At 35.8% G+C, this 57,671-nt stretch carries 53 protein-coding genes (1 of these 53 running past the window's edge); 42 read left to right on the top strand and 11 right to left on the bottom strand.

Annotated features, from left to right (window positions below; all coding sequences use genetic code 11):
• A protein-coding gene (locus tag P6922_RS04435) for a helicase C-terminal domain-containing protein (RefSeq protein WP_276874680.1) crosses the window boundary here: on the bottom strand, nt 1-267 show its 5' portion. Its footprint begins 90 nt before the window's first position; 267 of the gene's 357 nt are visible here — the first part of the coding sequence; it begins with the start codon at nt 265-267; the stop codon falls past the left edge of the window.
• Between the two features lie 24 nt (nt 268-291).
• Here P6922_RS04435 and P6922_RS04430 point away from each other — a divergent pair, with 24 nt between their 5' ends.
• The 7 genes from P6922_RS04430 (at nt 292) to P6922_RS04400 (ending at nt 5,943) form a co-directional block, all read left to right on the top strand.
• On the top strand, nt 292-837 hold the full coding sequence (locus P6922_RS04430) for a YcaO-like family protein (RefSeq protein WP_276874678.1): 546 nt from the start codon (nt 292-294) through the stop codon (nt 835-837).
• Entirely contained in the window at nt 824-1,042 is a 219-nt protein-coding gene (locus P6922_RS04425) for a hypothetical protein (RefSeq protein ID WP_276874675.1), read from the top strand. Before P6922_RS04430 ends, P6922_RS04425 begins: the two co-directional genes overlap by 14 nt.
• Nucleotides 1,043-1,314: 272 nt before the next feature.
• Entirely contained in the window at nt 1,315-1,728 is a 414-nt protein-coding gene (locus P6922_RS04420) for a sigma-70 RNA polymerase sigma factor region 4 domain-containing protein (RefSeq protein WP_276874672.1), read from the top strand.
• Between the two features lie 239 nt (nt 1,729-1,967).
• The gene (locus tag P6922_RS04415) at nt 1,968-2,978 is read left to right on the top strand and encodes a DUF6076 domain-containing protein (RefSeq protein ID WP_276874669.1); all 1,011 of its coding nucleotides are present in this window, start codon (nt 1,968-1,970) and stop codon (nt 2,976-2,978) included.
• 67 nt (nt 2,979-3,045) lie between these two features.
• The gene (locus tag P6922_RS04410) at nt 3,046-3,237 is read left to right on the top strand and encodes a hypothetical protein (RefSeq protein WP_276874666.1); all 192 of its coding nucleotides are present in this window, start codon (nt 3,046-3,048) and stop codon (nt 3,235-3,237) included.
• Nucleotides 3,238-3,610: 373 nt separating this feature from the next.
• Nucleotides 3,611-4,954 (top strand): nucleotide-binding domain-containing protein, encoded by a 1,344-nt coding sequence (locus P6922_RS04405; protein ID WP_276874665.1) that lies wholly within the window; start codon nt 3,611-3,613, stop codon nt 4,952-4,954.
• Nucleotides 4,954-5,943 (top strand): SMODS-associated NUDIX domain-containing protein, encoded by a 990-nt coding sequence (locus P6922_RS04400; protein ID WP_276874663.1) that lies wholly within the window; start codon nt 4,954-4,956, stop codon nt 5,941-5,943. Before P6922_RS04405 ends, P6922_RS04400 begins: the two co-directional genes overlap by 1 nt.
• A 719-nt stretch (nt 5,944-6,662) precedes the next feature.
• Here P6922_RS04400 and P6922_RS04395 read toward each other — a convergent pair.
• Entirely contained in the window at nt 6,663-6,917 is a 255-nt protein-coding gene (locus tag P6922_RS04395; RefSeq protein WP_276874660.1) for a hypothetical protein, read from the bottom strand.
• Nucleotides 6,918-6,991: 74 nt separating this feature from the next.
• Here P6922_RS04395 and P6922_RS06020 point away from each other — a divergent pair, with 74 nt between their 5' ends.
• The 14 genes from P6922_RS06020 (at nt 6,992) to P6922_RS04330 (ending at nt 24,119) form a co-directional block, all read left to right on the top strand.
• The gene (locus P6922_RS06020) at nt 6,992-7,300 is read left to right on the top strand and encodes a recombinase zinc ribbon domain-containing protein (protein ID WP_423777937.1); all 309 of its coding nucleotides are present in this window, start codon (nt 6,992-6,994) and stop codon (nt 7,298-7,300) included.
• A 190-nt stretch (nt 7,301-7,490) separates the two neighbouring features.
• Nucleotides 7,491-7,790 (top strand): hypothetical protein, encoded by a 300-nt coding sequence (locus P6922_RS04390; RefSeq protein WP_276874658.1) that lies wholly within the window; start codon nt 7,491-7,493, stop codon nt 7,788-7,790.
• Between the two features lie 254 nt (nt 7,791-8,044).
• Nucleotides 8,045-8,965: an L-lactate dehydrogenase gene (locus P6922_RS04385; protein WP_276874656.1), complete on the top strand. Its 921-nt coding sequence runs from the start codon at nt 8,045-8,047 to the stop codon at nt 8,963-8,965.
• An 836-nt stretch (nt 8,966-9,801) separates the two neighbouring features.
• A complete protein-coding gene (locus tag P6922_RS04380; RefSeq protein ID WP_276874654.1) occupies nt 9,802-11,082 on the top strand; it encodes an O-acetylhomoserine aminocarboxypropyltransferase/cysteine synthase family protein in 1,281 nt (426 codons plus the stop codon).
• A 196-nt stretch (nt 11,083-11,278) separates the two neighbouring features.
• Nucleotides 11,279-12,844 (top strand): hypothetical protein, encoded by a 1,566-nt coding sequence (locus P6922_RS04375; protein ID WP_276874653.1) that lies wholly within the window; start codon nt 11,279-11,281, stop codon nt 12,842-12,844.
• Nucleotides 12,845-13,039: 195 nt separating this feature from the next.
• Nucleotides 13,040-14,650 (top strand): DUF4153 domain-containing protein, encoded by a 1,611-nt coding sequence (locus P6922_RS04370; protein WP_276874651.1) that lies wholly within the window; start codon nt 13,040-13,042, stop codon nt 14,648-14,650.
• Nucleotides 14,647-15,789 (top strand): exonuclease SbcCD subunit D, encoded by a 1,143-nt coding sequence (locus P6922_RS04365; RefSeq protein WP_276874648.1) that lies wholly within the window; start codon nt 14,647-14,649, stop codon nt 15,787-15,789. Before P6922_RS04370 ends, P6922_RS04365 begins: the two co-directional genes overlap by 4 nt.
• A complete protein-coding gene (locus P6922_RS04360) occupies nt 15,786-18,437 on the top strand; it encodes an AAA family ATPase (RefSeq protein ID WP_276874645.1) in 2,652 nt (883 codons plus the stop codon). Before P6922_RS04365 ends, P6922_RS04360 begins: the two co-directional genes overlap by 4 nt.
• Nucleotides 18,438-18,499: 62 nt before the next feature.
• Complete coding sequence (locus P6922_RS04355) at nt 18,500-19,078, top strand: GNAT family N-acetyltransferase (protein WP_007554930.1); 579 nt, start codon at nt 18,500-18,502, stop codon at nt 19,076-19,078.
• A 121-nt stretch (nt 19,079-19,199) separates the two neighbouring features.
• Nucleotides 19,200-20,054, top strand: coding sequence for a type II restriction endonuclease (locus P6922_RS04350; protein ID WP_276874642.1), 855 nt, complete (start codon nt 19,200-19,202; stop codon nt 20,052-20,054).
• Nucleotides 20,051-20,572: a dCTP deaminase gene (gene dcd, locus P6922_RS04345; RefSeq protein ID WP_007554736.1), complete on the top strand. Its 522-nt coding sequence runs from the start codon at nt 20,051-20,053 to the stop codon at nt 20,570-20,572. The genes P6922_RS04350 and dcd overlap by 4 nt, the downstream gene beginning before the upstream one ends.
• 97 nt (nt 20,573-20,669) lie before the next feature.
• On the top strand, nt 20,670-21,620 hold the full coding sequence (locus tag P6922_RS04340) for a TAXI family TRAP transporter solute-binding subunit (RefSeq protein WP_276874640.1): 951 nt from the start codon (nt 20,670-20,672) through the stop codon (nt 21,618-21,620).
• A gap of 29 nt (nt 21,621-21,649) precedes the next feature.
• Nucleotides 21,650-22,150, top strand: a complete 501-nt coding sequence (locus tag P6922_RS04335; protein WP_276874639.1) for a DUF1850 domain-containing protein — start codon at nt 21,650-21,652, stop codon at nt 22,148-22,150.
• A 19-nt stretch (nt 22,151-22,169) separates the two neighbouring features.
• Nucleotides 22,170-24,119: a TRAP transporter permease gene (locus tag P6922_RS04330; protein ID WP_276874636.1), complete on the top strand. Its 1,950-nt coding sequence runs from the start codon at nt 22,170-22,172 to the stop codon at nt 24,117-24,119.
• A gap of 238 nt (nt 24,120-24,357) precedes the next feature.
• On the opposite strand, the gene P6922_RS04325 is transcribed toward P6922_RS04330, so the two are convergent.
• Together P6922_RS04325 and P6922_RS04320 are read right to left on the bottom strand one after the other, a co-directional pair.
• Complete coding sequence (locus P6922_RS04325; protein ID WP_276874633.1) at nt 24,358-25,701, bottom strand: Na+/H+ antiporter NhaC family protein; 1,344 nt, start codon at nt 25,699-25,701, stop codon at nt 24,358-24,360.
• Nucleotides 25,702-25,858: 157 nt separating this feature from the next.
• A complete protein-coding gene (locus tag P6922_RS04320) occupies nt 25,859-26,620 on the bottom strand; it encodes a sulfite exporter TauE/SafE family protein (RefSeq protein WP_276874631.1) in 762 nt (253 codons plus the stop codon).
• A 203-nt stretch (nt 26,621-26,823) separates the two neighbouring features.
• On the opposite strand from P6922_RS04320, the gene P6922_RS04315 reads away from it, so the two are divergent.
• Together P6922_RS04315 and P6922_RS04310 are read left to right on the top strand one after the other, a co-directional pair.
• Nucleotides 26,824-27,834 (top strand): YeiH family protein, encoded by a 1,011-nt coding sequence (locus P6922_RS04315; protein WP_276874628.1) that lies wholly within the window; start codon nt 26,824-26,826, stop codon nt 27,832-27,834.
• Between the two features lie 177 nt (nt 27,835-28,011).
• Entirely contained in the window at nt 28,012-30,453 is a 2,442-nt protein-coding gene (locus P6922_RS04310; RefSeq protein ID WP_276874626.1) for a DUF262 domain-containing protein, read from the top strand.
• 74 nt (nt 30,454-30,527) lie between these two features.
• Here the strand turns inward: P6922_RS04310 and mnmA are convergent, their stop codons facing one another.
• A complete protein-coding gene (gene mnmA / locus P6922_RS04305) occupies nt 30,528-31,586 on the bottom strand; it encodes a tRNA 2-thiouridine(34) synthase MnmA (protein ID WP_007554874.1) in 1,059 nt (352 codons plus the stop codon).
• Nucleotides 31,587-31,748: 162 nt separating this feature from the next.
• On the opposite strand from mnmA, the gene P6922_RS04300 reads away from it, so the two are divergent.
• Nucleotides 31,749-32,114 carry a fluoride efflux transporter FluC gene (locus tag P6922_RS04300; protein WP_276874623.1) on the top strand — a complete coding sequence of 122 codons (366 nt, stop codon included), beginning with the start codon at nt 31,749-31,751 and terminating at the stop codon, nt 32,112-32,114.
• A 115-nt stretch (nt 32,115-32,229) separates the two neighbouring features.
• On the top strand, nt 32,230-32,757 hold the full coding sequence (locus tag P6922_RS04295) for an ECF transporter S component (RefSeq protein ID WP_276874620.1): 528 nt from the start codon (nt 32,230-32,232) through the stop codon (nt 32,755-32,757).
• A gap of 30 nt (nt 32,758-32,787) precedes the next feature.
• On the opposite strand, the gene P6922_RS04290 is transcribed toward P6922_RS04295, so the two are convergent.
• Nucleotides 32,788-33,672, bottom strand: a complete 885-nt coding sequence (locus P6922_RS04290; RefSeq protein WP_276874618.1) for a transglycosylase domain-containing protein — start codon at nt 33,670-33,672, stop codon at nt 32,788-32,790.
• A 193-nt stretch (nt 33,673-33,865) separates the two neighbouring features.
• On the opposite strand from P6922_RS04290, the gene gyrB reads away from it, so the two are divergent.
• The 3 genes from gyrB (at nt 33,866) to P6922_RS04275 (ending at nt 37,077) form a co-directional block, all read left to right on the top strand.
• The gene (gyrB, locus tag P6922_RS04285) at nt 33,866-35,806 is read left to right on the top strand and encodes a DNA topoisomerase (ATP-hydrolyzing) subunit B (protein ID WP_007554817.1); all 1,941 of its coding nucleotides are present in this window, start codon (nt 33,866-33,868) and stop codon (nt 35,804-35,806) included.
• 172 nt (nt 35,807-35,978) lie between these two features.
• Entirely contained in the window at nt 35,979-36,359 is a 381-nt protein-coding gene (locus P6922_RS04280; RefSeq protein WP_007554855.1) for a type II toxin-antitoxin system HicB family antitoxin, read from the top strand.
• An 88-nt stretch (nt 36,360-36,447) separates the two neighbouring features.
• Nucleotides 36,448-37,077 (top strand): site-2 protease family protein, encoded by a 630-nt coding sequence (locus P6922_RS04275; protein ID WP_276874616.1) that lies wholly within the window; start codon nt 36,448-36,450, stop codon nt 37,075-37,077.
• Between the two features lie 65 nt (nt 37,078-37,142).
• On the opposite strand, the gene P6922_RS04270 is transcribed toward P6922_RS04275, so the two are convergent.
• Nucleotides 37,143-37,589 carry an Lrp/AsnC family transcriptional regulator gene (locus P6922_RS04270; RefSeq protein WP_276874613.1) on the bottom strand — a complete coding sequence of 149 codons (447 nt, stop codon included), beginning with the start codon at nt 37,587-37,589 and terminating at the stop codon, nt 37,143-37,145.
• A 112-nt stretch (nt 37,590-37,701) separates the two neighbouring features.
• Between P6922_RS04270 and P6922_RS04265 the strand changes: the two genes are divergently transcribed.
• Nucleotides 37,702-38,337 carry a trimeric intracellular cation channel family protein gene (locus P6922_RS04265; RefSeq protein WP_276874611.1) on the top strand — a complete coding sequence of 212 codons (636 nt, stop codon included), beginning with the start codon at nt 37,702-37,704 and terminating at the stop codon, nt 38,335-38,337.
• A 124-nt stretch (nt 38,338-38,461) separates the two neighbouring features.
• On the opposite strand, the gene P6922_RS04260 is transcribed toward P6922_RS04265, so the two are convergent.
• Both P6922_RS04260 and P6922_RS04255 read right to left on the bottom strand, forming a co-directional pair.
• Nucleotides 38,462-39,610, bottom strand: a complete 1,149-nt coding sequence (locus tag P6922_RS04260; protein ID WP_276874609.1) for a RuBisCO large subunit C-terminal-like domain-containing protein — start codon at nt 39,608-39,610, stop codon at nt 38,462-38,464.
• Complete coding sequence (locus P6922_RS04255) at nt 39,611-40,543, bottom strand: glycosyltransferase family 2 protein (RefSeq protein WP_276874607.1); 933 nt, start codon at nt 40,541-40,543, stop codon at nt 39,611-39,613.
• A 144-nt stretch (nt 40,544-40,687) separates the two neighbouring features.
• Between P6922_RS04255 and P6922_RS04250 the strand changes: the two genes are divergently transcribed.
• From P6922_RS04250 to P6922_RS04215, 8 genes are all read left to right on the top strand, one after another.
• Nucleotides 40,688-40,918 carry an RNA helicase gene (locus P6922_RS04250; protein WP_276874604.1) on the top strand — a complete coding sequence of 77 codons (231 nt, stop codon included), beginning with the start codon at nt 40,688-40,690 and terminating at the stop codon, nt 40,916-40,918.
• Between the two features lie 3 nt (nt 40,919-40,921).
• Complete coding sequence (locus P6922_RS04245) at nt 40,922-41,446, top strand: phosphatase PAP2 family protein (RefSeq protein WP_276874603.1); 525 nt, start codon at nt 40,922-40,924, stop codon at nt 41,444-41,446.
• Nucleotide 41,447: 1 nt separating this feature from the next.
• Complete coding sequence (locus P6922_RS04240) at nt 41,448-42,488, top strand: WYL domain-containing protein (RefSeq protein ID WP_276874599.1); 1,041 nt, start codon at nt 41,448-41,450, stop codon at nt 42,486-42,488.
• A 1-nt stretch (nt 42,489) separates the two neighbouring features.
• The gene (locus P6922_RS04235; RefSeq protein ID WP_276874598.1) at nt 42,490-43,221 is read left to right on the top strand and encodes a DUF2953 domain-containing protein; all 732 of its coding nucleotides are present in this window, start codon (nt 42,490-42,492) and stop codon (nt 43,219-43,221) included.
• Complete coding sequence (locus P6922_RS04230; protein ID WP_007554766.1) at nt 43,214-43,648, top strand: GerW family sporulation protein; 435 nt, start codon at nt 43,214-43,216, stop codon at nt 43,646-43,648. The genes P6922_RS04235 and P6922_RS04230 overlap by 8 nt, the downstream gene beginning before the upstream one ends.
• Nucleotides 43,649-43,733: 85 nt before the next feature.
• The gene (locus P6922_RS04225; RefSeq protein ID WP_276874596.1) at nt 43,734-44,150 is read left to right on the top strand and encodes an OmpH/Skp family outer membrane protein; all 417 of its coding nucleotides are present in this window, start codon (nt 43,734-43,736) and stop codon (nt 44,148-44,150) included.
• A 160-nt stretch (nt 44,151-44,310) separates the two neighbouring features.
• Nucleotides 44,311-44,961: a fructose-6-phosphate aldolase gene (gene fsa, locus P6922_RS04220; RefSeq protein ID WP_276874593.1), complete on the top strand. Its 651-nt coding sequence runs from the start codon at nt 44,311-44,313 to the stop codon at nt 44,959-44,961.
• A 52-nt stretch (nt 44,962-45,013) separates the two neighbouring features.
• Complete coding sequence (locus P6922_RS04215) at nt 45,014-46,360, top strand: MATE family efflux transporter (RefSeq protein WP_276874591.1); 1,347 nt, start codon at nt 45,014-45,016, stop codon at nt 46,358-46,360.
• Nucleotides 46,361-46,426: 66 nt separating this feature from the next.
• Here the strand turns inward: P6922_RS04215 and potE (P6922_RS04210) are convergent, their stop codons facing one another.
• On the bottom strand, nt 46,427-47,743 hold the full coding sequence (gene potE, locus P6922_RS04210) for a putrescine-ornithine antiporter (protein WP_276874588.1): 1,317 nt from the start codon (nt 47,741-47,743) through the stop codon (nt 46,427-46,429).
• Between the two features lie 827 nt (nt 47,744-48,570).
• On the opposite strand from potE (P6922_RS04210), the gene greA reads away from it, so the two are divergent.
• From greA to potE (P6922_RS04190), 4 genes are all read left to right on the top strand, one after another.
• Nucleotides 48,571-49,059 (top strand): transcription elongation factor GreA, encoded by a 489-nt coding sequence (gene greA / locus P6922_RS04205; protein ID WP_007554814.1) that lies wholly within the window; start codon nt 48,571-48,573, stop codon nt 49,057-49,059.
• 103 nt (nt 49,060-49,162) lie between these two features.
• Nucleotides 49,163-50,665 (top strand): lysine--tRNA ligase, encoded by a 1,503-nt coding sequence (lysS, locus tag P6922_RS04200; protein WP_276874586.1) that lies wholly within the window; start codon nt 49,163-49,165, stop codon nt 50,663-50,665.
• Nucleotides 50,666-51,291: 626 nt separating this feature from the next.
• Nucleotides 51,292-53,475, top strand: coding sequence for an ornithine decarboxylase (gene speC, locus P6922_RS04195; RefSeq protein WP_007555172.1), 2,184 nt, complete (start codon nt 51,292-51,294; stop codon nt 53,473-53,475).
• Nucleotides 53,476-53,555: 80 nt separating this feature from the next.
• On the top strand, nt 53,556-54,866 hold the full coding sequence (gene potE / locus P6922_RS04190; RefSeq protein WP_276874585.1) for a putrescine-ornithine antiporter: 1,311 nt from the start codon (nt 53,556-53,558) through the stop codon (nt 54,864-54,866).
• Between the two features lie 447 nt (nt 54,867-55,313).
• Here the strand turns inward: potE (P6922_RS04190) and P6922_RS04185 are convergent, their stop codons facing one another.
• Nucleotides 55,314-56,234, bottom strand: a complete 921-nt coding sequence (locus tag P6922_RS04185; protein WP_276874583.1) for a LysR family transcriptional regulator — start codon at nt 56,232-56,234, stop codon at nt 55,314-55,316.
• 127 nt (nt 56,235-56,361) lie between these two features.
• Between P6922_RS04185 and P6922_RS04180 the strand changes: the two genes are divergently transcribed.
• Nucleotides 56,362-56,949 (top strand): 3'-5' exonuclease, encoded by a 588-nt coding sequence (locus tag P6922_RS04180; protein WP_276874582.1) that lies wholly within the window; start codon nt 56,362-56,364, stop codon nt 56,947-56,949.
• Nucleotides 56,950-57,671 lie beyond the last annotated feature (722 nt).

The raw sequence follows: 57,671 nt of genomic DNA, 5'->3' as shown, positions 1-57,671 counted from the left end.
TAATTCTTCAACTTCATCGGTAATGACAATTTTCACAGAGTTATATTCTAATCCTTGAGCTTTGTGAATAGATACTGCAGATGCTACTTGAAATGGAACTATTGTATTTGAACTATTATCATCACCATTTTCATATGCACTTTTTAATTTATTTATAGCGAATCTAATTAGAGATTTACCTTCATCTTCAGAGCACTGAAGTAAATCAAAATCGCAGTAAAAAGCATCATTTTCATCGATTATTTTATGTTTTGGAATAGGAATCAAGTATTTCAAATGGGAGGTTGAATAATGTTGTATATATTAATGCTGAATAGGGAGAATGGATTATTTAGGTGTTATAAAAATACTAACGATGCTGAAGCAACTATGGATTTAGTCAGATTTTATTCTCCTTATGGAATATTCAAACGCAATTACTCATGTTTTGGTCCTGGCGGAATATTACAAATGTATGCAAGTTTTACGGAGAATTATGATGTAGATTACATTTTGAATAAATTATTTGGAACATCAAGCTTGAATACAGACTTTGATAAAAGTTTAAATGTTGGTGGCAAAGGATTTTCATTGAATCAGGCTTTTATTTCTACAATATCGGAAATGGCAGAAAGATTGTTTGGGTCACTGGCATATCTTGAAAAGAAAGATCAGCTAATTTATGGAACTTATAGAGAGTTGACTAATTCTGGTCGAAACTGTCTTGGCCCTAAGGACATTGATTTATTTACAGAAGAACAATATAAAAATGATGAGATTCCATATACAAAATTTACAGAAGATTCATTTTTAGGGTGGATAGAAGGCGAAAGATTATTTTACAATGAAAAAATATAAAATAGATGAAATTATATATAGTCTTGAGGAATTGTTGGTTAGATTAGTAGGTAGTAATATAAATATGTTAATTGGTACAGATGCTCCAAATCCTACAATAACTCCTGGTTTTAGTTTACACAAAGAAATGCAATTATGGAATAAAGCCGGTGTATCAGAAATAGATATATTAAAAACAGCTACTGGAAAAATTCTGTTGTTATAAATGACGCTGTAGGCTTTATTAAGGAAAATATGAAAGCAAATTTGATATTGTTAAATTCGAGCCCTATTGATAATATCACTAACATTCAAGATATAAAAGGAGTTTTTGTTGAAGGTAATTTTATTGATACTATTGATATAAAAGCATAACAAATACACTTAAAGAAAGAACAAGCGTCTTTCATTTCAGAGGACCTCTTATGCCCAGCGTAAGAGGTCCTCCATTCTTTTTTGCCTGAAAACAAGCAGACAAAAAAGAATGGAGGAAGCTTTATGGCAAAAGAATATTACCTTTATGTCAACGGACAAAAGGTAAAAGTCAGCGAGCAGATATACAAAGTCTACTGGCGAGAAAGAGAACATGAAAAGTATTTAGAGCAGGTGGATAAGAAAAACCACTTGCTCTTTTTTTCATCATTAGATCATGATGGACACTTTGTAAATAACATTGTCGATGAGAGCATTGATATAGAAAAAGTTGTAGAAGCGCAGATGATGATTGAAGCACTCAGAAGTGCCATATCAAAATTTAATGCTGAAGAAAAGGAGCTTATTGAGCGTTTGTATTTCTATGATGAAACTTTATTAAGTGTTGCAAAAGATAAGGGTGTAATTTATCAGACTATACAATGGCGAAAGGATAGAATTTTAAGAAAGCTCAAAGAGGTTTTAGAAAAACTATTGTAGAAAAACACTCTGTGTATGAGGGCGGATTTCCTTTATAAAGTAAAGGGAGATCTATCCTTTTATGATTCGGAGTGGCTTATATGCAATAAATTTGTTATCAATTGATAAAACTATATTTTAATTGTTGCACTGTTACGGATAATATTATATAATGTTATCAATAAGAAATTAAAATAATCATTGTTAATGAGTTGCGAGATGAAAATTAAGATATCAATTGATAACAGGAGGTTAATGTTATGGAGATGGATGGATTAATAGTAGATTTTGATGGAGAAAAAAATGTTGTTGTGTATCGTGGTATAAAGGAATATCCGATTGGAGGGATGATTGCTGAGTATACTAGATTACATCCTACAGACTTAAAAGAAGTCATATTGGAGTATTCTCGCTTAGAGGAAAAGCCATCGGAGAAGACATTAGCAGAGTTTTTCCCTTGGTTTGTTGATAAGTTAAAAGAAAAAATTGGAATAGCTGCAGCAGTTATTATTACTTTTGAATTCATGGATTTAGTTGCGGATATGTGTAAGGAAGAAATGTCAAATCTTGATGAATTTTTTATAGAAATAAAGGAAGAAGATTCTATAGGAAAGTTTATATTTGAAGGTAGTGGCTATAGTAAATTGGGAAAATCCACGAATAAGCAGGCATTGCTTTCTGCATATTACTGGTATGCACAGTCATATGTTGCATTTAAACACAGCTTTTTGATGCTCGCTAGTGAAGATGAATATGAAGAGGATCAAGTAAATGCATTTTGGTCTATGTTTAGTGAAAATATAAATTTTCAGCACATTGATTTTCGTATAGCAAATTATGAAGGAAAGTTTCATTCGCTATATACAATCAAATCATCAATGTCATTATTATTATTTGAAGCAGCACATTGTATGGACAACAATGTAAAGTTTACGAAATGCGCTAACTGTGGAGAGTACTTTGTTCCTGAAGGCAGAATAGATGCAATTTATTGTGGGTATCCATCTCCGCAAGATTCAAAGAGGTTATGCAAAGATATAGGGGCACAGGTAACACGAGCAAATAAGGAAAAAAATGATATCGCAACTAAAGAATACAGAAAAGTTTACATGAAATATAAGATGATAACAATAAGACATCCGGAGAATCGTGATGCTAAAGAAAAACTTTCATATCTTATGTCTGAAGTTAAGGTATGGAGGAAAAAAATGAAAAATGGAATTATCACAACAGAAAGTTTTTTGCAATGGCTGAAGCAGTTCAAAGAGTAATATAAATATGTTCAAATAAAAAGTTATTTTATTTAACTTTAGACTTTTTAAGAGAGGAGGGTTATTTATGACAAAGACTGATTATCCAATTTATGCTGAAGACGGTACTAAATTTTGTATGCGCTATCAAGGTGAAAATGGTGATTCTGTTATTGAATGTCCGAAAGGGAAAAGATTAACAATGTCTAATTTTCTAAAACAGGTATATAATCCATCAATTGCTAATAAAAATCGGGGTAAATTTAAGAAAGCACGATAATAGATGATACTAGAGATCCCTGCAATATGGCCATAGGAGCTATTCGGATTATTCCACCGAAGAAACTTATGCTGGAACACAAGGTTGTAGTCCATAATCATATTGGTAAGTCAGAGGAAAAAAGCTAATGATTGCCGATGTTGTTAAGTATAAAAATAAAGTGTGGGAAATATAAAGATTGAATATGAGAGTGTGTTAGCAGATGTCATGAGAGCTATTATGAATGATAATCTGGAGTTGTTCTCGCAACTTACTTCTAATAAACAGTTCGAAAAGTGGTTATCTGATTCGGTTTTTGAAGAGATAATTAGGGGAATAAGTAAATAGAAAGAGCTAATTCGCATTATTGTGAGAGATTTGGAGAAGGGTTTGTATGTTTGACTGTTCAGTAGAAATAAATAAGTTCTATAATGAAAAAGTTGTTCTTCCAAAAAAAGATAAAGATAAACTATGGGAGAGTAGAAGAAAAAATATTAAAAGATTAAAAGCCGGTTTAGAAAAATATAATCAAGAAAATAATACCTCGTATAATATTGAAGAAGATTTAATACAAGGTAGCATGTCTATGCATACAGTGGTTCAAAATGATGAAAATAACTATGATATTGATGTAGCTATTGTATTTGATGAAGATGATTTAAAAGACAAAGGTCCAGAGTCAACAAGAAATATGGTGGCAAATGCATTAAAAAAAGAAACATCACAATTTTCAGAAGAACCTGAAGTTAAAACCGGATGTGTTAGAATAAAATATTCTACAGGATATCATGTTGATTTTGCAGTATTCAAAAGATACAAGGAAAATGAAGACGATGAAAAGTTTACTTATGAACATGCTGGTGCAGATTGGTCAGTAAGGGATATAAGAGCAATTGAAGAGTGGTTTAACGAAAAAAATAAGAGTAGTGATGGTAAATTACGAAAAGTTGTAAGACTTTCAAAGATGTTTACGAGATCAAGAGAATCATGGAAAAATATGCCTGGTGGTTTTATTCAAACTGTGCTCTGTGAAGAAGAATTAGCCGATGAATACGATAGAATAGATGAGATTTTTTATTATACAATGAAAAATATTTATAATAGATTACTTTTTAAATTAGAAGTAGAAGCACCAGTTGACAATGGAAGAGATTTAGTATATAGAGAATCTGATTATACAAATATGCGAAACTGGAAAAATCGTTTAAATGCTGAACTAAATAAACTGGATGTTTTGTTTGATGACTGTAGTAAAAAAGATGCTTTAGAGGCATGGGGAGAATTTTTCAATAACAGTTATTTGGAAAAATCAGCAGAAAGTTTAAAAGCAGAAAAACATATATATACAGACACGGAAGAGTTTATTGAAGATAAGTACCCAGTTGATTTAAAATATAACCTTCAGATTGATTGCGAGATAGAAAAAGATGGTTTTAGAACCATGCCAATCGTTAGATATTTAAATGAATACTTTCCTTTATTGCCTCATAATTTTGGTATAAGATGTTCAATTAAAACAACTAATTGCCCATTACATTATAAAATTTTATGGAAAGTAAAAAATGTTGGTAATGTGGCAGAGGAAAGAGACATGATTCGTGGACAAATAGTGGATAGGGGTAAAAAGATAAAAGAAACATCTAATTTTTATGGACCACATTATATAGAGTGCTATTTGATTAAAAATGGTGTATGTGTTGCAATAGATCGCGTTGATATACCAATAGGAGATCAGTAATGAATAGTAAAAGTTTCAGTAAATTTTTTAAATCTGCTAAATGGAATCGAATAAAATCTGTAGCAACAATCTTATTATTTGTTATCATGGTTTATTTTGGTGCAAAAATGGATTTCTACAATCAGGAAAATTTAATAGCAATAACACCTGGACTTTTTATGAATTACCCAGGGCTTAAGGAAATGATTCCTAAAGCATTCTTCGGTATAATTGGTATACTTTTTACTAAATTATGGCCTTCAATACAAAATTTGCAAGACAATGAGGAGTGGAAGGTTTCCCAGAGGCAATTGCAAAGAAGTGGACTACTTAAAAAGGATACTAAGATAAGAATATCTTTTGCTTACCTGTTTAGAATTAAGGTAGATGGAAAATACTTGTTAGTACCTAATGCCAGAACAGGAAAATTCCAACCGGTTGGTGGTGCTTATAAGTTTGAGGATGAAGAGAGAAAATATTTAGATGATGAATTCGCGGCAGAAGATGATGATTGTATACTTGTAAATGAAACAACAAGAAATGATTATAGGTTAAATATAAAAAATAAATATTTAAGAGATTTTATAAAGAGATTTAATGATACTAAGTCAAGGGAGAATATAACAGATTTATCGAGGGAATTTAAAGAAGAATTAATTAAAACCGACATATTAGATAAAATTATTTTTGAAGAGATAAAATATAGATATATAGGTCGACATATGACCGAAATTATTAGAACATCATTTAAACCTTATGAATTGCTTTTAGCTGATATAGTAGAGTTGGAGTTATCAAAAAAGCAAGAGGAGTATTTGAAAAAAATGTCAATCAATAAATCAGATAAGTATATTTTTGCTAATAGTTTACAGATAAAAAGTCAAGGTATGGAAATTGGAACCGAGAATTTACAAGATAATATAGCCAATCATACTTGGAAAATATTGACTGAAAATACAGATAAGTTAATTAAAAAAAGGGACAATCAAGAATTTTTTGTAAATTTATAAAAGTATAAGCAGTAAATATATATAGAAATATTTACTGCTTATATAAATCCTTACTTACTCAGCTTTAATGTATTTTCTAACACAACTTAAATTTCATAGAAGTTTCAGATATAGTTCCACTAGAATGATAATATTTTTTAACTGCTAAAATTAGTTTTTCTTTTTCTTCTCTTTTTTGCTGAGTTATAACTTCTTTTTTAGTATAAGGTTTGAGGCATGACATAAACTGACTTTCTTATTCTGAAATATCTAACCACTCAATTATTTTTTTATTTGATAATTTCTTGAATTTATAAGTTACATTTCTCATAGCACTTCTTCACTTTGATTCTATATATATATCTTTTTCGAACCATCCGCCTATTAAACTTCCAATTTCATATAAAATATCCTTAGATATGTTTTCATTAATAATTTTCCATGCAGCTTGAATCATTATTTTATCTCTACTACCTACAAGTGTGTTGTTTTCTTTCCTTACCTTAATTAATGTTTTATAATCAGTAATTCTTTTTCATTATTCTTTGGATAAAGAAGGTTTAGAAGTTCATCTCTAATTTTATTAGATGACATATCTTTGATAAAACATAGGTGGTAAAAAAATCCCCTATTACAGGGGTACTTTACTGATGCCTTAGTAACATACATACTCATGTTATAGTAAGTTCACTTTAAACTACTATTTATAAACTTGAATTTTACATATATATCTATTTATTTTAGTACAGATAAGATTGAGCGATTACATCAATACGATTATGTCCTAAGTATTTGCCGGTTATTAACATAGCTTCTCTATCTAATATCTCTTTGGCTCTATCATTTCTCATGATATATCTTTGTCCGCCTTCTGAAATTAAACCGTCATGTATTTCATCTATCGGTCTTGAATAATGAGAAAGTAATTTTGGTGCTATTTTAAGTTCTCCGGCTTCTTTAAAAATAGTTATTATTTCTTCCTTATCTTTGCTCATGATTAAAGCTAAGCGTTTTTTCCACCCTTTTCTTGTCTAACTTTTACATAATATTTTCCGTTTATTTCTTTTAAATCAACCCCTCTTACAGCTTCCATTTCTTTTTTTGTATCTTATCAAATCTAATAAAATGTCCATATTGTAGTGCTGGTTTATATGGAAATAAAAGCCGTAAACGTAATAAAAACAAAGAAGGAGAGCATTACAAAAATTATTACTATTACGGTTGTAAACATCGACAAATGATGAATGGACATAAATGCACTTTTAATAAACAAATCAGAGCTGAATTAATTGAAAAAGAAGTGGAAACAATAATTATTCAAGTAGTTAGTAATCCTACTTTTGCAAAAAAATTGAAGAAAAAATCAATATTCAAATAGACACAAAAGAAATTGACGAAGTTATTAATAAGCATTTAGCAAAGATTAGGCAATTGACAGGTACAAAAACATCGCTAATTAATCAAATCTACTCTACTCTTTAAATTTTGAAGATAAACATTATGATAGAAAATATACTGATTTAAATCTCAGACTTGATGTTATATATGACCAGTTAGAATATGCAGAAGTGCAGTTAAATGATAGCAGAAAAAGGAAAGAGGCAATCCTGGAAGAAAAAATAACCTCTGATAATATTTATAAAATTCTTGTCAATTTTAATAGCCTTTATACAGTCCTTTCAGATATCGACAAGAAGAGATTACTTAATGAATTGATAGAAGAAATTCAAATTTATGATGAAAAAACAGAAAAAAGCACTTGGATAAAATCGGTTGTTTTCAAGCTTTCGCTCATAAATCATGACATTGATTATAGTTTGGACAATAAAGACAATGTCGAGACCATAGCGTTGATACAAAAGATGTAAACTTAGAAATCCTGAATTTTAAGCAGGTTTATAAGCATTTTGTGTTTGAAAAAGATAAAGAAGGATACGTCAAAAAGACTTAAAAGAACCACATGGATGTAAGAGTAGTTTTGAGACTGGTATATTGCAAAATTATCGGATATAAGTTTTGATTGGAAATATTTGCATTCGAGTATTTTAAGTAGTAAAATTCAGTAAATATCTTAAGGATAGAATATCTTAAGGGTATTGAATTTTAAGGAAGGACGGATACTATGGCAGGAAAAGTGGCAGTTATCGGTATGGGCAATGTCGGTGCGGCAGTTGCTCATCAGCTTGTTGTTGAAGGTTGTACGGATGAACTTCTTTTGTATGATAAGAACGAAAAGAAAGTGAAAGCCGATGCTTTGGATTTTGAAGATGCAATGAATAATTTGCCTTTTCATGTGAATATTACCGTCAATGATTATGAACGGTTGAAGGATGCAGATGTGATTGTTTCCGCATTGGGAGATATTCATTTGATTACGCTTGAGAAGGCGGACAGATTTGCGGAACTTCGTGTAAATAAATCGGCAGTTGCAGAGGTAGGTAAAAAAATTAAAGATTCCGGATTTAAAGGTATTTTGGTGGATATTACAAATCCTTGTGATGCAGTTTGCGGATTGTATCAGAAGGCTACAAATCTTCCACGTGAAAATATTATGGGTACGGGAACGTTACTCGACTCTGCAAGGTTGCATCGTGCAGTCGGTAAATTTTTCAATGTAAATCCTAAATCGGTTCAAGGTTACAGTTTGGGAGAACATGGAGATTCTCAGTTTGTTGCATGGTCTACGGTGAAGGTTCTTGATTTACCTGTTGAAAGACTTGCAGCGAAATCGGGAATAGATTTGGAAGCTATAGAAAAGGAAACACGCAGCGGAGGTTTTACGGTTTTTGCCGGGAAGTTGTATACAAATTACGGAGTGGCGGCTTCCGCAGTGCGTTTGGTACGTGCAATTATGTCCGATTCGCATGAAGTGTTCCCCGTTTCAAATTATAGAGAGGAGTACGGTACTTACTTATCTTATCCGGCAGTGGTAGGAAGAAAAGGTATAGTAAACCAAGTACAACTTGATTTAAGAGAAGACGAACTTGAAAAACTTAAAATTTCGGCTGAAACGATTTTGGAAAAGGAAAGTTTCAACGTATAAAAAACAACTCCTTTATCATAAAAAGATAAGGGAGTTTTCATTTGTCGAGAAATGTTTTTGCAGGCGGAGTTATATGAATGCAGTTTGAGTCTTGAATGAAACGACTGTTGCATATGATTTAAAGGTAAGATTTTTGTACTGATGAATAATTTGAAAGAAATCTTAAATTCGATTTTGAAATCATGGAAGATATGCAAGATACCGGAATGTATTTTATCGTGCGGTAAAATTTATTTATAGTTAAAGCGGTTTTGTTTTTGTAAGTATAAGTACTTGAATAAACTTTTTTACTTCATTCAATTTTGATGTAAAAGAGTTTTTTATTGTACATTTTTATGTATGGGAATTTGTATTTTTTAAAAAAGTGCGAATTTTAAAATTAAAATTTACAAATATATATATTTATGAAAATGATTTTGAAATTTGAGTATGTATATACAACAATTTCAAATGAATTAGAAAAAACAGCCTTGTGAATTAAAATTAAAAAAGAGTTGTTGACAAATATTTTTTTTATTGTTATTATCACTTCAATTATTTTTTACAGTTAAAGTAAAGGGGGCGAACAATTATGTATAATTTGATTACATTGAAGGGTGACATGTGTCGTCGAATGCGAATCTCCCGGGCATATTTCATGGCCGGGCAACAGTCATGCGACACATTTAAGCATGGTTGTTTGCCCATAAATCGTGCTTGAGTATTTTTATATAGGCACAAGGTCATTTGCTCGGGAGTCGTTATCGGCTTCCGATTTTTTTATACTCGAAAATCGGGAAGCGATATTAAAAGAAAACCGTTGAAAATAAATATTTATTTAAAAGGAGAAAAAGACTATGAGCGAATACAAATTTGAAACATTGCAATTACATGTAGGACAGGAACGGGCGGATTCCGCAACAGATTCAAGAGCGGTACCGATTTATCAGACAACTTCATATGTTTTCCACAATTCAAAGCATGCAGAGGAACGTTTCGGCTTGAAAGATTCGGGAAATATTTACGGTCGTCTTACAAATTCAACTCAAGATGTTTTTGAAAAGAGAATTGCGGCACTTGAGGGTGGAGTTGCGGCTTTGGCAGTTGCAAGCGGAGCTGCTGCGGTTACGTATGCAATTGAAGCATTGGCACATTGCGGAGATCATATAGTGGCACAGAAAACGATTTACGGCGGAAGTTATAATTTACTTGCACACACACTTCCTCAAAGCGGCATAACGGCAACATTTGTAGATGCGCATAATCTGAAAGAAGTTGAAGGTGCAATTCGTGAAAATACAAAGGCCATATTCATTGAAACTTTGGGAAATCCAAATTCTGACATTCCGGATATAGATGCAATTTCAAAAATTGCACACAAGCACGGGATACCGTTGGTAATAGACAATACATTCGGTACACCATACCTTATTCGTCCTATTGAGTATGGTGCGGATATAGTAATACACTCTGCAACAAAGTTTATCGGCGGACATGGAACCACACTCGGCGGAATAATTGTTGACGGAGGGACATTCGATTGGAAAGCATCAGACAAATTCGATTGGATTTCAAAACCTAATCCTTCATACCATGGAATATCTTTTGCAGATGTTGCAGGACCGGCTGCATTTGTAACATATGTACGTGCAATTTTGCTTCGTGACAAAGGTGCCGCACTTTCACCGTTCAACGCATTTTTGTTGTTGCAAGGAACGGAAACTTTGTCACTTCGTTTGGAACGACACGCAGAAAATACAAAGAAAGTAGTTGAATTTTTGGTAAATCATCCGAAAGTTGAAAAGGTAAATCATCCGAGCCTTGAAAATCATCCCAATCACAAGTTATACGAAAGATATTTTCCAAATGGCGGTGCAAGCATATTTACCTTTGAAATAAAAGGCGGAAAAGAAGAGGCGTGGAAGTTTATCGACAATTTGGAAATATTCTCGCTGCTTGCAAATGTGGCAGATGTAAAGAGTTTGGTAATACATCCGGCAAGCACGACACATTCTCAGCTTACCGAAGCGGAACTTGAAGATAGCGGAATACATCAAAATACAATTCGTCTTTCAATCGGAATCGAACATATTGACGATATTATAAAAGACCTTGAAAAAGGTTTTGCCGCAGTATAAATAAATTCATATCGAAATGAAGGGCAAGAAAAAATAATAAAAAATCTGTGAAATATATAATCGGAACTCCTTTATAAAAGTATAAAGGAGTTTTCGTTTGCAAGATATTTTGAAATTTGACTCAAAATTAAAATATTGTAATAATATATTTAGAAAATATCAATCTCGGTTTGTGTTGTAAGCGATGAGGTGCATTATGAACAATATCAGGAAAATACATGAATTTGCACTTGAATGGCTTGAGAAATTTAAAAATCCCAATGTTGTATATACGAAAATTATAGATTGTAGTTTTAAAGAAAATTGCGAAAAACTCGGATTTGAATCGGAAAAATACAAAGTCTTGGCAAAAAAATACGGAAAAGATTTAAAAAAATACGGTTTGGAAAATTTTGAAAATGAAATTGAATACATAGATTTACTCGGCTGTGCAATACTTTCAAACTGGAAAGATTTAAGAATTGAAGTATTGGAAACAAAAGGCGACAGAAGAGAGGTAATAATAAAAAATCGTGATTGGTTCATTTCATCATTTGAATTATTGAAAGAAATCTCCGAAAAAATTTTACTTGAACTCGAAGACAAAGATGAAGACCAAGATATTTCAAAAAAGAAAAACAAAATAAAAAAAATAAGTATATCTTCGCAGCTGACGGACTTTTGTCCGGTGTGTCCGGTTAATCCGGAAGCCTTACAGAAAGTAGTTATAAAAAGCGACGGTAAAGTAAAAATTTCAGGATATACATATGAAAACGAGAAAGAAATTTCCGAAAGAACGAGAAAAGATAAATTTAAAATAGGAGAAGCAACTGTAAATTTAATATTTGAAGCGTTTGAAGATTACTTTGAAAACGAATTTGATTATGCACATACGACGGGTACGGGATATTGGGAAGTAAAAATTACACGTGAAAACGGAAAAGTTGAATTTTATGAGTGTTCTTTTTTAAAAAATGCAAGAAAATTATCCGAGTTTGTAAGGTGCATGCTCGAAGAAAAAAGATTGCTGCTTTTGGACGGTAATTTTTACATGGACAGAATAGAAGAAATAACGTTGAGTTACAGCAAAACGGCAGAAGTACCTTTATTCGATGATACCGAACATATTGAACGAAAATATTCCGAATATTTGACAATAAACGGAAAAACAAAAACAATTGAATTTTCAAGAGAATTTGAAAACGGAAACAAATTTTATCACAAGTATGAAGTCGGGGAATGCATAGATATTTTGCTGAGTTATCTTGAAAACAATAGAGTTTTTGAGCGTATGGAATTGGAAGAAAGCGATCTATGTTCACCTATAAGTATGGAAGAAGAGATTGATACAGGTTTACCTGTAAGTGAAAAGTCGTACTATAGACTTACTGTATATTATGAAAACGATAAAGAAAAAGTACTTGACGGAAGCTTTGATTTCATAGGTTTGCCGGATAATTATGACGAGTTTATCAATGCGGTTTCCGATTTTTTGAAAATTTACAATGAGGGTGACATTTTCGATAAAAAAATTTATTACAAAGGAAAAGGTTGCAAGGGTAAATACATGTTTGCAAGCGTGGTATTTCCGGGAACTGTGAAAAGCTACTATTACCTGACGGAAGATGAAAGCATAGAAGTCGGTGATTATGTAATAGTTCCGGTAGGGCCTGAAAATGAAAGAAAAATAGTGCAAGTGGTAAATATAGAATACTTCGAAAAATACGATGCACCTTATCCGGTAGATAAAATAAAAAGAATAATAAAAAAATGCTACGTGTAAGAAATTTTTTACAAGTTTGAATACAAAAATAAAAAAGAGAAATGGAATGATAAAAAACATTCATTTCTCTTTTTTATTGAAGAGATAACATGTATTTTTCAGCAAGTAGAAAAATTGTTTTGAGGGTATTTTTCAATTTTCAATTATTTACCATGATATAATGAAATAAATATTTGTTCGATAAAGGAGCAGTTTATGAAGTTTTTGATGACCGATTTTTTTACCGGACGTGTTTTGGGTATTTGCCGATTTTTTATTTCTTTCGTACTTACGATTTTAATTTTTCTTACGGTATTTTTCCGTGTGTATATTTCTGCGGACGGTGCTTTGTGGAGTACTGTTTTTCCGATTTTTTGGCAAGCACTTCTCATGTCGCTTTCCTGCACTTTCTTTTTTTCGATATTTTTGAGGATTTTGTCGGAGCGGTTTAAGTTCAATCGTTTCGTGTGTGATTTTTTGAATGTACCGATTGCGGCTCTTCTTTATTTTTACTTTATAAATATGCCGCTCAACGATTATCTTCTTATGTATATATCGGGCGGTGCAGCAGCTCTTTTTTTCGTATCCGTATTTTTGCTTTGGACTTATGAAAACGGAAAAGTTTTATTCAGATTTGTTTTTAAATCTTTTTGGAAAGCTTTCGGTATTTCATTACTTGCTTTCGTTTCGGGATTTATCTGTTTGCAAGGATTGAAAAATCTCTTGTTTGCAAATCTTTCCGATAATTGGATTGCAGTTTTATTTACATTTGCATTCGGCGTACTTTTTGCGAATTTGTTTTTGTCTTACTTGCCTCGTTTTGATGTGGAGTTACATGAGGAAAATTCCCTTTTGTGGCTTTTGAAACATATTTTATTTCCCGTATACATAATTCATATGGTTATTTTGTACGGATACATTGCAAAGATTGCTTATTTACAAGAAATGCCGATCGGTGTGATGAACGGTTACGCTTTGTTTGCAACTGTATTTTATGCACTGTTTTATTTTTCTCTGCATCGTGAGAATAACGACAGAATTCGTATGCTTCTTCGTATCGGAGGAGCATTGATGATTCCGATATTTATCGTTCAGGCGGCAGGTTTGTATATACGTATTTTTGCTTACGGACTTACTTCGATGCGTTATATTTCCATAGCTTGTATGATTTTCGGGATTTGTGTTGCGATTTCCGGAATTTTCGGAATTTTTGCAAGAAAACTTTTGCCGGCGGCAATTGTTATCGTTCTTTTTTCAACTTTGACTCCTCTCAATTTGATTGATGTACCTGCCTACGATCAGGGAATGCGTTTGAATTTTGTTGTTGAAAAGTACGGTATCGTAAAAAACGGAACCGTTTCGGTGCCGATGAATATTACAAGTGAAGATGAAAAAATTTTGAAAAGTTCCTTTTCGTACCTCTCGGGAAATGAAGGTGCATGGCGTTTTCCATGTGTTAAGACATTGAGTGAAAGTGCGCCTTTCCGTGAATTTATATATTCTGAAAAAGAGGACGGAAAATTGAATTTGACTCACACTTGGAATACGATTTCCGTTTCCGGTTACAATCGTATGTATATGTTTGACGAATATGTGAAGAATAATGTTTTGAGCATTGAAACCGAGAGCGGTACTTATAATGTGGACATAAATAAATATTTGGAAGAAGCGGATAAAGTAAAAAACAAAAATATTGAAGAGCGCATGATTTACAAAGTTGATGAAAACCATATTTTGTATTTTTCAGATGTTTATGTAGATAAAAGTGAAGATATAAAAATTCATGTAAGCGGATTTTTGCTTGAAAAACAGGTGGAGGCGTTATGAAGTTTATTCATACTGCAGATTGGCACATAGGTAAATTGTTTTACGGCGAGTATTTGACGGAAGAACAGGAGTGGATTTTAAAAAATCGATTTCTTCCTCTTGTAGATGATGAAAAGCCCGATGTTGTTTTGCTTGCCGGTGATGTTTACGATCGCTCGGTTCCGCCGTCGGAAGCGGTGGAGCTTTTGGACGAGATGATTTATGAAATAGTCGGTCGACGCAAAATACCGTTCATAGTTATAAGCGGCAACCACGATTCATCTCAGCGTTTGTCTTTCGGCGGACGTTTGATGGAAAGTGGAGGACTTTTCATGGTCGGAGATATAAAACGCAGCGTAAAACCGATTGTACTGGAAGATGAGTGGGGTGCGGTGGCTTTTGCACCCATTCCGTACGCCGAACCGGGGACGGTACGTACCGTTATGAAAGATGAAACGGTAAAAACACATGAAGAAGCTGTGCTTTCACTTTCAAATTACTTACTTTCAAAGATAGATAAAAATATAAGAAAAATTGCAATAACTCACGAGTTTGTCGCCGGAGGAAGTACAAGCGACTCCGAACGTCCTTTGTCAATCGGCGGTACGGATTTGATTCGTGCGGAAATTTTCAAACCTTACAATTATACGGCACTCGGACATTTGCATTCTCCGCAGCGTGCAGGTTTTGACAATGTACGTTACAGCGGAAGTCTTTTGAAGTATTCATTCAGTGAAGTTACGCAAAAGAAAGGTGTTATTGTAGGAGAACTTTCAAAAGACGGAGAAGTAAAGACAAAATTCGTACCCTTGAAACCTCGCCGTGATGTACGAATTATAAGTGGACTGTTTGAAGATTTGATGAAAAACGAATCTTTATTTACAGATGATTTTCTGCAAATCGAACTTACAAATGACGGACCCGTTATAGATGCAATGGCAAGACTTCGCACTCATTTCCCGTACGTAATGGCATTGCAGACGAAAAAACGTGTACAAACGGGTGAAGGAGCAAGGAATTTCGATTTCAAAAAAAGAGTAAATCCTATTGATATGATGAAAACATTTGTAGATGAATTTCGTGATGAGCCGATGAATAAAACGGAAGCGGAATACATGCAAAAAATTTTTGAAGAATTGAAAGGAGGAGAATTTGATTGAAACCGATTAGATTGAAAATGTGCGCATTCGGACCGTATGCGGACGAGCAGGAGCTGGATTTCACTTTACTCGGAAATCAAAAACTCTTCTTGATTTGCGGACAGACGGGTGCCGGTAAAACTACTATACTCGATGCCATGTGCTATGCGCTTTACGGAAAAACGGGAGGCGGATTGCGAAACGGTGAAACTATGCGAAGCAGTTATGCCGATTTGGATACCGAAACGAAAGTCGAATTTGATTTTGCGATAGGAAATGAATTTTATCGTGTAATCAGAAAACCCACACAGGAACACGCAAGAAAAAAAGGTGATTTGAATAAATCCGTTACACGACAAGGTAAAGCGGAACTTTTTGAAATAGACGACAAAGGAAATGAAATAAAACTTATAGCGGCAAAAGGTGTAGATTACCATATAGAAAAACTTATCGGAGTAGGTGTGGATCAGTTCAGACAGATAATACTTCTGCCGCAAGGTGATTTCAGAAAACTTTTACTTGCAGACTCGAAAGAAAGACAAGGTATAATGCAGCAACTTTTCAAAACGCAAATGTATGCTTCCGTGGAAAATCTGCTGAAAAAGAAATATCGTGAAATCGAGAAATTTTACGAAGAAGACAAAATCAGGTACAATACGATACTTGCAAATTGTGATGCCGAAAATGAAGAGGAATTGAAAGCAAAAGAAAAAAATGCGTCAATCGAACTTGAAAATGAAAGTGAAAAGTTGAAAATTGCAAATGAAAAGCAACAAGAATTCACAAAAATATATGATCGGGAAAAAAGCATATATGACGCATACATGCGAATAAATGAAATTGAAAAAGAAGAAAAAAATTTAAAATTGAAAGAACCGGACATGAAAAAACTTTATTCCGACATGGAAAAAGTAAAACGTGCATCGCATTTGAAAGAAGCATTTCAATTAATAGAAGAAATAAAAACCGAAGGTGTGGAAAAGAAAAAACTTTTTGATGAGAAATACGGAATATATGAAAAAGCATATAATTCGGAAAAGGAAATTTATAAAGAAAAAGAATTTTTGGATAAGGAAGAAGAGCAACATAATAAAAACGTACAAGAGCTGCTTTTGCTTAAAAACATACGACCTTTGGCACAGGGGTACAGTGAATCCGTTTTGAAATGCAATTTTTTGAAAAGTGAATTGGAAAAACAGGAAAAAATACTTGAAGAAATACAAGTAAAAATAAAGACGGCGGAAGAAACAAGTTTGAACAAAAAAAAGACCGCCGCCGCACTTCAGGAAGTTTTTCTGAAGGGGCAATCGGCATACCTGGCATCGCATTTGAAAGACGGAAGTCCTTGTCCGGTATGCGGCTCGACCGAGCATCCGCTGCCGGCACACAGCAATGAATTGTTGCCGGACAAAAAAGATGTGGACAGAGCATCAAGCGAAGCGGAACAAGCAATGAAAAACGAAAAAGACTTGAAAGAAAAAGCGAACAAACAATTGACGGATAAAATAAATCCACTGAAACTTCAACTTGTGAAAGCTCAAGAAGTTTTAATTCAAACGGAAAATCAAGTAGAAGAAAAGTATAGAAATATAGAAGAACTCGACAAAAAAATCGAAAATTCGGAAAAAGCGAACAAACATTACGAAGAAAGATACAAACACGTAGAAGAAGAATTGAAAAAAACATCGGAAATTACGGCATCTTTGAAAGGTGAACTTGCACGACTTGATGAAGAAGTGAAATCTTTGAGAGTAAAATATGAAGACAGAAGAAACGAACTTGAGGCAAGATCGAAGGAAGAAGGATTTGCAGACAGAAAAGAAAGTGCCGAATATTTCAAACGTGTGAACGAACTTTCGAAAATGGAAAAAGAATATACGGAATACATATCGTTGTGCAAAGCGATAAGCAAAAGACTTGAAAAAGAACATAACTATATCGGAGAAAAAACTTGTCCGGATATGGAAACCCTCGAAAAGAAACGCAACGAATTGCTCGCCGATGTAAAAGAAGCAACGGTAAAAGAAGAACGTCTGAAAGGTATAATTTCACAATACGGAAAAGCGAAAAAAGAATTGGGCATACTTGCAAAACATGGAAAGGAACTTGATGAAAAGTACAAACTTGTAGGAGGACTTTCCGAATTGGTAAGCGGAAAAGAAACGGGAATAAATCTGGAACGTTTCGTTTTGGGTGCATTGCTTGACGAAGTTACACAAAAAGCAAATGTAAGACTGGACACGATGAGCGGAGGAAGATACGAACTGAACAGACGCTTGGGTGACAGACTCGATGCGAGAAAAACCGCAGGGTTGGATCTTGAAGTATTCGACAGCTATACGGGTAAAGCACGACCGGCATCGACACTTTCGGGCGGAGAAACATTTTTGGCATCTATGTCGCTGGCATTGGGACTTGCAGATGTAGTTCAAGAATACTCCGGCGGAATAAAACTCGATGCGATGTTCATAGATGAAGGATTCGGCACACTCGACTCGGAATCTTTGGACCTGTCATTAAAAACTTTGACAACCGTCGACGAAAACGAAGAAAGTCCACGTCTTGTAGGTATAATTTCCCATGTGGAAGGACTTGAAGAAAGAATACCGGCAAAATTGCGTGTAGACAAAACAAAAAAAGGCAGTCGTGCATATTTTGATATTGCATAATAAAATTTCAGAGTGTAAAATAGTAAAGCTGAAAACAGAGAGAAAAAAAGGAGTTGATAAAAATGATAAATTTGCGTTACGTAGAACCTGAAGATTCGGAAATATTGAGAGACATATACTCCTACTATGTAGAAAATACTTGTATTACAACGGAATGCACACTTCCCGATGAATACGCATTTCAAAAAAGAGTGGAAAAAATTTCAAGCAAGTATCCCTATATAGTGGCGGAAAGAGACGGACACATAGTCGGATACATTTACGCATCACCGCTTGTAGAACGTGAAGCGATAAATCACTGTGTACAAATTTCAATTTACGTAAGACATGGACTCGGAAGAAGCGGAGTAGGTAAAAGAATGTACCGTGCAATCGAATCCGTACTGAGCCGTATGGGAATTACAAATATGTATGCACGTGTAGCTGTACCGAAAATTGAAAACGAACATTTAACCAGAAACAGTTTGCAATTTCATGAATACATGGGATTTACAAAAGTGGGATTTTTGGAAAAAAGCGGATATAAATTTAATCAATGGTTCGACCTGGCGATAATGGAAAAATTCATCGCACACCACAGAGACAGAGCCGAAGAGGTAAGATTTTTCGATAAATATCCGAAACCGTCAATTGAAGAATAGACGAAAAGCAATTCGATAAAAAAAGTCGGATTGCTTTTATATTTAAAAAATTTAAGTGATAAGTAAAAATTATGCTTAGTATGCTATAATTAATCAGAAATACCGAAAGAAGGTGTATTCCGTGGCAAGGCGTAAAGGTCGAAAAGAGTGGAACATAATAACGGAAAAAGGTTGGATGTCTATTTTGGGAAATACCGAAGTGATTTCCGATTTGATGATGCAAATATTTTTTTCGTTATATCGCTCATCGAACTATACGGACAACGCCAAACAAATTGCACACAAATTACACACCGAATATCGTGCATTGAATGCGGCGGTAGGTTGGGCAGGTAATAAAATAAAAAATCTGTGCAAAGAAAAAAAGATTGAAACTTGTTCTACAACCGAAAAAGCTTCTTTGAAAATGGCACCGTGGGAATATGTTTTAAACGGAAAAGAAGATGAAGACGGAACATACCTGTGGATACTTAAAGAGAATACGGTACGGGCATTTCGTGAATTGGAAGAATCGGGATATATAAACTATATAGGACTTGAAGAAATTTTATCCGAAGACATTTCTTCATTCGGAGTGGAAGGAAATTTATTTTCTCAAACATCCGAAACGACAGTGAAAAATATAAAAGAATATATAGAAAGTGAAAGAAAATTTGAAAGAAAATCCTTGACGGAAAATTCACAATGTACGGTATGCGGAATAAAAAGGCTCTCACTTCTTCGCATGGAATCTTACGGGAAAAGTGATAAAAAACATAAAGGTTTATGTTTCTGTCCGACACATGCAGCTTTGTTTTCGGCACATTTGATATCATTTGATAAAGACGGAAAACTTATAATTTCCGACAAAATAGACGAAGAAGAACGTAAAATTCTCAAAATTGAAAACGGAATGCCGGCAAAAATGCCGTTCAGCAACAGAAGAATGCAATTACATCGTAAAAAATTTAATCAGGAAAGCAGGGAAACGAAATGATTTTATCGGGTAAAGAAATAGTAAGACACTTGGGAAATGAAATCGAAATAAAACCTTTCGATCCGTCAAGAGTAAATCCCAACAGTTACAACCTTACGTTGTCGGATGAACTCATGGTATATGACAACTATGAACTCGACATGAAAAAGAAAAATGTCGGCACATTGATAAAAATACCTAAAGAAGGATACCTTCTTGAACCGAATAAATTATACTTGGGAAGAACACATGAGTTCACACGAACGGAATGTTTCGTTCCTATGCTTGAAGGAAGATCCTCTATAGGACGCTTAGGACTTTTTATTCACGTGACGGCGGGATTCGGAGATGTAGGATTTGCCGGCTATTGGACACTTGAAATGTTTTGCGTTCAACCGATAAGAATATATGCCGGAGTGGAAATTTGTCAGATATATTTTCATACCGTTTTAGGTGAAGCGGACAAGTACACAAGCGGAAAATATCAAAATAATAAAGGAATTCAACCCAGCCTACTTTACAAAGACTTTGAGAAGTAGTATAATTAAAAATAACTTAATAAAAAAAGCGATGAAGCTACAGAATTGTATGTGCGCATACAGTCTGTAGCTTTTTTTGTAAAAAGGAGGAAATATTATGAAGCGTTGGATGAAACGTTTGGCAGCGGTCACAGCTGTTTGTCTGGCAGGTACGATTATTTTGACAGGATGCAGCGGTGACAAGAATTTTATTAATATTGCTACCGGCGGTACTGCAGGTACATACTATCCGCTCGGCGGTGCATTGGCCGAATTGATGAATAAAAACATCGAAAACATGAATGCATCCGCACAGTCCACAGGAGCTTCCGTTGCAAATATAAATATGCTTAAAGACGGATCTGTAGATGTGGCATTCGTACAGAATGATATTTCCTACTATGCGGTAAACGGATTGGAAATGTTCAAAGACAACAAAGTGGAAAATTTGAAAGGTCTTGCGGCGTTGTATCCGGAAACAATTCAATTTGTAACTACCGAAGGGTCGGGAATTCGTTCCATAGCGGACTTGAAAGGTAAAAAAGTTGCGGTCGGTGCATCGGGATCGGGTGCCGAAGCAAATGCAAGACAAATTCTTGCGGCATACGGAATTACATATGACGACATAGATGAACAATATTTGTCATTCGGTGAAGCTTCCGATGCGTTGAAAGACGGAAACGTAGATGCAGGAGTGGTAGTTGCGGGCTTCCCGACAGCAGCAATTCAAGACTTGTCCGCAAGTAAATCGATAAGAATTATTCCTTTGGACGAATCTATAATAGACAATCTTATTAATAAATATCCGTACTACACAAAGATGATTATTCCGGCAGGCACATATTCAAATCAGAATGAAGACGTTGTAACGTTATCGGTAAAATGCCTCTTGGTAACCACGGATAAAATGGAAAAATCATTGGGTGAAAAGATTGTAAAAGTAATTTATGAAAATCTCGATCGTATGAAAGCGGCACATGCTGTAGGACAATACATAAGCAAAGCTACCGGAATGGAAGGTATGTCCATTCCTATGAACGAAGGAGCAAAAAAGTTTTTTGAAGAATAATACGAGGTGAACGACATTTGTCGGTAAATATGGAGAGCTTTCGGCGTATTTCAAAAAGTAAAAAAACAATAGCGATTATATGTCTGATAATTCTTGCAATTGCATCTTACTTTTTAAATCAAAAATACATAGTAGGTAAATCCGAAAAAGGTATTTTGTTTGTAAAACGTGCATACGCCGGAATGCCTCTTGTACTTGAGTACAGACATTCGGTACAAAGAACGATGATTTATGAAAATTTGGAAATTGACGACAATGTAAACGGACTCGTTTTGAAATCTACAAAGTATCAATCATATGGAGCCGGACTTCCGTTTTTACAAACGGACGGTCACTTCAGAAAAGAAAAAGATTGGTTTGTTCTAGATTCCATAAATCGTAAATATCCCGTACTTTCAATTCGTAACGGAGTAATAAATGAGGAAAAAGTTCATGTAGGTAATTCCGTATATAACTTGAAAGATGAAATGCCGATAGGGACGAAATTGGATATTTGTGTCGTACCGTTGTACAAAATTTGTTTTTTATAATGATAAGGAGTTGAATCAATTGGCTGACTTGGATACAAATGCAAAAAAGATCAATAAAAAGGGGAAAGATTTGCAAGAGACTTTGAAAGAGCTTGATAAAGAATCCAACTTTGCGGAATATTCAGGTATCTGGGCAAAGCTGATTGCGTTGATTTGTATAGTCTTTTCGTTATTTCAGATTTATACCGGACTTTTCGGAGTTTTGGACGCAATGATTCAACGTTGCATTCACTTGTCATTCGGTATAGCATTGGTATTTTTGCTCAATCCTACAAAAAGATCTTGGGTGAAAAAAGGACGGATACACTTACTTGATTTGGGACTTGCAATATTATCCGTTGTACCGTCATGCTATATTCTCGTTCAATACAAGAGCTTGATTTTGAGAGCAGGTACAGTTACTCCTTTGGATGCGGTTATGGGAGTGCTTGGACTTGTTATGGTAATCGAAGCCGCAAGACGTATTGTAGGTATGCCTATAGTGTGCGTTGTACTTGCTTTCATGGCATACGGATTTTTAGGTCCTTACATGCCGGGCGCATTGGCGCACAGAGGTTTGACAATAAATCAGATGGTCGGACATCTTTTCTTTACTACTGAAGGTGTATTCGGCATTCCAATGGGAGTTTCCTCCACATTTATATTTCTGTTTATTTTATTCGGTGCTTATCTTGAAAAAACGGGACTCGGAAAATTTTTCATAGATATAGCAAATGCAATTGCAGGTTGGGCATCCGGCGGACCGGCAAAAGTTGCGGTACTTTCAAGCGCACTTGAAGGTACAATCTCGGGAAGTTCGGTAGCAAACGTTGTCGGCAGCGGTGCATTTACCATTCCCATGATGAAAAAATTGGGATATGAAAAGAACTTCGCCGGAGCGGTGGAAGCGGCAGCATCTACCGGCGGACAGATTATGCCGCCTATTATGGGTGCGGCGGCATTCCTTATGGCGGAATTTGTGGGTATTCCGTATATGGAAGTGGTAAAAGCTGCAATCGTACCGGCAATTTTATACTTCATCGGAGTATTTTTGGGAGTTCATTTTGAAGCTAAAAGAAATAATTTGAAAGGTACACCGAGAAGTCAACTTCCTTCATTTGAAAAAATAATGAAAGAGCAAGGACATCTTGCAATTCCTCTTGTAGTAATTATCGGATTGCTTTCCTCGGGATACACTCCTATGAAAGCGGCACTGTGGGGAATATTTATTTCCATAGGCACAGCGATGCTTCGTGCAAACACAAGAATGAAGATGAGTGATATAATAGGCGGACTCGTGCAAGGTGCACGTGGATGTCTGGGCGTACTCATAGCATGTGCTGCTGCCGGCATTATCATCGGTATAGTTACAAAAACCGGTGTCGGACTTAAAATGGCATCCACACTTGTACAACTTGCATCAGGCAACTTCCTTTTGCTGCTTATTTGTACAATGCTTACATCACTTATACTCGGAATGGGAGTTCCGACAACTGCAAACTATGTAATAACATCTACAATAGTCGCACCGGCGCTTGTAGGAGCCGGAGTTCCGATTTTGGCGGCGCACATGTTCGTATTCTACTTCGGAATTATTGCGGACATTACACCTCCGGTGGCACTTGCAGCATATGCAGGAAGTGCAATAGCAGGAGGCAATCCCATGAAAACTGCCGTGAATGCATCGAAACTCGGTATAGCGGCATTCATTATACCCTACGTATTCGTATTCTCACCCGTACTTTTAGGAATAAATGCGACAATTACCGGAATGATTTTCTCCACACTTACCGCACTTATCGGAATGGCAGGACTCTCCGGAGCAATGATCGGACAATTTGCAGATAAATGTAAAGTATGGGAAAGAATAGTTCTCACCATCGGCGGACTCTGCCTCATAGATCCGAAACTGATGACGGACGTTGCAGGTATAGCATTACTTGCAATAGTGGGAATTATTCAATACATGAGAAAGAAAAAAGCTGCATAAATAAAGAACAAAGATAAACTTAAAAAAACAAAAATAAAACTCGGTTCAATAATAGTTGAGCCGAGTTGTTTTTATGAAATTTATTCTTCAAACAAAATATTATTCGAAACGGAAACAAATTCTCCGTTCAAATTGCAAAAACGAATGCAACATTCAATTCAGATAAAAAAACCGATACTTACGAAAACTTGCAAAGTATCGGTTGTAATTTATAAATGAAAATCAATATATTTTGTTTTTATTTTTCCGATTGTTGTTTTTTTGAAGAACCCCAATTGTCATAAGGAATATAAATTGAAATGAGTGCGAAAACTGCAAGAATCCAACAATACCATACATAAGGAACAATCTCAATCATGCTTACCGGTAAACCGAACTTGGATGCCAATGCGGAAGCCGTCAGAAGTTGAGCACCGTAAGGTATAGTACCTTGGAAAACGCAAGAAAAAATATCAAGAAGTGAAGCGGACCTTCTCGGGTCTATGTCGTATTCCTTACTGATATTTTTTGAAATATCACCTGTAATGATAATTGCAATGGTATTATTTGCAGTAGCACAATCAACCAATGAAACCAATGCGGAAATTCCGAGTTCGGCGGATTTTTTGCCTTTAATCATCACTCTCAATTTATGTATAAGCCAAGTAATTCCGCCGTAATGTGCTGCAATTTCTGAAATACCGCCACAGAACAGAGCGAGGAAGAAAGCTTCATTCATATTGTTGAAACCGATCCAAATTTGCTGTGAAAGTGAAACGACAGTCAAATTTCCGGCAAAAATACCGATAAGACCTGCAGAAAAAATACCGATAATAAGAACAATGAATACGTTCGTACCGAGCAACGCAAGAGCAAGAACCAAAATATAAGGGAAAACCTTTATCAAACTGTAATCAAGATTTCCTATACTTGAAACTACATCCGGACGACCGAAAAACAAGTATAAAACAAAAGTGACGATTGCAGCCGGTAAAGCGATCAAAAAATTCACTTTGAACTTATCCTTAAGCTCGCAGCCCTGAGTACGTGTCGCAGCGATAGTCGTATCCGAAATCATGGAAAGATTATCACCGAACATTGCACCGCCCACACAAGCAGCAACAATGAAAGGAATGGAAATGCCGGCTTTTTCACCTATACCTACAGCAATAGGAATAATTGCGGCAATGGTACCGACCGAAGTTCCCGTAGAAGTACCCAAAAAAGCGGAAATAATAAAAACTCCGGCAGTCAAAAACTCGACCGGTATCAAACTGATACCCATATTTACAGTAGCATCACGACCGCCCATAGCGGAAGCCACAGCGGAAAACGCACCTGCAAGAATGTAAATAATAAGCATAGTCATTACATTTTCATTTGCGGCACCTTTTGAAAATATTTTGAACTTTTCGCTTATACTTTCCTTACCCAAGAAAAATGCGGATATGACCGCAATGAACATGGCAGTTACAGACGGAAACTGATAGAAAGCCATATCAACGCCCTGCATGGAGAAATAAATTCCCATGCCGAGATAAATTATGATAAAAACAACGAACGGTAAAAGTGCAAAACCGTTGCCCTTTTCAGATGCGTTCATACCCGCACCTCCCATTATTAAAAATTAAAAATATTTTATAAAATTCAGTATAGCAAACGTAAGTTTTATAAGCAATTCAAAATAAAAAAATAAAGTGAAGAAAATTAATTTTTCACCTTATTTTCCGATACAAAATTTATTCAAATTCATTCATCGACTATTTAATAAATAAATCGTAAACTACACGAAAGAAAAATATTGTAAGAACTGTAAGTATAATCGGACGAACACCCTTGGCACCTTTTCCCTTGAAATACGTTGCACCCAAATGATTGCCCGCTATACCGAAAAGTCCTGCTACAACTCCGAGCGGAAGAAGAACCTGATTATTCAAAAGAAACACACTCAAAGCTGCAAGATTTGTCGTTGAATTTATAACCTTCGTTATACCGTTCGCCTGTTTCAAAGAAACATGAGAAACTCCTGTAAGAATTAAAATGAGAAATGTTCCCGTACCAGGACCGTAAAAACCGTCATAAACACCTATAAGAGATGAAGTTACAATACTCAAAATTGCAGTCTTACTGAAAGAAAAAGGAATTTTCTCTTTTATCAGTGATTTACTTTGAAGTACATACAAACCCGTTATGGGAATGAGAACAAGCATGCAAAAAAGAAAAGTTTTCGCATCAATCGTAAGAGCGATATTTGCACCGAAAATCGAACCGATAAATGCAAACACAACACACGAAAGAGCAAGCCTCCAAGGAATGTAACCGTCCCTTGAAAATTTATAAGTCGCCCACAAAGTACCCATTGAAGAACTCATCTTGTTAGTTGCAATAGCTGCATGCACAGGTACACCGCTTACAATATATGCAGGAATGGAAATAAGACCGCCGCCGCCCGCAATTGCATCTATAAATCCCGCAATAAAAACAAGAGGACAAATAAATAAATATTGAAAAATAGGATCCATAAATGCCCCTTTATAAATTACAAAATGTAATAATATTATGATTTATTATGGTAACATTCTTTTCAAAAATTTTAAAGATACAAAATAAAAAATGTTTATTTCATTTATAAAATATTCAACAATACTCATCATCAGAATACTTTATTATGATATAATTTTGATGTATTTATGTTTTTTTATTTATAACGATAAGGGAGATGCGTATGAAATCGTTTTTTGAAAATATCTTATACAACAGAAGTTTTGATTTTGCTATTATTGTCACGCTCATTTGCTCCCTTGCCGGAAAATGGCTTGCATCATTTCCCGGATTTTCTCTCGTGGGACACTTGGTGTTGGCATTGATTTTAGGAATGTTCGTACAACTTTGGAAAACCGTATCAAACCGTTCGAAAACAGGTACAGGATTTATTGCAAACAAATTTTTACGAGCCGGAATAATCCTTTTGGGATTCAAACTGAACTTATTTTTCCTTTTAACATCCGGACTCGACAGTTTGAAAGCGGCAATAGTTGTAGTAGCGATAATGCTCGTACTTAATTATTTTGTCGCAAAACTTTTTAAAGCGGATCATACACTTGCGATGCTTACGGCATGCGGCTGCAGCATTTGCGGGGCAGCGGCAGTCATGGGAGTATCCGCTCCGATGAAAGCAAAAGCCGATCAATCCGTACTTGCAATTGCAATAGTATGCATACTCGGTACACTCTTCACACTGGTAGAAGTATTTATGCAACCGTTACTCGGATTTACAGACAGTCAATTCGGAGTAATGGCAGGACTGAGCCTTCACGAAATTGCACATGCGGTAGCGGCAGGAGGTGCAGGCGGCTCAATAGGAATGGACAGTGCGATAATTGCAAAACTCTCAAGAGTACTTCTCTTGGCACCTGTTGCACTTATAGTAGGACTTATAGAATACAAAAAGAACAAAAATGCGGAAGAAAAAATATCAATACCCGTACCGTGGTTCATGGGAGGATTCATACTGGCAAGCGCAGTAGGATCATACCTTCAACTCTCCGGCAATATTACACAAAACTTGGTAAATATAGCCTACATACTCTTGGGAATGGCAATGGCGGCACTCGGAATAAACGTAAATTTCAAAGTAATAATAAAAAAAGGAGCAAAACCCTTCGCCGCAGCATTCATATGTTCAATAGTAATACTTGCACTCGCATGGTTCATAGCAGGACACTTCTTCGCATAAACCGAACTGAAAAGCTTTCGTAAATCGAAAGCTTTTTTGATTGGATAAATGTGAAAATACAAATTTAAAGTTTTACAAAAGCTTGTGTGATATGTTTTATTGGATTTTTTATGCATAAAATATTACTATATAAACATGATGCGGAATAAATATTCGTTTAATATTGAGGTGTATTCAATGCGAGCGGAACAAAGTAAATTTTTCGGTGATTTGTTGGAAAAGAATAAAAGAATTTTTAAAGTGCCTGTTTATCAAAGAAATTATGATTGGTCAGGTGAACAATGTGAAAAATTATATAAAGATATTATGTCGGCAAGTAAACGTAATCGTCAGCATTTTACGGGAACTGTAGTATACATAACGGATGTCGACAGGGGCAGCGGATTGAATGAAGTTTTGATAATTGACGGACAGCAAAGAATAACGACGGTTTATATTTTATTGAAGGCTTTGTATGAGAGTTCCGAAAATATATCTTATCGTATTGAATCCGAATTGAAAGATGTTATGTTTAACAGAAATTGTGATGATAAGTACAAGGTTAAGTTGAAGCCGGTAAAATCGGATAATGAGCAATTGCAACTTTTACTTAAAAATGAAATTGAAAAAATGAACAAAAATTCAAATGTTTATAAAAACTTTGTTACGTTTAAACGTTTGATAGAAGAAACCGTTTCGGAGGGTTTTGAGTTAAGTGATATTTTAGAAGGAATAAAAAAGCTTGAAATTGTAGAAATTATTTTAGATAAAAATCATGGCGATGAGCCGCAAAAAATTTTTGAATCTATAAACTCTACCGGTTTGGAATTGAGTTTGGCCGACTTGGTAAGAAATTACTTGCTTATGGACGATAAGAATCAAGATGAGTTGTATTCAAAATATTGGGTGGAATTGGAAAAGAATGTAGGATATGAAAATTTAAGAAATTTTATAATAAAATTTGTCGATGCTCAGGTAAAAAATTCGGTCAACAGTAAAAATGCATATGATTTATTTAAAAAGCATTGCGAAAATAATAAGTTGACGCATGAAGATGTATTGTTCAAATTGGAAAGAACTTCAAAGTGTTATGGTGCTTTTGTAGGTGCAAATCAATTTTACAGTAAGCGAATTCAAGACGATTTACATGCTTTTTGTGCGATAAAGCAAACAACAGTTTTGCCTTTGATTTTTAAGATTTTTGATGATTTTGAAGACGGAAATATTAATGAATACGAAGTTTGTAAGGTTTTGGAATATTTATTTACATACATTCTTCGTGTTATCGTGTGTGAAACGGGTAAAGGTTTAAGCGGATTTTTCAAATCTTTGTATTCAAGGGTTATTAAAGATGATTTTGTTAATTATTCCGAAAAATTTATAGGGTTTTTGAACGGAGTGAATTCACAGAACAGAATTCCTTCGGATGAAGAGTTCAGAGAAGCTGTTATTCATAAGCCTTTATACAATAATAAACACGTATGCAGATATATTTTATCCGTTATAGAAAATTCATCTAAAGAAAAAATAGACTTAAAGAATTTAACGATTGAGCATATTCTTCCTCAGAAAGAAAATTCTCGGATTTGGAGAAAAGAAATAGGTGAAGATTACAGCAGAGTTCGTGAAACGTACCTTCATACATTGGGAAATTTGACAATTACCGGATATAACAGTGAGTTGGGGACGAAACCTTTCAAAGAAAAGAAGAAAATTATAAGTGAACATTCCAAGGCAAATGTTTTGAATGAAAAAATTCTTGATGTAGATACGTGGAATGAAAAAAATATATTGAGGAGAGCGGAATCTTTATCTGAAAAGTTAATATCCATGTATCCTTATGTAGGGAGCAGTGTCGATGTTTTCACAAAAGATGAACCTTGTATAGGTATTTCGGAATATTATGATTTTTCGGGTACGACACCCAGCGGATTTTCTTTTATGGGTGAATTTGTAAAGGTTAAGAATTGGGTTAATTTGCTGACGGAGTTTATTGAATTGAGCTATGGTTTGGACAGTAGAATTTTGATAAATCTAGCAAATAAAAATTTCATTGTCGAAGGGTGCAGCAGTGTATATTTGACTCATGATAAAAGACTCTTGAGAAAACCGAGAGAAATTTTTAACAACGGAATTTTTTATGAGTCGAATTTAAGTGCAAATGCAATTATTTCATTTATTAAAGAATTGATTTTAAATATGGACTTGGATCCGGATGAATTTGAAGTTTATCTTGAGAATAAAGATATTGATACAAATAAATCTTTGGAATGGGTAAATTGGGACAGCGATTTCAATCCTTCTTTCAAGGATGTTGTTGAGTTTGAAATAAAGGGTAAAAGAATAAAACCGGAAAAAGGTAAAAAAGATATTAATTTTAAAGATGTATTTATAAAAGTCAACGAGTTTTTGTATAAAGAAAATCCGTTTGTGTATACCGAAAGTAATTTCATTTGGGTGAGCAGTGACGGAAAAGGTATGACAAGTCCTTATTCACTTGGAGAAAGTGTATATATTGAAACGAACAGATCCAATGAAGTGAATTTTGAAAATATTTCTGCCGTTGCAAAGTTGATGGGGTTGGATTCAAAGGATATAAAGTTTTTGTTTAAGGAAAGAGAGCGCAAGGGCAGTAAATAAACGGTAATTTTACATTAAAAAACTTCCTCTTTGATATTGTAGATGATAATATCGTGAGGAAGTTTTTTTAATTTTTACAGCGGTCGTATAATCGTGCCGCCGCCGATTAGGCGATCGCCTTCGTAGAATACTACCGATTGTCCCGATGTGATTGCTCTTTGCGGTTGGTCGAATGTGACGGTTGCTCTTCCGTCGTCTTGAAGTTTTACATGGCATTTATGTACTTTCATACCGTAGCGTACTTTACCTTCGGCGGTAAATTCTTGTGCGGGAGGTTTTCCGTCTGTGAATGCCAAGTCTTTTGCCAAGAGTTTTGTGCGGAACAGGTCTTCGTTTTCTCCTACTATTATTTTATTGTTTTTTGCATCTATGGATACAACGTATTGAGGTGTTTTTGCGTATATTCCCAATCCTTTACGTTGTCCGATTGTGTAGTTGGGTATTCCGTGGTGTTTTCCGAGAATTTTCCCTTTTTTGTTTACTATGAAGCCTTCATTGAATGCTTCAGGTGCTTCTTCTTTGAGAAAATCTACATAGGATTGTTCGGATGTAAGGAAGCATATGTCTTGGGATTCCGCTTTGTTGTATGTCGGAAGTCCTTTTTCTTTTGAAATTCTTCTTGTGTCTTTTTTGCATATGCGTCCTAACGGGAATATAATACGAGATAACTGTTCTTGTGTCAGGTGGTACATCATGTAAGATTGGTCTTTCGGCAGGTCTACCGCTTTTCTTACTTCGTATTTTTGTCTTTCGCTGTCAAACACGATGCGTGAGTAGTGTCCTGTTGCGAAATAGTCGCAGTCGAACATTGCTTTTGATTCATCGTAGAATACTCCGAATTTGAGTTTGAAGTCACACATCATGCAGGGGTTGGGTGTGACACCGTTTTTGTAGGAGTCTATAAAGTATTCGAGTACAATTTTTTTATATAGCTCCCTTATGTCGATTACTGCATGTTTGATGCCTAAAAATTTTGCCATTTCTTTTGCATCGTCCAGATTTTGTCCGTCAAACAGTTGCATGGTTGCACCGAATACTTCGTAGCCGGCTTCTTGCAAAAGTCTTACGGTCAATGTGCTGTCTACACCGCCCGACATGGCGGCGATTACTCTTTTTCTTGCCAATAAAATCATCCTTTCTCAGATTTCATTTTTTTGAAATCTAAAACCATCATTCTAGGAAATCAATTTCCTTTTTCCAAACGGAGTGAAAGTCCGAAGGATACTCATTAATTATAGCATTGAAATGCAAGTTGTTATTATATTTTATTTATTAATTTTTAAAAGGAGAGTTTTATGCAATTGTATGTTTTCTTGGGCGGCGGGTTCGGCGCTTTGTGCCGCTTTTTTGTCGGAAGGTTGTGTGAGTGTTTTTCTTTTGCAAGTGCGTTTTCAACAGTTTTTGTAAATTTGGCGGGATGTTTTTTTATAGGTTTGCTTTTTACCGTTTTCAAAAATAATGATTGTCCGGCGTTTTTGAATGCTTTTTTCATAACCGGTTTTTTGGGAGGATTTACTACATTTTCCACTTTTACTCTTGATGCATTGCAATATATGAGGGGCGGAGATGTTTCCCTTGCCGTTTTATATGTTGCGTTGCAAGTTGTTTTCGGTCTTGTACTTGCATGGCTCGGTGTGCGTGTCGGAGTTTTTATTTCTTAATCTGGTTATATCATAAAATACTCTTTTGAATATTAAAATAAAACCAAATTTTAAATATAATGTAATTGTGATAATAATTGTATTTAAATAAATTTGTTTAAGAGAGGGTATCGTTATGGATAATTTTTCAGATAAAAGCGAGATATCGTCCACTCGTGTGATGGTTATGGCGGCGTTGTGGGCGGCTATTGTGTTTTGTATGACTATGTTTCCGAAGGTTCCCATTCCTCTTGGGTACATGAATTTGGGGACTACTACAATATTTTTGTCTATTTTCTTTTTGAGAAGGCATGAGGCTTGTCTTGCCGGTGCTGTGGGTTCTTGTCTTGCGGATCTTATCGGCGGATTTCCGATTTGGATTATTCCGACTGCGGTTGTGAAGTTTGCTGTCGCTTTTGCAGTTTATACGGTTATGAAGATTGTTTACAGAGAGGGCCGTTTTTGGATTTCTTCGGCTTTGGCATTTATAGCCGGATCGGCAGCTTCCGTTATCGGTTACACTTTTTTCGGAGTTTTTCTTTTCGGCGGGTTTGAGGCGAGTCTTCAGCAGGTGCCGGGGTTGGCAATTGAGGGTGTGATGAGTACAGCTGTTGCTCTTGTTGTGTGCGGTTTCTTGAAGGCGAGATTGAGTTTGAAGATTTGATAATTTTAAAAGGATAGGGTCGTTTTGACCTTATCCTTTTTTTACGTGAAACTCTTTTTCCGCTTTGAGTGCGTCTTCGGTTGTTATGTATCCTTCTTGTGTCATGAGTGTGAGTACCGTCATCATGCGTCTTTTTCCGTCGTCGGGGTTGTTTATCGGGTCGTATGCGGTCGGTGCTTGGGGAAGTCCGGCCAGCATTGCACATTCGGCGAGGTTGAGTTCGGACGGTTTTTTGCCGAAGTATGTTTGTGCGGCGTCTTTTATTCCGTATGTTCCGTGTCCGAAGTAAATAGTGTTCAGATAGAGTGTAAGTATTTCATCTTTTGTGTAGGATTTTTCCAGTTGCATTGCAAGGAAGAGTTCTTCAATTTTTCTTGTTATTGTTCTTTCGTGCGAGAGGAATATGTTTTTTGCCGTTTGTTGTGATATCGTGCTTCCGCCTTCAAGTGTACGATTTGCTTTGTAGTTTGTAATAAGTGCACGTGTAAGTCCGATGATGTCTATTGCGCCATGTTCGTAAAATCTTCTGTCCTCTGTCGCTACAACTCCTTTTTTCAGAAGGTCCGGTATTTCATTTGACGGTACGAAGTTTTCGTTTTGTTTATATTTTTCTATTGCCGGTTTTATATTTCTTATGTTGTTTAATTTTTCAAAAAATGTTTGTGATTCGTTTTTTCCGGCTTTTGCAGTTTCTTTTTTGTTTTCGTTTGTATTTTCATTTTCTTCGAGTTTTGTTTTTATATTGTCAAATATATTTTTGATTTGTGAAATCGTGTCCGTACTTTCCGGTTTTCGGGTTTGCGTTTGTGTTTGCGATTGAGTTTGCACGGTTTGTGTATCGAGTATGCCGTTTCCCATTTCATATCCTATGTAAACGGCAATTATTATTGTAATCAGTATGAGAAGTTTTTTCATTTATTCTCCTTTCTTTTTGTATTATACCAAATGAATTATTTATATGGAATTTTAATGTCTTTGTGCGATTTTATCGCATATTCCCAAAGTGCATGGAGGTGTCTTTTATGGTATAATATATAAAATGTTTTATACAAAATTGTAACCTTACGGGGACGTGTTTCCCTGTTTGTTTTATTGTAAGGAGAAGTATATGAGCGAAGAAAATCGTAAGGCGGGCGCTTCCGGCAGGAAGGACGGGCATTACAGTGCCAAGGATATACGTGTTTTGGAGGGCTTGGAAGCTGTAAGATTGCGTCCGGGAATGTATATCGGTTCTACGTCTGCTCGCGGTTTGCATCATCTTGTATATGAGGTTGTCGACAACTCAATTGATGAAGCTTTGGCCGGCTTTTGCACTCATATAGAGGTCAGTTTGAATGATGACGGAAGTTGTACGGTTGTAGATAACGGACGTGGTATTCCTACAGGTATGCACGAAACAGGAAAGCCTGCAATGGAAGTTGTTTTGACAGTTTTACATGCCGGCGGTAAGTTCGGCGGTGAGGGTTATGCAATTTCGGGCGGTCTTCACGGTGTAGGTATATCTGTTGTAAATGCGTTGTCCGAATGGACGAAGGTGAATGTACGTCGTGACGGTAAGTTCCATGAGATGGCTTTTTGCCGCGGTGATGTTACCGAGAGTATGCGTACATACGGTGAAACTTCCGAAACGGGTACTACAGTAACTTTCAAGCCGGATCCTCTCATTTTCAAAGAAGGTACGGATTTTGATTATGATACTCTCAAGGTTCGTATGCGTGAGTTGGCATTTTTGAATAAGGGACTTCGTATAACTTTATCGGATAATCGTGACGGCGTTTCAAGAGTTGAAGAGTTCCATTATGCCGGCGGTATAGTTGAATTTATTAAGTTTTTGAATGAGGGTAAAGATGCCGTTCATGATGATGTAATTTCTTTTGAAGGTGAACGTGATAAAATTATCGTTGATATTGCAATGCAGTATCAGACCGGTTACAGCGAAAGTATGTATACATTTGTAAATGATATAAATACTACGGAAGGCGGTATGCATCTTTCAGGTTTCAGAAGTGCGTTGACTCGTACTATAAACGATTATGCACGTACGAATAATCTTTTGAAAGAAAATGAAGATAATTTGACCGGTGACGATGTTCGTGAAGGTCTTACTTGTGTAATTTCCGTAAAGGTTCCCAATCCTCAGTTTGAAGGGCAGACAAAAACAAAGCTCGGAAATTTGGAAGTTAAGGGTGTAGTGGACAATATTGTAAGTGAAGGTTTGCATATTTACTTGGAAGAGCATCCTGCCGAAGCAAGACTTATAGTTGAAAAAGGTATTACCGCAAGTCGTGCAAGAGAGGCTGCAAAGCGTGCAAGAGAACTTACAAGACGCAAGAATGCACTTGAGGTATCCAGTTTGCCGGGTAAACTTTCGGATTGTTCCGAAAAGGATCCTAAAAAGACTGAAATTTACATAGTCGAAGGTGATTCCGCCGGCGGATCCGCAAAGTCCGGACGTGACAGACGTTATCAGGCGATTTTACCTTTGAGAGGTAAAATTTTGAACGTTGAAAAGGCGAGAGTGGATCGTGTATTGAATTCAGATACGATTCGTATGATGATTACCGCTTTCGGTACGGGTGTAAGTGAAGGGTTTGATATAAGCAAGTTGCGTTATTATAAAATTATTATAATGACGGATGCCGATGTTGACGGTGCACATATTCGTACATTGCTTTTGACGTTTTTCTACAGATATATGAAACCTCTCATCACTGAAGGTCATGTATACATAGCAAAACCGCCGCTTTACCAAGTTCGCAAAGGTCGTCAAAAATACTATACATATGATGATGATGAACAAAATAAACTTTTGGATGAAATAGGTAGAGACGGTTGCACCATTCAGCGTTACAAAGGTTTGGGTGAAATGGATCCCGAGCAGCTTTGGAATACTACAATGAATCCGGAGCAGCGTGTGATGATGCGTGTAGAACTTACCGATGCGGTGGAAGCCGATCGCTTGTTTACGATTTTGATGGGAGATAAAGTAGAACCTCGCCGTAAGTTCATCGAAGAAAATGCAATGAATGTAACAAATTTGGATATTTAAATCAAAACTCTTGAATTCGAAATTTTCGTTTTCAAGAGTTTTATTATTTTAATATTAAATTTTTATAAAAGCAGCTAAATTTTATCATTTGATATTGGCAGCAGGGGGCAAAATGTATTACAATAAGTGAAGTAATAATTTTTTGTTCATATGAGTTTCAAGGGGGCTGCATATGCAATATTTTTATCCGGCAGTTTTTAAGTATAATCACAAAAAACAGTATTTTACCGCAATCTTTCCGGATATAAACGGTTGTAGAGCGCAAGGCAGTTCTATAGAAGAAATTGTAAGTGAATTGAAAGAAAATCTTTGTGCTTATTTATGGGAGCTTGAAGAGCGTGAAATGGAAATACCTGCGCCTTCCATGCAAAAAGAAGTTCAAATGAAGTACAGATCTTGCAGCGTAATTACGGTTATAGCGGATATGGAAAAGTATCGGGAATATCGTGAATACAAAGTGAGATATGCTCATGAGCAAGCACGGTTATGGGCTGAAGAAGCAAACAACAGAAGACATAGCAGTATTTTTTCACGTGTATTCGGTATTCGTTAAGAGGCAATCGCCTCTTTTCTTTTTATAGTGCATTTTTGTTTATGCTGTCTTTTCGGGCAGCAATTATAAAAATGCTATGAGGTGTTCAATGTTAGAATTATCAGTTACTTCACTTGCGTATCGTATACCGGCACTTTTGGTGGCATTGAGTGTTCACGAGTACGGGCATGCGATAGTATCCGATTCATTGGGAGATCCTACTCCTCGTATGGAAGGCAGACTCACGTTGAATCCTTTGGCACATTTAAGTAAATTGGGAACGATTATGCTTTTGATTTTCGGTTTCGGTTGGGCAAATCCTGTACCGGTAAATCCGATTTATTATAAAAATCCGAGAAGCGGTATGTTTTTTGTAGGAATTGCCGGAATTGTAATGAATTTGCTTGTTGCTTTAGTATCTGTATTTATTTCGGCGACAATGGATGTTGCAGGATTTTTGAAAGAAGGCGGAGCTACGCTTTTGTATTGGATAATGACTTATAATACATGGCTCGCTTTTTTCAATATTTTACCGATTTGGCCGATGGACGGATTTCGTGTAGTAAGCGCTTTTCTTCCTTACGATCTTTCCGTACGGTTCGAGCAGTTTCTTGCAAAATACGGTTTTATCATACTTATGCTCTTGGTATTTACCGATATAGTCGATGAAATAGTTTCTCCTCTTGCGGGTACATACTTGTATTACTGCAGGGAAGTTATTTATTCGCTGTTACTTTGATAAAAAATAGAAATAAAAAAAGCACGAAATTTACGAAAAAGTTTCGTGCTTTCTTATATGCTTTATTATTCGTCTGCCGGATGAGTTCCGCGTATTTCTTTATTTATAATGTGTGTGTGGCATGTTCCGAAACGTGCAAGATAAGCTTTAAATTCTTCGGTTTCTTCTATTGATTTGAAGTGTGCATCTATGTGCATTTTCGTATTTGAATCCGACAGATAGCAATGCAATATATGTGATGATGCTTTTTTTATAAATTCAACCAATTCGGGTCGTTTGCCGAAATCTATATCGACGTGAAACAGTGCATGTACGTTGTAACCGAAAGCAGGACAGTTCGTATTTATTGTATAGCGTTCAACTATTCCCAAATCTTGAAGACGTTCTACACGATTTTTTGTCGCCTGTCCGGTGAGAAAAATTTTTTCTCCCAATTCTTTCATTGTAATGCGGCTGTTTTTACGCAGTTGTTCTATAATTTGTAAATCCGTGTTGTCGATTAACTTATCCATTTTCAACTCCTTTGTTGTACGTGTATAATGTTATTATATCATTTTTATTTGCAATGTTTTTACTGCAAATTTGTATAAATTTCATTTTGTAAAATTCTTTTTCGGAGGAATTATGGCTATAACTTGGATTATATTTGAATTTGTAGGTACCCTTGCATTTGCATTCTCCGGTGCAATGGTGGGTATAAAGGAGAGTATGGATCTTTTCGGTATAGTTGTACTTTCCATAATGACGGCTGTAGGTGGAGGTATATTGCGTGATTTGATGGTAGGAAATATACCCGTTACAATATTCAAACATCCTGCATCTTTTCTGATTGCCATAATTCTGGCGCTTGTTTTATCTATAGTTTACAGAATTACAGCGTTTTCATTCAGAAAAAATAAAATTTTTAAAATTCTTTTTGATGTTTCCGACACTTTAGGATTGGGCGCATTTACCGTTACCGGCACAACAATGAGTTTGTACATGTATCCGGAAATGCAATATGTCGCACCGATTACTTTAGGTGTGATTACTGCGGTGGGAGGCGGTTTGCTTCGTGATATGGCGGTACCGAAACGTCCTGTCGTATTGTATGCCGACATTTATGCCACCGCCTCGCTTGCAGGAAGTGTGATATTGTGTGCGATTTGGAGTTTAGGATACAAATTTGAAGCGGAGTGGGCGGGATTTATCGTTGTAGTGCTTTTGAGATTTTTTGCAATTATTTATAAATGGCAACTGTTTAAACCTGTCGAAAAATGAATATGAATGAAATATTTTTATTTTGATGTATGTAAAATAAAAATTCCATTTAAGTGGAAATACTGAAATGTTCTCTTATCGTCTGTACGGTAAGGGGTACAGTATATGCCTAAATGGAATTTTTTTATTTCTTTTTACTTGCTTCGCTAAGTTTTTGTACGTAAAATTTTGTACTTTCACATAAATCTTTACCGTGAGTGAGTAATGCTCCTCCTACGAGGAAAATCGTGTCGTCACCGTAAGTATTTACCATGTCATTGAAATTTTGCCACTTCATTCCGCCGGACGGTACGGGGAAGGCTTTTTTCAGATTTCCGATTTCGGTTTCCGTACCTTTTTTTATTGAAATGCAAGTTTCTTTCGTGAAACCGAATCTTCCTCCGTAACTTGCAAATATCACCGCATCCGCACCCATAATTCGAGTGAGTTTGCCGTAGTAACAATACGGAGAAATTCCGAAGGAGTCCGATAACGTCCATGCGCCGGTGAGTGCGGGATGCATGAATATGGGTTTGTTGAAATTTTTATCGAAAGCCAATTTTTTAATGGCTGGAAATCCGACAAGTCCGGCAGATGCCATTACCGCATCAACTCCCATTTCCTGTGATAGAAATGCACGTTCTTCAAATTCGTTTGCATCGGCGGAAATATTTGAAACGTAAATGCAATTAAGACCGGTTTCGCTATTTGCTCTTTGCAAGGCATCCACGCAAGCTTTTACACGTTCTTTGAAAGGTGCATAACTTTGATTTATGAGATTGTGATCGTCTTTTATAATCGTACATCCGCCTTTTGCCAATTTGTAGACGAGATTTTGAAGTTCATTTACGTTGTATCCTACCGGTTTTATTGCCGACATGAAAATAGGACCGTTTTGTATATTACAAAGTTTTCGTATACCTTCTCGTCCGAATTTCGGACCTTTGTATATTTTGTACATTTCATCCGTCAATGAAATATCTTCAAGACGTATATTCGATTTTAAAGATGTATTTCCGAACAATGTATTTAATAATCCTACACATTCACTTTCGCAAATTGAAGAATCATATGAAATAGTTGCAAGGAAACAATTTTCGGAAATTTTTTCAAGAGATTCTACATTTCCCAATAAAGTGTTTTCTATGCGAGTGTTTTCTATAAGTGAATAAGGACACTCGACAGTTTGCTCCAATGCTGTTGCAAATGCGATATCCTTTGCTTCGTTGTAGGAATTTGATGAAATTTTGTAAGTTGCCGAAAAGCGTTTATTAGCATTCGTATCAAAACTCATTTAATTCTCCTTGTTGTGATTTGCGGTATCGTCGGAAAGCCAGTACAAAGGTCTGTTACGTGTTTCCTCGTATATGCGGCTTATATATTCTCCGATTATACCCAGACCCATCAAATTTACACTTCCGAAAAGTGAAATCAAAATGGTTACCGTAGACCATCCGGGCACCGTTGAATCGGTAAGGTAGCAAAATAAAACATGAATAATCATCACGCAACCTAAAAATCCGGACAACAAACCTATGTAAAAAGATGCACGAAGAGGAAGAGTTGAATTTGCCAAAATTCCGTCAACTGCCAAGTGAAGCATTTTACGCATCGAAAATTTAGATACACCGGCATGACGCTTGGGAGCTTTGAAACTTACTGTGGTTTGCTTAAAACCCATTCCGCCTACAATTCCTCTTATAAAACGGTTATGCTCTCTGAATTTCATGAAAGTATCCAACGCTTTTCTGCTCATAAGACGAAAATCGGATCCGCCCGGAACGACCGGAGTTGTGGAAATCGTGTTTATAAAAGCATAATAACTTTTTGAAGTTAATTTTTTCACCCAATTTGCATCTGAAGTCGCAGTACGGACAGTTTGCACCACATCATATCCTTCACGCCACTTTTCGACAAGAACGGGAATAAGTTCCGGAGGGTGCTGCAAGTCTCCGTCCATTGTAATTACACAATTGCCTTTTGCAAAATCCATACCGCAAGTAATTGCAATCTGATGACCGAAATTTCTTGCGAAAGTCAAAGCACGAACATGAGAATCTTTTTGTGCAAGTTCATTTAAAAGAAATTCACTTTTATCTCGAGAACCGTCATTTACATATATAATTTCATAATCCGTTCCCAAAGACTGCATGACCTTGGTTACTTCTTCGTAAAAAAACGGTATATTTTCTTCTTCATTATATACAGGTGTTACAATCGAAATCATAAATCCTCCAAGTAATTTTATATAAATATTATACATTAAAAAAGGAGCTTTGTTTATCCATATTTTGATTAAATAAATTATTTATGCTTGCCTTTATATTTTCTTTTTAGTACCATTGAAACGATGAGACATGGAGGAAATACAATGAAACTGAGAGATTTGTTACTTGTACTTGTACTGATTTATGCCGGATACAGAATAATATATGGAAACGGGTTTACGACAGTTAATCTGTTTTTGGTTTTATGTTCGGTAATTGCGGTAATATCAACCGTTTTGGAACGCAGCGGATATTTTGAAAAAATGCGCAAGGAAAAAGAAGAATACATGAAAAAAGAAGAATTGCAAAGTCGGGAAAACGGCAATCGGGAGTAAAATTTGGATATAGAAACATACATAGTAAAGAAAGCGAATGAATTTGCAAGAAGTAATGAAAAAAGAATGAAAATTACAAAGTATATTGCAAAATACGGACATTTGCTGTTTGTAATTTACGGAGCTATATACTTTCTGCTGCCCGGAAGAACACAGAGGGAGAGGCGGAAAAATTGTATTTCGATTCTTGCTTCGATATGCATAAGTTCGATAATTTCTTTTTTTATCGGGAAAAAATTTTATAGAAACCGTCCGTTTGTAAAAGATAAAAATATAAAAGACATAACAAATCATAAAGCCAACGCATCATTTCCGAGCAATCACACGATGAACGGCGCAATAGTATTGATGTATCTTTTGAAAGAAAAAGCACCGTTTTCAAAAATGTTGGTACCGATTTGGCTTGCAATGTCCGTTTCACGTGTTTTTGCAGGAATACATTATATAAGTGACTTGGCGGGCGGAGTATTTATTGCAAGCGTGGTATATAAAATAAAGGAACTTATATTTCAAAATAAAAGAGGCTGAAATGGAAGCACATGAAAATACCGGTAAATCTGCGATGCTGCATATAGCGGAAATACTTATACACGGCTCCGATGAGCGGCATCCTTTGTCGCAACAAAAAATTTTGGAAATATTGAAAAATAAATGCAATGTAACGGTCAATCGTAAAACTGTAGGTAAAAATCTTACACGAATGAAAGAAACGGGTTGGCCGGTGGAATGCAGGCAAGTGATGCGAACCATGAACGGGAAAAAAGTACCGCTCACATTGGATTGGTATTGGAAACATTATCTGTCACATGATGATTTCAATCGTTTATCTGAAATGCTTTATTTTTCACATAATTCTCCGACACAAATAAAGAAAATTTTGACGAAAATAAAAGAATTTCAGTTCCAAGGTGAAAATGAAGAAAAAGTATTTATAAAAAATATTCCCAACAATAATTACAGTTCAAGCGACTTGTCCAAATCTTTGCAAATTGTATCGGATGCGATAACCGGTAAAAAACGTATTGATTTTTCATACATGATTTATGATATTGACGGAAAACTGAAATCCGATAAAAATGTCGAAGGCAGCGACAAAATTTATTCTGTAAGTCCATATCTTATAGTTGCAAGTGATGGAAGATACTATCTTTTGGGCAATGAAGACGGTAAAGAAAGTGTAAATTTTTTCACAATGGAACGTATGGCAAATATAAAAATATCTGCATACGATGCAAGAGTTCAGAAAACTGTAAACGCTTTTAAAAACGGAGTGAAGTTAAATGAACTTGTCGGAGTTTATCCTGAAATTTATGTAGGTAATGAAGATGTATGCGTATGTGAAATAGCACCTGAATTTCTGACTCGTGTAATTGAAGTTTTCGGGAAATCCGTACATGTAACGGAAGTAACTCCAAATAAAATAAAAATTGAAATAAAAGCATTTGTATCGGCGGTTTACGGTTTGGCAATGAGAAATTCATCTTTCGTGCGTGTAATTTCTCCTGCCGATTTGGTAAAAAAAATACGTGACGATGTAAAAAATCTTTCACGTATGTATGGAGGAGTGTAGTATGTGGCTCGGTATTGTAGCAATTGCAGTAATCGCCATAATATTACTTATACTTATCATTCTTGCAATTCCTTTACGTTATCGTATTTTTGCGGATAACGAACATATATGTATAAAAGGAAGTTGGTTATTCGGCATTTTAAGTAAGAAATATGAAATAAATTTTTCGAAATTTATCGAAAGCAATATTGAAAGTAAAGACAAAGAAAAAAATTCAGATGTCGAAAAAGATGAAAATTTTATTGAAGATACGATAAAAAACACTGAAAATGTAGAAAAAAATCTTGAAATGAAGGATAATGAAAGTACGAAGTTTTCCGAAAGAGGTGCAAAAGAGGAAAAGAAAGAAAATGATTCGTTTAAAGAAAAAAGCGAAAAAATCACTTTTATGGATAAGCTTCGTTTTGCGACAAAAAACGGAACGGTGCGCATAGTATTGAAAAGTTTGAAAAAACTTCTCTACATAAGTAAGCCTTATGAAATGAATGTATCCGGAAAAATAGGATTGGGAGATCCTTCCGATACCGGAATACTTGCCGGAGCAGCTTATGCGATTTTTCCTAATTTTGCCGTAGAGATAGATTGGAAATATTTGGAAAAAGTTTTTGAGTTGAAGGCAAATTGCAAAGGTTCCGTAATGCCGCTAAAAGCGATTTGGATTATAGGGATAGCTTTCATATCCAAGCCTGTTCGTGAATTTTTGTCATATACAAGGGGGAAAACCGATGAATGATGAATTGAAGAAAGAATTGTTTAAGGAATTCAAAGATTTGATTACTACTGAAACGGTAGTAGGTGAACCGGTTTACTTGGGTGATACCGTTATAGTTCCTTTTGTAGAAATTTATTTCGGATTCGGCAGCGGTACGTCAAAATCTTCAAACGGCAGTCAAGGATTCGGAGGCGGCGGAAAAGTTGTTCCTACAGCGGTTTTGATTATACATGGAGAACGAGTGGAAATATTCTCCGTAAAAAATGCCTCACCCGGAAATACCGTAGATCGAATAATCAATTTGGTTCCTGATTTGATTTCAAAATTCAAAAAGAGAAAAGACAAAAAAGACAAAGTACGTGAAGCGGCATTGGAAGAAGCTCAAAAGGCAATGCGTGAAGAAGCGGAAACTGCCGCACTGGAAGCGAAAACAAATATTAAAGAGTGATTTAAAAATATTGACAGAGTTTAATATTATATAATATAATGTTGTATGTTCAAGCATTTTGTAATGCCTGTAAGGAGGATATTATATGAAGATGAATAAATTGGTAGCCGTTGTGGCAGCCGGTATGATTACGATGGGTGCAGCTGTTTCAGCTTCAGCAGCCGGAGTAGGATATGTAAACGTAGCAGCATTACTTCGCGCACATCCGAAATTTGAAAGAGCTCAACTCGAACTTCAGAGCACTGAACAGAAATTGAGTGCAGATTTCGAAAAGAACGCAAAGAACAAGACACCTCAGCAGCAACAGCAGTTGCTCGGAGAAGCACAGAGACAATTGGCAGAAAAGCAGCAGTCATTAATGGCTCCGATTCAGCGTGATATCGTAAATGCGATTAAGTCGGTTCGTAAAGAAAAAGGATTGGATATCATTATCGATCAGGCAGCTGTAATTGACGGCGGTGAAGATGTAACTGCAGTAGTAGCACAGAAAGTTGCAAAGTAATTAATGAATAAAATTTAAAAATGCACATCCAGGTGTGCATTTTTTGTTTTCTGAAATTATAAAATTTTAAAATAAATAAAATTTGTTTTTAGTATATACTTTTTAAAATTTGTGTTAATATAGATAGGTAAAAATGAAAAGTAAAGAGAGATGAGATATTATGAAGTTTTTTATCGACACTGCAGATATAAATTTAATACGTTCGGCTGTTGAATTGGGATTTATTTCGGGTGTTACAACAAATCCGTCATTAATTGCAAAAGAAGGTGTAAATTTCCACGAAAGAATAAAAGAGATTTCAGAAATAGTAGACGGACCGATTTCAGCGGAAGTTTTGTCGGACGATGAAGAAGGAATGATGAAAGAAGCGTTGGAGCTTTCGGCAATTCATAAAAATATCGTCATAAAAATACCTATGACCGAAAACGGAATGAAAGTTGTTTCTAAATTGAAGAAAAAAGGTATAAAGACAAACGTTACTTTGGTATTTTCCGCAAATCAGGCATTACTTGCAGCACGTGCAGGAGCATCATATGTAAGTCCGTTTGTAGGACGTATTGAAGATATCGGCTGGGACGGTGTGGAACTTATAAGTAAAATTTCTGAAATTTTCAATTTTCATGATATAGATACGGAAATCATCGCCGCTTCAATCAGAAAGCCTTTGCATTTGGAACAATGTGCACTTGCCGGTGCAGATATAGCTACCGTACCGTATAAAGTGCTTATAGATGCGTTGTACCATCCGCTTACGGAAAAAGGGATAAAAAAATTTCAAGAGGATTACAAAAAAATTCGTATTCATGATTGATAATAACGAAATCGTCTCGAACGGGGCGATTTTTTATTTAAGAAAGGTATATATGGAATTCAAACAAGATTTGAAAAAAATTGCGACTACCATGATTCCGGTGCTTATAGCACAACTTTCAATGGTAGGGATGAACTTTATGGATAGCACGATGAGCGGTCATGTAAGTGCGGATGATTTGGCGGGAGTTGCGGTAGGAGCAGGATTGTTCATGCCCGTACTTACATGCTCATTGGGGATTTTATCCGCATCTACACCGATAATTGCACAATTGGTAGGTAAAAAAGAAAATGAAAAAATACCGTATGTGGTAAGAACCGGTATTTTGCTTGGAATAATTATCGCACTTATATTTGCAACGGCATATGTTCTTTTTATAGACAATATAATGAACGCACTTGCGCTTACACCGCCGGTAGAGAAAATTGCAAGAATGTACTTACTTGCAATGGTAGTTGCAGTATTTTTTCAAGCACCGCTCATATCGATACGAGCATTAACGGATACCGTTCAAGGTACTGCATTGTCCATGAAACTTTTTTTAACGGCACTTCCGGTAAACGGACTTTTGAATTACCTTTTTATTTTCGGTGCGTTCGGTATGGAAGGATACGGAGGAGTAGGAGCCGGAATTGCAACTGCAATTACATACATGCTTGTTCTTGGCATGTTTTTATTTGTAATACGACAAGATCCCGTATTTCAAAGTAAAAAAATATTTTCAGGTTTAAAAACTTACATACGTGATTGGAAAGAGTATTGTGAAATAGGAATACCGAACGGACTTGGAATATTTATGGAAACAAGTCTTTTCGGATTTTTGATAATATTTATGGCGAAATTCGGTACCGTTGCAATCGGTTCGTATCAAGCGGCACTTAATTTTTCAAACTTGATATACACCATACCTCTAAGCTGCTCTATAGCAATGACTATTTTGATAGGAGTTGAAGTAGGTGCGGGAAGATACAAAAAAGCGAAAAAATATGGAAGATGCGGAATTGCACTCACACTTGCAATTGCGGTAATTACACTTATATCGACAATAGCATTTCGAAGTTATATAGCAAGACTATATTCAAATGAAGCCGAAGTTTTGGAATTAGTTGCACAATTTCTTATATATTGCGCATGTTGGCAAATGTTTGATGCCGTAGCTGCTCCGATACAAGGTATATTGAGAGGGTATAAGGATGTAAAAATACCGTTTATTATGATGGTGATTGCATATTGGTGCGTGTGTCTTCCTGTCGGATTGATTATGGATCACGTATTTAATCACGGACCTTTTGCATATTGGCAAGGACTTGTAAGCGGAGTCGGCGCATCTGCAACATTACTCACTGCAAGACTTATATACTTGGAAAGGAAATACGGAAAATTTAAAAGTACAAATTAATATACGAAATAAAAAAGTCGTTCACTAAAAAAGTCGTTCACTCGTTAAATGTGAACGACTTTTAACTTATACATGAGAAATTTTTATGTTGTTGTGAAATCTTTTTTTGATATAGAAAATTATAATGCCTATAATTGCGACAATTACTCCGTCACCGATTATACTCCAACCGCAACCGTAAATTGCATAAATGCTATATACTGCGCCGATAAATGCGGAAAAGTTTGTCAGACCGCGTTTGCTTTTCTCTATACCTTCTATTCTTTGCATCGCAGGAACGGATGCCATTGAAAGTACATAAGGTATAAGGTTTATGGTTACCGCCAAATTAATCAAAATGTTGAATTGATTAATCAAAGTAGGACTTATAGTCATCAAAGATAAAACCAGTTGAATGATAAGTACGGTAAAGATAGACATATAAGGAGCGCCTCTTGAAGTTACTTTTTGCAAGTAATGCGGGAAATGTCCGAGCGATGCCGAATTACGCACGACTTCGGCAATTGTGAATTGCCAAGCAGTTAAAGAAACGAAACATGAAACGACCAACATGCAAGAAACGATATGACCTGTAGTATTACCCATCATTGCCGCATAAGCAAGTCCGAAAGGAGCATTTGCACCGATAAGTTCCGTATAAGGTACGATACCTCCGATAATTGCAGTAGACAAAGTATACATAATACCTGCAAGCAATGTTCCGGATAAAACTGCGATAGGAACGTTTTTTTCAGGATTTTCAACAGCCGAGGAATTTGCACACGCAGTTTCAAGTCCCAAGAAAGACCAAAGAATAATTGCAATAGAATCTTTCAATGTTACGATAAACGGTAATCCTTTAGGATTCCACGCCTGTATGTAAGTGTCCATACTGAAAGAAGTGAATCCGAACAAAAGTAATCCTATAATAGGAATCATTACACAAATTACACCTATTGAACCGAAACGTCCGGTACCTTTTGACCCCAAAAAACTTATGGAAGCCGAAAGTATAAGAACAACTATAGTAGTCAAACAAGATCCTACAGGCGAAAGATTCCAACCGAATACATAAGAAGCATAACTTACAACACCTATAGAAATAGCTATATTTGCGATAATAAGAGAAATCGTATAGGTGAAATTGGCAAGGAAATTGCCCAATTTACCGAAACCGTACTCTGCATAACCCCCTAAACCGCCGCCTTTTTTGTTGTACATACCGCATTTTGCAAAAGCATAAGCCAAAATAGTAGCTCCTAAAGAAGCCAAAATCCAAGCGAATATTGAAATAGTACCTATTTCGGCGAGCTTGGAGGGCAGCAAAATTATTCCCGAACCCATCATATTGATAGCAGTAACGGTAGTCAGCTGTAAAACACTCATTTTTTTTGCGTTAGCCATAATACCATCCTTCTTTCCTTCAAGTATGCGAAAAGCGAAATAATCAAATAGAGAGTATCGCTAATTCACGTTATTGCTAAAGCAATATAACATATAAAAAAAGTTGATACAATACTTATTTTGAAGAGAAAAATGAATAAAAAATCTAATTTTTTTTTTGAGAACAGAAAACAGAGAATTTGGAAGAAATGGGAAGACAAATTTAAAAGTCAAAAGAATAAAAGTGTCATAAAACGGAATTTTTATGCAATAAAAATTAAAAACATGCGAGAAAAACGGAAAGAATATACAAAAAGAAATAAAATCTGAAAAATATTTCAGTGTTAAAAAAAACTTAAATAGCTTTATTCAGCTTAAAACGAGCATAAAAGGCTTAATATTAAAATATAACCGTATGAAAAGTTGAAGAGATATTTTTTTATACAAACATAAAAAATTTTTTATAAGAAAAAAATTTGCTTTGTGTGAAAATAAAGAGAAAAGAAGATAAAAAGTAGTAGTTATTTGCATACATATACAAAATGTAAAACATTTGAAATCAAAAAACATTTTTATTTTAATTTTGAGTAAAGTAAAGAAATACGGAGTAAAAACGAAAAAAAGCGATAAATGTAAAGAAAAATGAAAAAATATTTTTCAATGTAAGCGTTCAACGTAAATGAATCATATAAACATGTCGGAAAATGTATTAAAGACGTTATTCATATTAATAAAAACCGGAGGATTTTAATATATTTGTTGACTTTTGAGGTTCTTTTGTTTATACTTAACTACAATATTAACGGTCGATGATTCGAAAGTATTCTTAATGAAAAGGAGAAATTGCTATGGCTGATATGCAACGCACGCTTGTCACCCGTGAAGGGCTTGAAAAAATGCAAAGAGAATTGGACGAGCTTCGCTCTAAAAAGCGTGGCGAAGTGGCACAGCGTTTAAAAGAAGCCATTTCAATGGGAGATCTTTCGGAAAACTCCGAATACGATGATGCAAAGAATGAACAGTCTTTCGTTGAAGGTAGAATTTTGGAACTTGAAACGAAGATCAGAACTGCAGTACTTATTTCTCAAAAGAAAAAAGGCGGCAGAGTGGATTTGGCATCAACTGTCACCATACAGGATATGAGTGACGGTTCCGAAGAGACCGTGACCATTGTAGGAAGCACGGAATCAGATCCGTTTGAAGGTAAGATTTCAAACGAATCTCCGGCAGGACGTGCACTTATGGGCTCAAAGTTGGGAGATATCGTGGAAGTTGATGCTCCTACAGGTATTATTAAGTATAAAATAACAGGTATCGACGGTGCGAAAGTCAAATGAGCCTTACGGCTCAGATTAAATTAAACTCGGATATGAAAAAACACGTTCAACAGAACGTTAGTCACTTAATTAGTTATGTATTGTAAATAAAGGAGTTTTTATTATGTCAAATAACAGAGTTAACGATACCAATGAACAAAGAGAAATTCGAATTGCAAAGTTAGATCAGATTCGTGCATTAGGATATGAACCCTTCGGTCAGAAGTTTGCATTTACGCATCGTGCTGCAGACGTTTTGGAAAATGCTCAGGCATTGGAAGAATCCGGTGAACATGTAAGACTTGCCGGACGTTTGATGCTTATTCGTGACCACGGTAAGACTGCATTTGCAGTACTTCGTGATGACAGAAGCGACATTCAGCTTTACTTCCGTAAGGATGAACTTACAGAAAATGAATGGGCATTGTACAAGCTCTTGGATATGGGAGATATTATCGGAGTTGAAGGTACGGTATTCAAGACACATACCGGAGAAACTACGATTCGTGTTTCCACATACACAATTTTAACTAAGACATTACGTCCGATGCCTGAAAAGTGGCATGGACTTACAGATAAGGAACAGCGTTATCGTATGAGATACGTAGACTTGATTTGCAATCCGCAAGTTAAGGATACATTTATCAAGAGAACGAAGATGCTCAACGCTATTCGTAAGTGGTACACCGATCACGGATTCTTGGAAGTTGAAACACCGGTATTGCAGCCGTTGTACGGCGGTGCAAATGCTCGTCCGTTCGTTACACATTTGAACGCTATGGACATGACAATGTACTTACGTATTGCACCGGAACTTTACTTGAAGAGATTGGTTGTCGGCGGTATCGACAGAGTGTTTGAAATTACACGTAACTTCCGTAATGAAGGTATGGATGCAAAGCACAATCCTGAATTTACAGCTATGGAATCATACCAGGCATACGGTGATATCGAAGATGCAATTCATCAGACGGAAGAAATTGTTGCGGAATGTGCAAGAATTTGCTACGGTTCTACAAAGTTTGTATACGAAGGTGTTGAATTGGATGTAACTCCTCCGTGGCCGCGTCTTACAATGTCGGAAGCTGTAAAGAAGTACACAGGCGAAGATTTCGACGCTGCAAAGACATTGGAAGAAGCACGTGCAATTGCAGATCGTTTGAATGTAGAATATGGTGAATACGAAGGTCCGGGTAAGATTTTGGCAGATGTATTCGATGAATACGTTGAAGACAAGCTCGTACAGCCGATTCATATTACACGTCATCCGATTGAAGTTTCACCGTTGTCCAAGCTCAGTGCGGACGACCACAGATTCACAGACAGATTTGAATCTTACATCTTTACACGTGAACTTGCAAACGGATTCTCGGAAATTAACGACCCGATTGATCAGCGTAAGCGTTTCGAAATTCAGCTTGCAGACCGTGACGATGACGAAGCACATCCGATGGATGAAGACTTTATCAGATCTTTGGAATACGGTATGCCTCCGACAGGCGGATTGGGTATCGGATTGGATCGTCTCTTTATGCTTATGACAGGATCACATAGCATTCGTGATGTAATATTCTTCCCGACAATGAAGCCGGAAGGTTACGGTGAAGACGAAGAAACTGAAGAATAACCAATATAAGAGCAATCGTAATAATAAACGATTGCTCTTTTTTTATGCAAAATTTTTGTGTATTGTGTTTTGTACGTAATGTGTTTTATGTAATAAAAGTTTTGAAATATAAAAAATTTTCTGCTTGTACAAGAATTTATGAATTTTATTTATAATTGCTTAATATATACGAGAGTGATTTATACTATATGCGAATTTATTGAAACAAGCTTGTATAAAATTTATAAATAAAGAATATTGTATGAAGTGATATAGAGAATAATTATAACTTCGAAGTTATGTAAACACGGAATTTTTATAATTTCAATTCAATCTTAAAATGTAAAAGTCAGTAAAATAGGGGCTTTAAAGGAGATATATTATATCTAAGATATTTTCAATGTATTGAGTGTTATTGTGATAAATAATTCATAATTAATTTCTATCAATTATATTTATACATTATTTTTGTTGTCTTTAGTGTACTAATAATAGAAAATGATTAAAAAATAACATTTAAAAGTATTAGTCAAAGAAGGCTATTTTATGATATCTTAATTACAGATGAGGTTTTCAGAAAACTCTTAAGAAAGTCTTATCTGTTTTATGCGCATAAAATATGGTGTTTTATTTCAAGGAGGAGTACGATGAAAAAATTGAAATTGTCCTATTCGGATAAAGCTCGCGAACTGTTTGAAATTAGAACAGCACGTGAAATCGTTGATTTAGCTAAAACCGACTTCTTGGACATTGCAACAATTGTCATCACAGCTGATGATGAAGCTTTGTTGAAACCGGCAGTTGCAGAATTTAAGATTCCGGTATTCTTGATTGCAGAAGCAGGAAAACCAATTTCTGATGAATTATTGTCAAAAGTTTTCCGCGTAATTGACTTGGATAAATCCGGAGTTCAGTTCTACAACGACCAGATTGAAAATGCGGCTACAACATATGAAAACAAACTCTTGCCGCCATTCTTCAAAGCATTGGTAGACTTCGTTGAAGCAGGTTTCGGTAACTATGCTACACCGGGTCACCACGGTGGACAATATTTCTGTAAGCATCCGTCAGGAAAAGCTTTCGTTGATTTCTTTGGGGAAAACCTTTTCAGAGCAGACTTAAGCTCCTCTGACGTTCAGATGGGTGACCTCTTGATTCACGAAGGTGCTCCATGTGATGCTGAACAGTATGCAGCCAGCGTATTTAAAGCTGACAAGACTTACTTCGTATTAAATGGTACTTCAGGCTCCAACAAGGTTGTATTGAATGCAGCTCTCGCTCCAGGCGATATCATTCTTTACGACAGAAACAACCACAAATCAATTTCTCAGGGTGCTTTGGTACAGGCAGGCGCTATTCCGGTATTCTTGGAAGACGCTCGTAACCCGTACGGCTCCATCGGTGGTATCAAGAGTCACTGCTTCGAAGAAGACTACATCCGTAAGCTCATTGCCGAAAAAGACCCGGTAAAAGCTAAGGAAGAACGTCCGATTCGTATCGCAGTTATTCAGCTCGGAACATATGACGGATGTATCTACAACGCTCGTCAGGTAGTAGATCGTATCGGTCACCTCTGTGACTACATCCTCTTCGACTCTGCTTGGGTAGGATATGAACAGTTCATTCCGATGATGAAAGACTGCAGCCCGATGCTCTTGGAACTCGGACCGAATGACCCTGGTATTTTCGTAACTCAGTCCGTTCACAAACAGTTGGCAGGTATTTCAATGGCATCTCAGATCCACAAGAAAGACCGTCACATTAAGGGACAGGACCGTTACATTCCGCACAAACGTGTAAACAACGCATTTATGCTTCACGCATCCACATCACCGTGCTATCCAATCTTCGCATCCTTGGACGTAAACGCTAAGATGCACGAAGGCAAAGCCGGAATTCGTATGTGGGTAGACACAGTTAAGAACGCAATTGAAGCTCGTAAGGCTGTATTGCGTAACTGCAAGTACGTTCGTCCGTTACTCCCGAAAGAAGTATATGGAAAGAAATGGGAAGACGGCGACACCGAAAAGATGGCAAACGACTTGGAATACTGGAAACTTACACCGGGTGCTAAATGGCACGGATTCAAAGGCTATGGCAAAGATCAGTATTTCGTAGACCCGATGAAACTCCAGTTCTTGACAGCAGGTATCAACATCGAAACAGGCGAATATGAAGAAAACGGTGTACCGGCTAACGTTATAGCCAACTACCTCCGTGAAAACGGAATTATTCCGGAAAAGACGGACTTGAACGCAGTTCTCTTCGTTCTTACACCGGCTGAAACCAAGTCCAAGATGGATGACTTGATTGCTAAGCTCGTTCGTTTCGAACAGTTATACGAAGCAGATGCTCCGATGGAAGAATTACTTCCGAACATCTATGCAGCAAACAAGGATGTTTACAAAGGATTCACAATTAAGATGCTCTGCCAGAAGATGCACAACTTCTACAAAGACAGAAAAGTTAACGTTCTTCAGGAACGTCTCTTCCACGCAGACTACTTACCTGAATGGGCAATGACAGCTCAGCAGGCAAACTTCGAATTCGTAGCAAACCACGGCGAATTGATTCCGTTGGATCAGGCTCAAGGCAGAATCGCATTGGAAGGTGCGCTCCCGTACCCGCCAGGAATTCTGACAATTCACCCAGGTGAAAGATGGTCTGAAACATGTGTTAACTACTTCCTCGCATTGCAAGAAGGTATTAACTTGTTACCGGGCTTCACACCTGAAATTCAGGGTGTATACCTCGAAACTGAACCGGACGGAAGCAAGAGAGCTTACGGCTACGTTTTGAAGAAAGAATATGACCCGAAATTCCAGAAATAATCTGAATTTTAAGTGTTAAAATATCTGATGATCCGGCCGAAAGGCCGGATCGGAAGATATATACAAGGAGATTTTATATCATGGCAGAAGCTAAAAAGATGAACGTTGTACAGTTAACGATTATCACTGCTGTTAATATGATGGGTTCAGGTATTATCATGCTCCCGTCCAAGTTGGCACAGGTAGGTGGATTGTCAATTGTATCTTGGTTGGTTACAGCAGTAGGTTCTACATTATTGGCTTACGCATTCTCAAAATGCGGTATGTACAGTAAAAAAGCCGGCGGTATGGGTGGATATGCTGAATATTCATTCGGAAAATCCGGTAACTTTATGTGTGGTTTCACATATGGTATTTCATTAGTTATTGCAAACATTGCTATCGCTATATCCGCGGTTGGTTACGGCTCTACATTCTTAGGTATTTCATTAGACCCGATTAGCACATGTATAGCAACAATTGCAGTACTTTGGATTACAACACTTGCAAACTTCGGTGGTGCAAGCATTACAGGTCGTATCGGCTCAGTAACAATTTGGGGCGTTATCGGACCGATTTTCGCTATATCTATCTGTGGATGGTTCTTCTTCTCCGGAGACCAGTACGCAGCTAACTGGAACTACAACAACTTGCCGCTCGGAGAAGCAGCAGTTAACGCTATTACAATGACACTCTGGTCCTTCTTGGGATTGGAATCTGCATGTGCAAACGCAGACGCAGTAGAAAATCCGGAAAAGGCAGTTCCGATGGCAGTTCTTATCGGTACAATGGGTTGTGCAGTTGTATACATCGTTTCAACAAACGTTATGTTCGGTATGCTTCCGGCAACAGAACTCGTTAAGAGTAACGCTCCCTTCGGATTGGCATTTGCTACAATGTGGGGCGGAGTTGCAGGTAAGACAGTAATGGGATTGATGACATTAGCATGTATCGGTTCCTTACTCGGATGGCAGTTCACAGTTGCAAACGTTTTCAAGGGATCTGCAGATGTAGGATACTTCCCGAAAGTATTTACAGAAGTTACTTCCGCAGGTGCACCGATTAAGGGTATGATTATCCTCGGTATCGTTCAGACACTCTTGGCTTTGATGACAATCAGCCCGAGCTTGAATGAACAGTTCGAACAGTTGACAAACTTGGCGGTTATTACAAACTTGGTTCCGTACATCATGTCCATGGCGGCAGTATACGTAATCATGAAGACAGCCGGCAAGAGTGGAACAAGCGAAATGAGCAAGTCCATGGTTGCAGCAGTTCTCGGTGTAATCTACAGCTTGTACGCTTGCTACGCATCCGGATTCGAAGCTATGACATACGGTGCATTGGTTACCTTCTTAGGCTGGCCATTCTACGGATTCATTGCAGACAGATTCGAAATGAAAAAAGACTAACAGTCTATGCAAGAAAATTAAAGACCATCAGAAATGATGGTCTTTTTTTATTTATATGAATATTTCTTATTATTGTAATTATTGAGATTTTCTTTGTAAATGCAGGAGTAAATCAATTAACGAGTATGATTAATTCAAGCATTTATAAATAATGAGAATTTTTTATAAGGATTCGTTTTGATTTTAATATTTCAAAATTTATTTTGTAATTGATATGGTATATTATTTATTTGTTTTCAGTAAATAGGAGAATATAGTTGCATAATTCCGATGTTGTTTTTATTTTTTATGTTTATATAAGGTTATTTTAAGTGAATTGCATTTTGGCAATTTATAGGGTGTTTAGTTAATTATTTATTTTGTCGGATGGTGAAACTAAAACGGTTGTGATTTTATTTATAAATAAAAATTGAGTAAGAAAATATATTCTTACTCTTTATATATCGGTTAATCATTTTTATTACTTATTATAAGGTTGCCGTGTGCATATTTAGTGAAGTTGTTGCAAATATAATTTTTCAGGAGCAATGCCGAATCGGACATATTGTCGGAGTTTTTCCATTTCAGCATTATATCTCTTGTGCAAACGGGATCGGAAATCGGAATGAGAGTTATTTCGGAGTTACAGAATCGACTCCATGTAATTTTAGGGATGAGTGCGATTCCAAGTCCTACACGTATAAATTCACTGATTGTTTCCGGACTGTCGCTTTCGATTGCAATTTGGGGGTTAAATCCTACTTTTTTGCAATAGTAATTTACAATTTCTCTTAAAGCTTGATTCGGATAGGAACAAATAAATTTATGCTCTTTGAAATCTTTTAATTTTGTTTCTTTCATTGTTGCAAGAGAACTGCTGCTTGGTACTGCTAGTAATAACGGTTCGGTAAACAGTGAAATTGTATTTTTTTCTTTCTTGGGATTTATTGCAGAATAAATTTCAAGATCTACTATATCCTTACTATGGTCGCTGATTGAAGTTTCCGAAACGGAATAAATTTTTATGTTAATTTCAGGATATTGTATTTTAAATTGTGATAAAAATTCAGGCAAAAGTTTGGAGGCGGAACGTATTGAAAGTGATACGGTTTTTTGTGAATGTTTTTCAATCATCGTTATTTCTTTTTGAAAAACTGAAATTTCATTAAGTATCGTATTTGCGTGTGACAAAAATTTTTCTCCGTAAGGTGTAAGCAGCATTTCATAACCGTTATACATTAAAAGCGGAACTTTTAGTTCTTTTTCCAAATTTTTTATAGTTCTGCTCAGTGAAGACTGCGCAATATTCAATTCTTTTGCAGCTTTAGTAATATTTTTATGCTTAACTATTTTTTTAAAATAAATAAGTGTGGTAAAATTTAATTTCATGAAAGCCCTCTCTTTAACTCTGAAGTTTCTTATATAAGTTTACCACATATTACAATATAAAAACTATAATATATGTTTAGTTACTATGTGATAAAATATTATTATCGATATAAAAAAGGGGTACTATATGAAATATACGGCTATTGATTTTGAAACTGCATTTTGGGGGAAAGGGAATGCGTGTTCGTTGGGTATTGTAATAAGTGACGGAAGTAAATTGACAGATGAATGGTACGATCTTATACGTCCTGTACACTTAAATTTTGATGAAGAATGTATACGTGTGAACGGAATCCATCCTGAAGATGTAAAGGATAAACCGGAATTTCCTTATTTTTGGGATAAAATTTCCGGTCTTTTAAACGGCACGGTTGCTTTTGCACATAACGCGCCTTTTGATTTCGGTGTGCTTGCAAATACTATAGATCGATACGAGTTGCCGGATATAAATTTTTGTTGGGGCGATACTGTGGAAATTTCACGTATTTTGTGGAAAAAATTGCCTAATCATAAATTAAATACCGTTGCCGAGTTTTTAAATTTTGAATTCAATCATCATCAGGCTTTGGATGATGCACGTGCGTGTGAATGGATTGTACGTCATGCCTTACTTGAAACCAATTCTTCAGATCCTTGTGAAATGATGGAGAAGATAGGTTTGAAATTGAAACCTTTTGAAATAAAGCGTACGAGAAAGCAAACTTCATTATTTTGAATATCAGGGTTATAAAAAATAATTATATGTGTTTTTTGCGACTTTTCTAAAAAGTCGCTTTTGTATTTATATGCAGATGTTTATATAATCACGCATTGAAATATAATTTAATAATAATTTGATTAAAGGAAATATAAACATTTTAATTATTTCAGTTGGGTGCTTATTTTATAAAAAACAAATATTTTAAACGATTTTATTGCGATTTGATTTCAATGTATTAATACGTAAAATGTTATAGTTTTATTTAATTGATAATAAAAAAGTAGAATTAGATAGATAAAAGATCATTGGTTTTATTATTGATTTTTTTTAGTTTTAAATTTGGAAATTCAGTTTTCAACTGATTAAAAATTTCGGTATAGTGATATTGTAGGAGCTTATTTTATGGCGATAGAAAGCATTAATTTTTGAGTAAAAAATATAAAAAATTAGAACAATTCCGACTTTTTGCAAGATTATTCATCAAATAAAAATGTTATCGCTTTTTAAAAATAACCATTTTGTTATGCTAAAGATATGATAACTAAATAGAATACATATTCAGTATTAGTAATAGTAATAAATATTGATTATCATGATTATGGATAAAGCAATAATTATTTGCTTTAGACGTAGTGGAACGGTAGCGCGCGCAAATTACTGTAAACTAAATCTATAGTTATTCGGGAGGTCATTGATTTGAAGCAGTTTAAGATTGCATATTCAGAAAAAGCTTTAGA

Source organism: Dialister micraerophilus, from assembly GCF_947090205.1.
GTDB classification, from domain to species: domain Bacteria; phylum Bacillota; class Negativicutes; order Veillonellales; family Dialisteraceae; genus Dialister; species Dialister micraerophilus.
Note: the sequence above shows the minus strand (reverse complement) of the source record. Positions and strands in the feature narration are given on the sequence as shown.

Excerpts from the sequence above, each read along its gene's own strand:
- P6922_RS04430 (WP_276874678.1), top strand. The coding sequence starts at position 292 with ATGTTGTATATATTAATGCTGAATAGGGAGAATGGATTATTTAGGTGT.
- P6922_RS04425 (WP_276874675.1), top strand. The coding sequence starts at position 824 with ATGAAAAAATATAAAATAGATGAAATTATATATAGTCTTGAGGAATTG.
- P6922_RS04420 (WP_276874672.1), top strand. The coding sequence starts at position 1,315 with ATGGCAAAAGAATATTACCTTTATGTCAACGGACAAAAGGTAAAAGTC.
- P6922_RS04415 (WP_276874669.1), top strand. The coding sequence starts at position 1,968 with ATGGAGATGGATGGATTAATAGTAGATTTTGATGGAGAAAAAAATGTT.
- P6922_RS04410 (WP_276874666.1), top strand. The coding sequence starts at position 3,046 with ATGACAAAGACTGATTATCCAATTTATGCTGAAGACGGTACTAAATTT.
- P6922_RS04405 (WP_276874665.1), top strand. The coding sequence starts at position 3,611 with ATGTTTGACTGTTCAGTAGAAATAAATAAGTTCTATAATGAAAAAGTT.
- P6922_RS04400 (WP_276874663.1), top strand. The coding sequence starts at position 4,954 with ATGAATAGTAAAAGTTTCAGTAAATTTTTTAAATCTGCTAAATGGAAT.
- P6922_RS04395 (WP_276874660.1), bottom strand. The coding sequence starts at position 6,917 with ATGAGCAAAGATAAGGAAGAAATAATAACTATTTTTAAAGAAGCCGGA.
- P6922_RS04385 (WP_276874656.1), top strand. The coding sequence starts at position 8,045 with ATGGCAGGAAAAGTGGCAGTTATCGGTATGGGCAATGTCGGTGCGGCA.
- P6922_RS04380 (WP_276874654.1), top strand. The coding sequence starts at position 9,802 with ATGAGCGAATACAAATTTGAAACATTGCAATTACATGTAGGACAGGAA.
- P6922_RS04375 (WP_276874653.1), top strand. The coding sequence starts at position 11,279 with ATGAACAATATCAGGAAAATACATGAATTTGCACTTGAATGGCTTGAG.
- P6922_RS04370 (WP_276874651.1), top strand. The coding sequence starts at position 13,040 with ATGAAGTTTTTGATGACCGATTTTTTTACCGGACGTGTTTTGGGTATT.
- P6922_RS04365 (WP_276874648.1), top strand. The coding sequence starts at position 14,647 with ATGAAGTTTATTCATACTGCAGATTGGCACATAGGTAAATTGTTTTAC.
- P6922_RS04355 (WP_007554930.1), top strand. The coding sequence starts at position 18,500 with ATGATAAATTTGCGTTACGTAGAACCTGAAGATTCGGAAATATTGAGA.
- dcd (WP_007554736.1), top strand. The coding sequence starts at position 20,051 with ATGATTTTATCGGGTAAAGAAATAGTAAGACACTTGGGAAATGAAATC.
- P6922_RS04340 (WP_276874640.1), top strand. The coding sequence starts at position 20,670 with ATGAAGCGTTGGATGAAACGTTTGGCAGCGGTCACAGCTGTTTGTCTG.
- P6922_RS04335 (WP_276874639.1), top strand. The coding sequence starts at position 21,650 with ATGGAGAGCTTTCGGCGTATTTCAAAAAGTAAAAAAACAATAGCGATT.
- P6922_RS04325 (WP_276874633.1), bottom strand. The coding sequence starts at position 25,701 with ATGAACGCATCTGAAAAGGGCAACGGTTTTGCACTTTTACCGTTCGTT.
- P6922_RS04320 (WP_276874631.1), bottom strand. The coding sequence starts at position 26,620 with ATGGATCCTATTTTTCAATATTTATTTATTTGTCCTCTTGTTTTTATT.
- P6922_RS04315 (WP_276874628.1), top strand. The coding sequence starts at position 26,824 with ATGAAATCGTTTTTTGAAAATATCTTATACAACAGAAGTTTTGATTTT.
- P6922_RS04310 (WP_276874626.1), top strand. The coding sequence starts at position 28,012 with ATGCGAGCGGAACAAAGTAAATTTTTCGGTGATTTGTTGGAAAAGAAT.
- mnmA (WP_007554874.1), bottom strand. The coding sequence starts at position 31,586 with ATGATTTTATTGGCAAGAAAAAGAGTAATCGCCGCCATGTCGGGCGGT.
- P6922_RS04300 (WP_276874623.1), top strand. The coding sequence starts at position 31,749 with ATGCAATTGTATGTTTTCTTGGGCGGCGGGTTCGGCGCTTTGTGCCGC.
- P6922_RS04295 (WP_276874620.1), top strand. The coding sequence starts at position 32,230 with ATGGATAATTTTTCAGATAAAAGCGAGATATCGTCCACTCGTGTGATG.
- P6922_RS04290 (WP_276874618.1), bottom strand. The coding sequence starts at position 33,672 with ATGAAAAAACTTCTCATACTGATTACAATAATAATTGCCGTTTACATA.
- gyrB (WP_007554817.1), top strand. The coding sequence starts at position 33,866 with ATGAGCGAAGAAAATCGTAAGGCGGGCGCTTCCGGCAGGAAGGACGGG.
- P6922_RS04280 (WP_007554855.1), top strand. The coding sequence starts at position 35,979 with ATGCAATATTTTTATCCGGCAGTTTTTAAGTATAATCACAAAAAACAG.
- P6922_RS04275 (WP_276874616.1), top strand. The coding sequence starts at position 36,448 with ATGTTAGAATTATCAGTTACTTCACTTGCGTATCGTATACCGGCACTT.
- P6922_RS04270 (WP_276874613.1), bottom strand. The coding sequence starts at position 37,589 with ATGGATAAGTTAATCGACAACACGGATTTACAAATTATAGAACAACTG.
- P6922_RS04265 (WP_276874611.1), top strand. The coding sequence starts at position 37,702 with ATGGCTATAACTTGGATTATATTTGAATTTGTAGGTACCCTTGCATTT.
- P6922_RS04260 (WP_276874609.1), bottom strand. The coding sequence starts at position 39,610 with ATGAGTTTTGATACGAATGCTAATAAACGCTTTTCGGCAACTTACAAA.
- P6922_RS04255 (WP_276874607.1), bottom strand. The coding sequence starts at position 40,543 with ATGATTTCGATTGTAACACCTGTATATAATGAAGAAGAAAATATACCG.
- P6922_RS04250 (WP_276874604.1), top strand. The coding sequence starts at position 40,688 with ATGAAACTGAGAGATTTGTTACTTGTACTTGTACTGATTTATGCCGGA.
- P6922_RS04240 (WP_276874599.1), top strand. The coding sequence starts at position 41,448 with ATGGAAGCACATGAAAATACCGGTAAATCTGCGATGCTGCATATAGCG.
- P6922_RS04235 (WP_276874598.1), top strand. The coding sequence starts at position 42,490 with ATGTGGCTCGGTATTGTAGCAATTGCAGTAATCGCCATAATATTACTT.
- P6922_RS04230 (WP_007554766.1), top strand. The coding sequence starts at position 43,214 with ATGAATGATGAATTGAAGAAAGAATTGTTTAAGGAATTCAAAGATTTG.
- P6922_RS04225 (WP_276874596.1), top strand. The coding sequence starts at position 43,734 with ATGAAGATGAATAAATTGGTAGCCGTTGTGGCAGCCGGTATGATTACG.
- fsa (WP_276874593.1), top strand. The coding sequence starts at position 44,311 with ATGAAGTTTTTTATCGACACTGCAGATATAAATTTAATACGTTCGGCT.
- P6922_RS04215 (WP_276874591.1), top strand. The coding sequence starts at position 45,014 with ATGGAATTCAAACAAGATTTGAAAAAAATTGCGACTACCATGATTCCG.
- potE (WP_276874588.1), bottom strand. The coding sequence starts at position 47,743 with ATGGCTAACGCAAAAAAAATGAGTGTTTTACAGCTGACTACCGTTACT.
- greA (WP_007554814.1), top strand. The coding sequence starts at position 48,571 with ATGGCTGATATGCAACGCACGCTTGTCACCCGTGAAGGGCTTGAAAAA.
- lysS (WP_276874586.1), top strand. The coding sequence starts at position 49,163 with ATGTCAAATAACAGAGTTAACGATACCAATGAACAAAGAGAAATTCGA.
- speC (WP_007555172.1), top strand. The coding sequence starts at position 51,292 with ATGAAAAAATTGAAATTGTCCTATTCGGATAAAGCTCGCGAACTGTTT.
- potE (WP_276874585.1), top strand. The coding sequence starts at position 53,556 with ATGGCAGAAGCTAAAAAGATGAACGTTGTACAGTTAACGATTATCACT.
- P6922_RS04185 (WP_276874583.1), bottom strand. The coding sequence starts at position 56,234 with ATGAAATTAAATTTTACCACACTTATTTATTTTAAAAAAATAGTTAAG.
- P6922_RS04180 (WP_276874582.1), top strand. The coding sequence starts at position 56,362 with ATGAAATATACGGCTATTGATTTTGAAACTGCATTTTGGGGGAAAGGG.